Below are 57,671 nucleotides of genomic sequence, written 5' to 3'. Positions count from 1 at the left end.
AACCATCAAAAAAGGTGATTGGAAAATAAGAATCGGAAAGGCGAAAGATTTTCCGATTACGATGGAGGGCAAAGCCAAATTTATGATCGAAAACGTACTGGCAGCAAGTTTAGCATCGTACCTGCACGGCTTCGGGATTGAAGATATTTCCAATTCCCTGCGTACATTTATTCCAAGCGCGCAGCTCACCCCGGGTCGACTGAATGTATTTAAATTCAAAAGCTTTAAGGTTTTAATTGATTTTGCCCATAATCCGGCCGGCTATGAAGCGATCGAAGACTATCTGAAAAATGTGGAAGCGACCAAGAAGATCGGTATTATTTCAGGGGTTGGCGACCGAAGAGACGGCGATATCCGGGAATGCGGAAAGATCGCCGGACGAATGTTCGACCATATCATCATCCGCAATGAAAAGCACCTTCGTGGCAGAACGGAAGATGAGATCAACGGACTGATCATCGAAGGAATGCAGTCCTCCGGAAGGGATGTCAGCTACGAAATCATTCCAAAGGAAATCGAAGCCCTGAAACACGCCATGGGCATGGCCGAAGAAGGAACTTTTATCACCGCTTTAAGCGATGTAATTTCCAACGCTATCGATCTGGTACAGGATTACCAGGCGAGGGAATTGCTTGAGGATGATAAGATTTAATAAGTAATGATACAAAATTAGTTTCGGCGGCATCAAAGATGCCGCCGAAGTTTTGAATATAATTGAGCATTAAAGATGAAGGTAAGATGTAAGAGAGAATTGCCAAATTTTAAAAATCTGGAGGAGTATCTGGTCATAGGATTTGGTCTTCATAAAAATAAATCAAGGTTTTACCTTATCGTTGATGATAATTTTGCTGTCGGTTACGGGATTTTAAAACATTTTGATATTATTGATGATACTACCGATGGTTATACAAGAAGGGATGATCTGAATTTCGGTAGGGAATTTTATCTGGAAAGTGAAATGAATAATTCGAGAAAGGATCTCAGCAACTATTGGGAAATAAACCATCCCTATGAAAACTTCAGGTATTTCGCAGATAAAAAGTATCCGGTTTCCGTAGATTACGAGAAAACTATATTTAATGAAGAGAATAAATTAAGCCGTATCGAAGCCGCTTTGCTATTTATCAATCAGCATCTGTACGAACAGTTTTGGGACAATACCTACAGGGAGGAGCTGGAGTTTTATAGAAGGATTTCGCTGGATGATCTGCTGGAAAAGAAGGTAAAAGAGCCTGGAGCGATCGATATAACTGATTATAAAGATCAACTTTTAACATTTATAAAAAAAGCTTTTACAGTGGGAGGGAGATCAATGGATAAGCCTGATGATTATGCCCAAACGCTTTCAGGTTTAATCAGTGCTCTTTTTGTAAACGAAGTTGCTTCGGTTCAAAGGCTTGAGTCATTTTATGAAGATTGTTTTATTATTGAATATGAGAACTGTTATTATATCTTAAGCAGATACTGGATGTCCTGAATTAACGTGAGTCCGATCTAAGAATAAATAGAAGTATCAATAGAAATGAGTTTTAGCCCATTTACTTTGTGAGATATGATGATCTGGCTTTTGTCAAAATTATAATAGGTTTTGGCTAAAGCCGAATTGCAAACTACCATCATTATATCGGGCTGAAGCCCGACACTACTGATAAGAGAATACTTTTTTTAATTTCAAGGGGTTTATTCCTTTTATTGTATTTAAGTCTTATGAACTTAAAAAAAACCTCCGAATTTTCGGAGGTTCCATATTTAAAGATTTTCCCAGGTCAATTTTATTTCCCGCATTTTCACCAGATAAAAATACAGCGGAATCAATTCCAGTCTTATTGTAAAGTTGATATTCGGAACGGTGAACGGAATAACCACCATCATGATGATGCAGACGGCAATACCGATAATGGCATCAATAATCGCTGCCTGAGGGGCCCATTTCTGTTCAAACCAAAGCCCATAAGCAATAACTCCTTTGAATATTAATAGCAAGGTGGTAATGATTCCCGGTAAAGTGTAGGAATGAGTAGCGGTAATTCCATAGAGCGATAAATTGATATGGTCCATAAATGGCCCGATGATTAAAAAAATAACGGAGAGTGCACCCCCGATGAAAAAGAACCATAAAAATATTTTGATCCACAGGGGCAATAAATTTCTTCTTCTTGTAAAATTTCCTTTCGTTTCAAACTCCTGAAAAGCCGAGCTTTCTTCCATTGTATATCAGTTTTAAATTATTCTTCCGCAAAAAAGGCATTGGAGCTTCCTATCCAGATCGCATCTTTCTTATTGAAATCGACGTTTACCATAGCCGCTTTGGTCATCCGGCCAAGGTTTTCCAGCAGGATGGGGCGCTCGTCATTTTCGCGCCAAATATACAATAATCTGATCTCCGCTTTCGAAAAATCGCCGTGAATATCTTCAAAAATCGGTTCGTACTGTACCTTCCGTTGTAAAATATAATTTTCCTTATCCTCAATAGCTTTTGTGATCTCTTTTGTCGGATTTAAATTTACTCCGCTTCCGGCGAAAGAAAACAAAGGCTTCAATACAAAATTATCAAGGTTTTCATCCTCCGGGAATTCGTGCAGAAAATAGCTTTTCGGAACAAACTGATGCTGTAAAAGCGGAAGGAGGAATTTGGAAATCTTGAAAAACCAGTTCGGATGCGTTACCCAGGTGACATCAACGTCTTCACGGAAATCAAATTCGGTATTCAGATTCGGAATCTTGTCAAGTTCATCGAAAATGACACGGTTGTAAATCCTTTTGATCTCCGTTAACCTGCCATTGTTGTCATAGAATAATTTTTTACCGTCTTTTTTTATTTTGGTGAGGCAAACCGTTTTGATGCCCAGCAACTTTTCCGTCAATACAAAATCGATTGCCGTTTTCTGCTTTTCGGGAAAAATTTCCAGAAGAATGACATTTTCGGGATCTTCGTTACCGACAATCAGTTCTTTTAAATAATTTTTAAAGGTCTCATCCGGCATTTTATTCCTGATTTCTGAAAGGAATGGATAAATTTCACAAAAAGTATCCTCAAAAATTCTCTGGAAAGCATAGAGCGAAGGGAAGGCCTGAAGCTCGATCAACTGGGGTTCGATCTCGCCATTTGCACCTCTGCAGATCCCAAAATCGATGGTGAAAAAATGGGGCTGGTCGGTATCGTTCGGTACACGGCAGTTCTCCGGAATGGCTTTCTGCAAGGTTTCAGGCGGTAAGGCTTTGATCTGGTCGATAATGCTTTCACTCGCATCCAGAAGTTGAGTCTCAAATTTTTTGGTCAGGAACATCGGGCTTTCGGAAATCCGGAATGATGGTTCAACGCCACTTTTCTCTTTCAGGATTTCTTTCAGCTGAGCATATTTTTCCGGTGAAAATTCGCGGTTGAACTGTTTTCTGTAGGTTGGGATCATGTTCTTTTTCTTTTTGTGATGTAAAAAATCGGACAGAAGATACCCGATTTTTGCCTGTTAAATATTTTTGCCGTTACGCCATCGAATCTGCTTGCTTCAGTATATTCTTTCTTGCATGGTCCAGAAATCCCGGCAGAATCTGGGCCTGGGTTAAAATAATTTTATCCTCATCGTCAATGCGGTCAATGGTTTCCAGGTATTTTTCCATGCCGAAATTTTCAATCATGGCTTCTTTGTTTTTTTCAACCTTCAGGTTTTCGATCATTCCCGCAGGATTGGCTTCAGGATGAAACTGGGTCCCGAAAATCTCATCCGAAAAGCGTACGGCCATTACGGCCCTTTCCAGATTGATGTGCGGCCGGAATTTCTCGATGGCTACGATATGCATTCCCAGCTCCTCAAAACGGTGAAAATCCGGCTCGATAAACTGGAATGCCCTTGAATCTACCGCATAGAAAGGATCCGGCAGATTTTTAAGCAAAAATTCACGTTCGCCTTCTTCCGTTTTATGCACCGGCATCACCCCAAAAGAATAGGATTTTCTTTTGTTGATGGTTCCGAGTTTCCAGTGGATGCTGGCCAGCTGGAAAGAATGGCAGATCAGGAACAGGTACTTTTTACGGTCATTCGATCGGTTATATTCAAAAATACCGTCCAGCAAAGCTGCAAATTTATCTTCCCATTCCAGGCCTTCCCGGTGCGGATCGCCCGGCCCGCCTGATGAGATAAAGATGTCGAAATCCTCTATGTCAGGCATTTCATTTTTAAACCTTACATCAAATGTTTCAATATTTACAACTTCTTCTGTGCTTTGCTGAAAGGCTTCGGAGATTTCCCTGATATTTTTAAACCCCTGGTTCACCTGATTGTTATTCATGTCCAGCAGAGCCATTCGAATATTCTTCATACGACCTAATTTTTTGCAAAGTTACCGAAATATTATAAAGCCATTTCGCTGTGGGTGATTCCGTATTCCGTTTCGGAGATCATGTAGTCAACCACTTTGGTAAGGTCGCCGGTTTCATGAAAGACTTTAAGCTGGCGGTCTGCGCCGGTTCCGTTTTCCAGGATCGTCCAGGCGTATTCCACTTCTTTGCGGCATCCCAGATCGTCTACGACATCGTCGATAAATTCAAGCAGTTCCTTCAATAAATCAGGATACGGAACCGATTCTTCTTTTCCGAAATCGATCAGATGGGCATCGATGCCGCTTTTGGAGGCCCTCCATTTATTTTCATTCAGCAGAAGCCTCCGATAGCTTCTGAAGCTTAAATTCTGCTGATGAAGTTTGTAGATTTTAGCCACCAGTGCCTGCATAATGGCAGCCAGGCAAACGGTTTCATCGATGCGTAAAGGCATATCGCAGATCCTGAACTCGATGGTAGGGTAGAACGGGTGCACCCGGAGGTCCCACCATATTTTCTTGGCATTATCGATGGTACCTGTTTTCACCAACAGATCAACATAGCTGTCAAATTCCGCCAGGGAATTGAAAAAGCTCGGAATCCCGGTCCTTGGGAATTTCACAAAAATTTCCTGGCGGTACGATTTAAATCCTGTATTTCTCCCGATCCAGAAAGGGGAATTGGTAGACAAAGCGTAAACATGCGGAAGGAAATACCGCATCACATTCTGGATTCTTACCCCTTCTTCCCGGTTTGGGATGCCGATGTGGACGTGCAGCCCGAATATCAGGTTACCCCGTGCCACGTCGCCCATATCGTCTACGATCTTGTTGTAGCGTTCCCCGTTCGTAATGGTGTTGTGTTCCCAATTGGAGAATGGATGCGTCCCGCCGCCGGAAACCCGAAGCCCCTGTTCGTGGGCTGTCTTGATAAGGTGTCTTCTCAGGTTGGTAAGCTCTGCTTTCGCCTCCTGAATGTTCTGGCAGATGCCCGTTTCCATCTCGATCATGGATTCGTGCATTTCGTGTTTTAAATTCTCACTTAAAACCGCTTTTCCGCCTTCGATAATTTTCGAAACATGAGAGATCAGGTCTCTGCTCTCAACATCAATGATCTGATATTCTTCTTCGATTCCGATAGTAAACTGATGCATTTTTTTTCGTGTTTTTTAGAGGTTCTTATTTTACAGAATCTTTTACAAAAGTTCCCCAGGAGATATTCGGTTTTCCGGGTACATATTCTTTTGCTTTTTCAACGGCTAATTTCGCAGCGTGCTCTACGATCCATGCAAAATTTTCTTCGCCCACCGAGTTTCTGTCAGCATCCGGAGCCGGGTTGCAGAAATCGATCGCATACGGGATGCCGTCGCGTACGGCAAATTCCACGGTATTAAAATCGTAGCCCAGGGCTTTGTTCATTTTGATGGTATAATCGTGAATCGTCTTCAGCAGCTTTTCCAGTTCTTTGCCTTCGGTTTTATGCGTTGTCTCATATCTCAGGTGCGGAGCGTTTCTCGGTTCGTACGGCATGATGTGGACGTATTTCTGGCCCAGGCAGTACACGCGGTAATAGTCATCGAAAATAATTTCTTCCTGCACCATCATTACCAGCTGTTCCGTTTCTCCCAATTTTGCCCAAAGGTCTTCCGGACTGTCAACGCGGTAAACGTTTCTCCATCCTCCGCCGTCGTGAGGTTTCATATAAGCCGGAAAACCGACGTAGTCAAAAATATATTCCCAATCGTGAGGGAATTTCAGGTTTCTGAAAGACGTTTCCGAAGTATTGGTCGGCCTTTCGTGGGAAGGAAGCAGGACTGTTTTCGGAAGAGGGATTCCAAGTTTTGTCATTAATGCATTATTGAAAAACTTTTCATCGGCACTCCACCAGAAAGGGTTGTTGATGACATACGTTCCGTTCAGGGCCGCATTTTTCAGGTAGGCGCGATAAAAAGGAACATCCTGAGAAATTCTGTCGATGATCACTGCATATCCGTAATCGGCACCCTGTTCCAGCTTATCAATGTTTACCGGCTCGGCAATAATTTCCCCTTTTCCCAATTCATTCACTTTATCGATAAATGCCCATGGGAATGTGTCTTCCATCCCGAACAGGATTCCTACTTTTTTAGCCATAATGTATTTTTTTAATGTTTTGTATAATTTATTATTAAATTAATTAAAATATGTTTGATATTGATTTGAATTTAACCGTGAGGTTGTTTATTTCTCATAAAATATTTCTAACTGATCATATCATTTGATATTTGCGATCTTAGCTGAGTAGAACGCCTTTGCGAACTTAAAAAAAGTTAGTAGTAAAAAAATCTTTGTGGACTTTACGTTAAAATCAATCACGCTCTATATCAGAAGTTCTTAAGAGAAAAACGCCCCGATGAAAGTCGGGAAAACCATCCTCCAGAGCGGCCAGTCGTGGTTGATCCATTTTCTTTCGTCATACCAGAAATCGATTCCTTTGGAAGACAGGATTTCTGCCATTTCAACGTTTTTATCCCTGCAAATATCCTGGTCGGAAGTACTCAGGATGATGTGCATGTGCTTGTATTTCCAGGCCTCGTCATTGCGTACAAATTCCCTCGGGCAGTTGAAGTAGACCAAATCATCGGAATAGCCGTCCATAAAATTCCTGATGCTGAAAGCTCCTGATAAGCAGAATAAATGCGACACGACATCCGGAAACCGGAAGGCGAAATTAGCCGCATGATAGCCTCCGAAACTTGCTCCGGCTACGGCCACGCGGTGGGTGTTATGGAGTTTCTGAATATAAGGTACGAATTCCTTAATAAGAAACTGTACATATTTTTCATAATTCCTGATTCTCTGCTGTGGTGGAATGCTTTCGTCGTAAAAGCTCCAGCTGTCGATCGTCTGAATGTTGTATAGTTTGACTTTTCCCTGTTCGATAAACCAATTGATGCTTCCGTTCAGGTTAAAATCGTGGTTTTGGGTATACAGTCCCTGTGAAGTCGGGAACATGATGATCGGATATCCGTAATGTCCTGTAACCTCCACTTTAAGGCTGGTTCCTAAAATATGTGAATAATAATCGGTATGTTCTATTTTCGGCATTTTACGATTTGAATTAAATGGATTGCTGATTTATATAAAATTAATAAATTCAACTCTGAAAGAAAGTTCTTACATTTCAATCCGACTTACTGTTTCTGAAATCCTTACGATTGTTTTTAAAGAGTATTCAGGTTAAATTAATTTTATAAAATCAATGATTTCGTTACTTGTAATTTTCTGATTTCAGAATTTATGAAGTCGGTTTTCCTTTTGGAGGGAGTATATTGAGCATTTCGGCCTGAATTTTTTCAGCAGCCGTGTCCAGTCTTTCCTGTACGGTATCTGCATCTTTTGATTTGTAAACAATGCCTACATGATAATCAATCGGCAAGAATCGTACGGCTTCTTCGCATTCAAAAGCACTGTAATCGGGCGTCTGATCTTTAATCAATGCTACGATCAGCCCGGAATAATACCCTGTTGGCTTTGAAATGTTATACTCTTTTTCCCGCAATAACGCATCTTCTATTTTCGCCCATTCTCTCCAGATATTGATGTTGCTGGAAGCTTCTACAAGATCGGGGATATGTGCGCCGCCTACTCTGGATGATGTCTCGAGAAAGTAATATTTACCGTTTTCCCGGCTTCTGATAAATTCGGTATGGGTAGCGCCGTTCATCAGTCCGAAATTGGAAAGGACTTTGGCATTGGCTTTTTCCAGCGCCAGAAATTCATCCGAATAACGCCCCAGAGTTTTGGTTCTGAAAACGCCGCCTTCATGTGAGACCTGCATCGGCGGAGCGAGGTATTTTGAAGCGGAGGTAAAAACGATTTCTTTATTGAAGGTAAGGCTGTCCACATGATAAACATCGCCGGGCTTAAAGCTTTCCAAAAGAAAGAGGTGGCGCTCCTCTCCGAGATTATTGAGGGCCTCCCAGAGTTCATCTCTGGAAGTTAGTTTTTTGATTCCCGAGGCAGAAGCTTCCGACCGCGGTTTCAGCACCCAGGGCGCAGGAACCGTATCGGCAAAAGCATTTACCTCATCATTGTTGAAAACCGCGGTAAATTCAGGAACATGAATACCGGAGTCTTTGGCCTTCTGGCGCATCGCCAGTTTGTCCCTGAAATAGCGGTGGGTCGTCTGGCCCATCCCGGGAATCCTGAATGTCTCGCGGATCAGGGCGGCTTTTTCCACATCATAATCATCCAGCGCAATCACGGCATGGACTTTCCGGGTCTGCATAAGATGGGAAAATCCCTGGATCAGATGGTCGAGATTCCATACGGAAGGTTTAATTTCAGGCATGTAAAAGACTTCGTCGATGGCATGCCAGGGCCAGTTTTTTTCCTTAAGGTTTTCCGATGTTACCAGGATGACTTTATTACCGAGTTTTTTCATTTCATCCATGAAATCGTAACCTTTGTAATAGCACGAAATGCACACTATCGTTTTCTCTTCCATATAATGTTTTTAGTTTTTTAGTGGATTTTCAAAAATAAAAATGATTTTCTATTAATTATTAAATGTTAAAAATGAAAATATCATATATTTTTGAGAATACTATATCAATTATACAGAGAATTTTTTTAATAAACTAATTTTTAGTGATAATTTTCGATTAAATCTGCCAGCAATTGCACGCCGAATCCGGTTGCTGCTTTTTCTTTAGCATAACCTACATTTCCGAAAGCAACCCCTGCAATATCAAGATGCGCCCACTTCGGATGGTTTTCAATGAACTGCTCCAGGAATTTAGCGGCTACGATACAATCACCGATCGGCTTCATCGAAATGTTTTTCAGGTCGGCTACATCAGACCGGATGTCGTCTTTCCATATGTCCCAAAGCGGTAAATTCCAGAGCCTTTGGTTGGTTTTGTCGCCGGTTTTCAGCAGAAGGTTTTTCAGCTCTTCATTGTTGGAAAACAGGGCTCCACAGGTATCGCCGAACATCCGCACCGAACTTCCCGTTAAAGTAGCAAGATCGATCAGGAAATCGGTCTTAAAGTTTTTAGCCATGTACGAAAGCCCGTCTGCCAGAATCATTCGGCCTTCCGCATCCGTATTCAGAACTTCTATGGTTTTTCCGTTGTAGGCGGTAATCACATCGCTCGGAAGAAAAGCTTTCTCGGAGATCGCATTGTCGGTAATCGGCAAAATGGCGATAATATTTACCGGAAGCTGCATTTCGGCAGCGTAGATCAATGTTCCCAACACCGCCGTCGCGCCGCCCATATCAGACTTCATATAGTGCATATTGTCCGGATTTTTCAGGGAGATTCCGCCGGTATCAAACAGCACACATTTACCGACAAGTCCGAAAGTTTTTGCATTTTTAGCGGAAGTTTTGTACTCAAGTATAGTAAAGGCTGCATCATACGCGCTTCCCTGGTTTACGGAGAGATAAGCCCCTAAGCCAAGTTCTTCGCATTTCTTCCTGTTAAAAACCGTGTACTTTAAATCGTATTTTTTTGCTAAATTTTTTAGATATAAGCTGAAAGTATCCGGTTTTTTGAGATTGGCCGGTTTGTTCAGCCATTCCTGGCAGGCCGTCTGCCCGTCACTTATTGCTTCTGTCTTTCTAGCGATATGATCCAGTTTTTTCTGGCTTAAATTTTCAAAATGCAGCTCAAATCTCGGACTCCAGAAAGCATGCGTTTTTTCAAAAGGGTAGCGGTAGGTTCCGGTCAGCAGTCCCTTTACAAATTCTTCAAACTGTTTTTCGGTCATAAAATCCGCCAGCAGCAGGGTTGGGAGCGGCTGTATTTTCTCTTGGTAGGTCTGGGAAAACTTCACCGCGACCTGCTGAACTTCAAAATCCTGCAGTCCAGATTTTCCGAGTCCGATAAAATATGCAGTACCTTCTTCATGTACATTGATAAATACTTCATACTTTTTTCCGGTGAAAAAAGTGGAAATATTCTTATGGAAATTTTTTCCGGATTTCACCCATTCTTCTTCCGTAAAAAGATGGAATACCTGGGTGTAATTTTTATTTTTTTTGTTGATTAGTTTCATAATTAATTATTGATTTTTAACGCTTTCCTGTGTGGGTTTTACTTCCACAGGATTTTCCGTATTGTTGTAGTACAGCCATTCTATGGCTCTGGGGAATTCCTGCGACCAGTAGAATTCGCTGTGGGTACCTTCCGGATTGATGCTGGTCCTGATCTCAAAATCGAAAAGGCGGTTCTGTTCCCATCGTTTGAGGGATTCTTCGAAAACATGAATTCTTTTTACCATCTTGGATCCTTCCTGCCCGCCGCCGTACAGGTAAATTTTTGTTTTAAAAGGAACCCGGAAATTCATCATCGGAAAATTATTATTCGGTTCCACCCAAAGAGACGGTGAGAAAATCAGAAGCTTCGAATAGACTTCAGGATAAAGAAAACCACTGTAAATACTAATAAGAGCACCTAATGAGCTGCCGCCGATTCCTGTGTTTTCGCGGTCTTTTTTGGTGCGGTAATTCTGGTCTATGTAAGGTTTCAGTGTATCGGTAATAAAGCGGATGTACTTTTTGCCTTCCGAACCGTTGGCCACATGGTCATTATCAAAAATATATTCTTTGATGCGGTCCTCGCTGCCATGTTCAATGGCAATGATGATGACATCACCGCGACCGTATTCCGTAAGCACGGAAAGCTTTTTGTCGATCTCCCAGTTCCCGTAATCGCTGCCTTCATTGAAGAGATTCTGCGCATCCTGAAGATACAGTACCGGATAGCTTTTATCCGAAGTGTAATAATCGTAAGGTAAAAGCGCCCATACTTTACGGTACCGGTCAAGCTGCGGGATATAAAATTCTTCCGAAATAATTTCGGCGATGGGGAAATATTCTTCTTTAAAAGGTCCCCAGTTCAGTCTCCATTTTTCTACCGTATCGGAAGCGGTTCCTGAAGATTTCAGAAGCTTCCGGTTGGGCGTAATATTTCCGTAACGGTCGAGTTCTACGTTTTCCCAGCCGCCTTTTGTGAATTTATATTCAATAAGACCCGGCAGCAGCTCATCGTCAATTTCGATAGAATAATGCCTGGAATCTTCTGAGCTTAGGCGAAAACGCTGGTCGCGGGGATTCCAACGGTTGAAGTTTCCGGTGAGGTAAATAATTCTTTCATCATGTTCTGCGGTATAAAGTTCAAACTTCATCAGTGTCTTTACTAATAATTTAAGGGCTAAATTTATAAAAAATCTTTTTATGGCAAATAATTTCCATAATCGTGGAATTAATGGCTGAAAAGCTTTATATTTGATAGAAACTAGGAACAGGAGCGGGTTAACATAATAATTAATTCACTTATAATTAATAGGTATTTCCGGTATTTTCCGTAGTTTCAGAAAAATATAAAATTAAATTAAAACCGTGATGAATTCGGTTAAAACATATACTCTTTTCACAGATCAGGACATTTATCTTTTTAAAGAAGGTAAACATTATAAGCTCTACGATAAGTTCGGAGCACACTCTGCTGAAAAAGATGGAGTACAGGGCGTATACTTCTCGGTCTGGGCGCCCAATGCCAGAAAAGTCTCTGTAATCGGCAATTTCAACAGCTGGAATCCTGACGGTCATATTTTATTTCCCCGCTGGGATGGCTCCGGGATCTGGGAAGGCTTCATTGCGGGACTTACCTGGGGAACGCTGTATAAATATGCCATTGAAACCTACCGCGGCGAAATTCTGGAAAAAAGTGATCCGTATGCTTTAAGCTGGGAGCAGAACCTCCAGGCTGCATCCCTCGTTTCCACGACCTGGTACGAATGGAAAGATAAAGGCTGGATGGAAAACCGTTGGAAGAAAAATACTTTGAATGCGCCGCTTTCCGTTTATGAAATGCATCTGGGGTCCTGGATGAGGGATGAACACAATCCGGAAAGATATTTAAACTACCGCGATGTTGCGGCGAAACTTATTCCTTACATTAAAGATACAGGTTTTACGCATGTGGAATTTATGCCATTAATGGAATATCCGTATGATCCAAGCTGGGGCTACCAGATTACCGGTTTCTATGCCGCGACTTCACGCTTCGGCTCGCCTCAGGATCTGATGTTCCTGATTGATGAACTGCACCGGAACGAAATCGGGGTGATCTTAGACTGGGTGCCTTCGCATTTTCCGGGTGATGCCAACGGGCTGCACCGGTTCGACGGTTCGCACCTTTACGAGCATGAAGATCCGCGAAAGGGTTTTCATCCCGACTGGAAATCCTATATTTTCAATTACGGAAGGAATGAAGTGAAATCTTTTCTGATTTCCAATGCCATGTTTTGGCTGGAACGATATCACGCTGACGGATTACGAGTAGATGCGGTGACTTCGATGCTTCATCTGGATTATTCCCGGAACGAAGGAGAATGGGAACCGAATATCTACGGAGGGAATGTTAACCTGGAAGCCAAAACCTTTTTACAGGAATTCAATACCGCTGTATATAAAGAATTCGGCGACAACATCATCACCATTGCGGAAGAAAGCTCCGATTTTCCCAAGCTCACCAAACCTGTGCATAACGGCGGTGTAGGATTCGGGATGAAATGGATGATGGGCTGGATGCACGATACGCTGGCTTATTTTAAGGAAGATCCTGTCAACCGGAAATTTTTCCACCATAAGCTGACCTTCGCATCCATGTACATGTACAATGAAAATTACATGATGCCGCTGTCGCATGATGAAGTCGTTCACGGAAAAGCCAGTCTGATCTATAAAATGAAGGGCGACGAATGGCAGAAGTTTGCCAACCTTCGTGCGCTGTATGTCTATATGTTTACGCATCCTGGAGCAAAGCTGCTTTTCATGGGCGACGAATTCGGGCAAACCAGCGAGTGGAATTTCAAGAAGAGCCTGGAATGGCATCTGCTGGATTATCCCGTTCATAAAGGACTGCAGACTTTGGTGAAAGATTTAAACCATCTTTACCGTAAGGAAACGGCATTTTACGAAAATCAGTTCAGTCCGGAAGGTTTTGAATGGGTAGAGGCTGATGATACGGACAATTCGGTATATATTTATCTGAGAAAAGGAAAAAAGAAAGACGATGTCCTGATGATTATTCTGAATTTAACACCAAGGGTTTTGGATTATAAAATCGGAGTCGACGCAGGAAGTCATTGGGAGATTATTTTTAGTTCCGATGATGAAAAATACGCCGGAAGCGGGGTAGAACCGGATATATTCAGAGAAGATCAGGAAGAATACAAAGGACATAAAAAATCCATCAGCATTAAGCTGCCCCCACTGGCCGGAGTGGTTTTAAGAAAGAAACATACGAATGTAGAGAAAGTGAAAACAATCAATATAAAAGATAAAAAAGAGAGCATGTCTATAAAGCGTTCCGGAAATAATAAATTTTGATCGCAGAATAGGTACGGAAGTGCACATCTTGTCAGTTTGCAGGCATAAATAAAACTAAATTAAGTTCAGCCCGTGCAAAATTTTTATAAATAATAAACTTCAGAATAGTAAAACAATAAATGATAGGGAAAAATATGACAGTATTTCATATCAGTACAGAATGTTATCCGGTAGCGAAAGTAGGAGGGTTGGCCGATGTCGTAGGCGCTTTGCCAAAATATCAGAACAAAATTAAAGGAGTTGATGCGAAGGTGGTTATGCCTTGGTATAACAAATCTTTCATATACGACCATGAGTTTGACATAGTTTTTGATGGGTTCATCCACCAGGGACCAAACATGCTCCAGGTGCAGGTTTTAAAGGAAAAATCAGATGTGTTGGGCTTTGAATTATACATGGTGAGGATTCCGGGACTTCTGGACCGCGACAATCCTTACGGGTATGCAGACGAGAACTTTCAGTTTATCGGTTTTCAGCACGGAGTTCTTCACTGGCTCAGCGCGATGCAGATCCGTCCGGATGTTCTGCATTGCCACGATTATCATACGGGGCTGATTCCTTTTATGATTGAACATTGCTGGGAATTTTCCTTTTTAAAAGGGGTGAAAACCATTGCCACCATTCACAACGGCGAATATCAGGGAATGATGAGCTGGGAAATGGCTAGTTATATTCCTTCTTTTGACCGGTACAAATGGGGACTAATGGATTGGGACGGACTTATTAATCCATTAGCAAGCATGATTAAATGTGCACATGCTTTTACGACAGTTTCCCAGGGATATCTTGAGGAACTTTTCGTAAGCTTCCGCGGATTGGAAGGCCTGGTAAGGGATGAGTTCGGAAAAGCATACGGGATTATCAACGGAATTGATACCGAAGTATGGAATCCGGAGACCGATCCGATGCTGGATTTTAATTTCAATAAAAAAAATGCAGTCGCGCTGAAGAAAAAGAATAAGGAAAAGCTCTGTAAAGAATACGGACTACGGCCGGAATTGCCACTATTTGCCTTCATTGGAAGATTTGCTACCGAGAAGGGTGCTGATTTCCTTCCGGATGTTGTCTGGAGGAGCATTACGCAGACTCATGGGGCATTAAACATCATGATTCTGGGATCCGGGAATCCCTATATCGAAAATAAGCTGAAAGAGTACGACTATATTTACAGCAATTTTGCGCTGGACCTCGGATATAAGGAATATCTTTCGCATAAAATATACGCTTCGGCGGACTTTTTGCTGATGCCATCGAGGGTTGAGCCCTGCGGACTGAACCAGATGTATTCCATGCGATACGGTACGGTTCCGATCGTACGATATACGGGAGGCCTGCGGGATACGGTGAATGATATTTCGACAGGCGGAGCAGGATTGAATTTCACCGCTCCGGGCGTTGATGACATCATTCACGCGATGAACAGAGCGTTGCTGTTATACAACCAGAAAGGGACAATGGAAAACCTGATTCATGCCAATATGAATTTTGATTTTGCATGGGAAAAATCTGCTGAAAAGTATATTAATTTATATAAAAACTAATAACTTACACCATTAAAAATTTTAGTTTTCCTATTCAGCTTTGGATTTTTTAATTTAACCAGAATCTTTTTCAAATTGATTTGCTGGAAAATAGAATAATAAGAATAAAAAATAAATGTACGTATATGAATCGCAATGTAATATCCATTGTTTTAGGAGGCGGAAGAGGAACCAGATTATTTCCTCTTACCTATTCAAGGTCTAAGCCGGCTGTTCCGATCGCCGGAAAGTACCGGTTGGTTGATATTCCTATTTCTAATTGCCTGAATTCAGGAATGAACAAGATCCTGGTTTTAACGCAGTTTAATTCAGCTTCACTGAATTCGCATATCAAAAATTCTTACCACTTCGATATTTTCAGCAAAGGATTCGTAGATATCCTGGCAGCAGAACAGAATGTAGAAAACGAAAACTGGTACCAGGGAACGGCAGATGCCGTACGCCAGTCGATGAAACATCTGGACAAATACGATTATGAGTATATCCTGATCCTTTCCGGAGACCAGCTGTACCAGATGGATTTTAAAGAAATGCTGGATTTTCATATTGAAAAGGGCGGCGACGTAACGATTGCCACGATTCCTGTTAATGCAAAAGATGCCACAGGTTTCGGAATCCTGAGTTCCGATGATGAGGGAAATATTACCTCTTTCGTTGAAAAGCCTGGCTATGATATGCTGGATGGCCTGAAATCTGAAGTTTCTGACGAAAATAAGCATTTGGGCAAAGAATATCTGGCGTCCATGGGGATTTACATCTTTACAAAAAGCATCCTGAAAAAAATGTTTGATGAAGGAGCGGGAGACGATTTCGGGAAAGACATTATCCCGAATTCAATTGGGAAGTATACCACTTTGAGCTATCAGTATGAAGGCTACTGGACCGATATCGGTACTATTGAGTCGTTCTACGAAGCCAACCTGGATCTTTGTCATGATTTTCCTCAATTCAATCTGTTTTCTTCTTCACCGATTTACACCAGAGCGAGGATGCTTCCGCCATCGAAAATTAACGGTTCTTACGTAAGCAAAGCTGTTTTTGGAGACGGTTGTATCATCATGGCCGATAAAATTGAAAATTCAGTGATCGGAAACCGTACACGCATTGATAAGGGCAGTACCATCGTCAACTCTTATGTGATGGGTTCTGATTTCTACCAAGGCACGGCTGAGATCGTTGAAAATGACAACAACGGTCATCCGAACATGGGTATCGGGAAATATTGCTACATTGAGAAAGCAATCTTAGATAAAAACTGCTACATTGGCGACAACGTAAGAATCATCGGAGGCAAGCACCTTAAGGACGGTGATTACGGAACGCATTCGGTGCAGGACGGGATTATTGTCGTGAAGAAAGGTGCCGTGCTGAGAGCAGGAACGCATATCGGATAGAAAAATGATAACTCCAATGAAAATAAACTTCTGTTTTTTCATTCCTTATCTTAAATAAATTAAAACAGAGTGGCCCTCATATTGGTCACTCTTGTTATTTTCTATACATTTGTGTCATGCGTTTTTTTAAGATCATAGCGGTACTTGTTGTTTTGCTGATCGGAGCTTATGCGGCTTCGATGTACTATTTTGTGGATGAAAGCAAGGATTTCAAAATAGAAAAGGAGATCGATTACCCTTTGGAAAAGGTCTTTTTGCAGTTCAATAACCTGCAGCATTTTACGCGCTGGAACAACTTCTTCACGAGCTCCAAATCCGTGGATATTGATTACTATACGCCTTACGAAGGACAAGGAAGCTCTATCAGCTATGCCGATCCTAAAAACGACACCGACGGGGAGATGTTCATCCGGTATGAAAATCCGAACAAGTCGCTCCGGTACCAGCTTTTTGAAGATAAAAATGAGAGCCCGACCGTCGTGGATGTTAAATTCAAAGCCCTGGCTGCAGAAAAAACAAAAATTACCTGGGTGGTGCATACGCCAAAGCTATCCGTTCTGAGAAGGGTGGAAAATTTCTGGACGGAAGACCGTTTCGCAGAAAACATCGATAAAAGCATGGTGAACCTTAAAAATGTCCTCGGCAATAAGGTGGAAAAGGATAACCAGATGGCTGCCATCAAATACGACAGCATTATGGTTGAAAATGAGGAAGAAAAGCTGTTGCTGGGGATCAACGTAAGTGCTTCCAATAAGAAAGATGCATTGTACAAAAACATTGTGATGAATTACAATAAAATCTACAATTACACCACAATGGACCTGGGCAAGAAAGAGGATGAATTCGGTTATCCGGTCCTGGTGACCGATGCCGATAATTATAAAGACAAAGAAGTGTCTTATTTCCTGGGAATTCCGTTGTCTAAAAAGTTTGGCGTTACAGATAATAATTTCAGTTTCAGGACGCTTAATCCGGCACAGAATTATGTGATGTATTACAAGGGAAATTATGAAGGCAGGGTGAAGGCTATACAACAATTAATCCAGAAGGCCAAGAAAGATGAGATGCGTTTTAATGATATTCGTCAGACTTTTATAGAACGCCCTCTGGAAGACCAGAATGTCAATATGAAACTCTCATTATCAGTATTTAAGTAGGAAATTATTTTATACTTTTTTTAATAGTTTAAAGGCTGCTCCAAGTCGGTTTTTTTTATTAAATTTGAAGCTTAATTCGACAAACAAATTTTAATAACAGATAAACTGTAATAATGGACAGATTTTCATTCCTAAACGCAGCTCATTCTCAGTTAATTGAGGATTTATACCAACAGTACTTAAAATATCCGGACTCTTTGGAGCCATCATGGAAAGCCTTCTTTCAGGGCTTCGATTTTGCGCTGGAGAACTACGGGGACGATGATAACGTTCAATATGTTCAGGCTCCGGCCGCCTCAGCTCCTATAGTACAGCAGGCAGCGCAGGCCGCTTCAAACGGCGAGGTTCCGGAACACATCAAAAAGGAATTTAAGGTAGTAAACCTGATCGAGGCGTACAGGACAAGAGGGCATCTGTTCACAAAAACCAATCCTGTTAGGGAAAGAAGACATTATACGCCGACGCTGGACATTGAAAACTTCGGTCTGGACAAATCGGATTTGAATACAAAATTCAACTGTGCGGTCGAGACAGGAATGAAAGGACCGGCAACCTTGCAGGAGCTGATCACCCATCTGGAGAATATTTACTGCGATTCCATCGGGGTTGAGTATATGCACATCAATAATGTTGAAGAGAAAGATTACATCAAACAGTGGCTTCAGGTAAACGAAAACCACCCGAACCTTTCTGCCAACGAAAAAACGGAAATTCTGTTAAAATTAAATCAGGCCGTAGCCTTTGAAAATTATCTTCATACAAAATTTGTCGGACAGAAAAGATTTTCCCTTGAAGGAGGGGAGACGCTTATTCCTGCATTGGACCAGCTGATCACAAGATCTTCACAGTTAGGCGTTGACGAGGTGGTCTTAGGAATGGCTCACAGAGGAAGGCTGAATGTGCTTACCAACATTTTCGGAAAATCGTACAAGCAGATCTTCTCAGAATTCGAAGGCAAAGAATTTGAAGAGGACGTATTCTCGGGAGACGTAAAATACCATTTAGGTTCATCCAAAAAAATCAAAACGGCTTCCGGCGAGGAAGTTTCGATCAATTTAACGCCAAACCCGTCTCACCTTGAAACGGTAGCTGCTCTTGTAGAAGGGATCTGCCGTGCAAAAGTTGACGATAAATACAAAGATTATTCTAAAGTTTTACCGATTATTATTCATGGGGACGGTGCATTGGCAGGTCAGGGTATCGCTTATGAAGTAGCCCAGATGATGACGTTGGAAGGATACAGAACGGGAGGAACCGTTCATATTGTGGTGAACAACCAGGTATCATTTACTACCAACTACATGGATGCAAGATCGTCCACGTACTGTACAGATGTTGCAAAAGTTACGGAATCTCCTGTGATGCATGTTAATGCGGATGATGCGGAAGCAGTAGTACATGCGATCCATTTCGCTGCAGATTTCAGAGCGAAATTCGGTAAAGATGTGTACATCGATTTACTGGGTTACAGAAAATACGGGCATAATGAAGGGGACGAACCGAGATTTACACAGCCTAATCTGTATAAAATAATTTCCAAGCATCCGAATCCAAGAGAAATCTACAAAGACAAGTTATTAAAAGATAACGTGACTTCCAATGACGTTATCGCTAAAATGGAAACTGAATTTAAGGCGCTTCTGGATAAAGATTTCGATGCATCTAAAGAAATCGAGAAAAACGTAATGGATCTTTTCATGGCAGATGACTGGACGAATTATCCTATCGCCAAGAGAGGAGCGGTTCAGCAGCCTGTAGATACGAAATTTGATATTGAAAAGCTGAAGGAACTGGCCGTTAAGATGTCTACACTTCCGGCTGATAAAAAGTTCCTTAATAAAATCACAAGACTTTTTGAAAACAGAATTAAAGCCATCGAAGGAAATTCTTTAGACTGGGCACTTGGGGAATGGCTGGCTTATGCAACCCTTCTTGTAGAAGGTCATAATGTAAGAATCTCAGGGGAAGACGTGGAAAGAGGAACATTCTCCCACAGACATGCGGTGGTAAAAACCGAAGACACGGAAGAAGAATACATCCCGTTGAGACACGTTTCTGAAAACAGGTTCGATGTTTACAACTCGCACCTTTCCGAATACGGAGTTTTAGGTTTTGACTATGGCTATGCGATGGCTTCTCCTAATACCTTAACCATTTGGGAAGCTCAGTTCGGGGATTTCGTAAACGGTGCACAGATCATCGTTGACCAGTACCTGGCAGCGGCAGAGGAAAAATGGAAAATCCAGGATGGTCTTGTTATGCTATTGCCTCACGGTTCAGAAGGACAAGGTGCAGAACACTCTTCCGCAAGACTGGAAAGATTCCTGACGCTTTGCGCCAACGAAAATATGGTGGTTGCGAATATCACTTCACCGGCAAATTACTTTCACCTGTTAAGAAGACAGCTAAAATGGGCATTTAGAAAGCCGTTGATCGTCATGAGTCCTAAATCTCTGCTGAGACATCCGAAAGTGGTTTCCCCGCTTGAGGATTTCGCAACGGGAAGTTTCCAGCCAATCCTTGATGATCCTGCAGCAGATCCTGCAAAAATTGAGAAATTAGTGCTTTGTTCAGGTAAGCTTTATTTTGAACTACTGGCTAAAAAAGAAGAGCTAAATGCTGAAAACATTGCCCTGGTAAGATTCGAGCAATTATATCCTCTTCAGACAGATGCCATCGAAGCGATCTTTGAAAAATATTCAAACCGAAAAGAAATCGTATGGGCTCAGGAGGAACCGGAAAACATGGGTGCGTGGTCTTATATCCTGAGAAACTTCAGAGATACGGGGATCCAGGTAATTGCTCCGGTACCGAGCGGTGCTCCGGCTCCGGGAAGCCATAAAATGTTCGAGAAAAACCAGAATGCAGTAATCAACAGGGTGTTCGACAGAAACGATGCTCCGGTAAAAAGACCTGTAACCGCTTAATAAAATAATAATCAATAAAAAAATAAAAAATACGATATGTCAGTTTTAGAAATGAAAGTTCCTTCACCGGGCGAATCCATTACAGAAGTTGAAATTGCAACCTGGCTTGTAAAAGATGGGGATTATGTAGAAAAAGACCAACCCATTGCTGAAGTGGATTCAGACAAAGCTACTCTTGAATTGCCTGCTGAGCAAAGCGGTATTATTACTCTGAAAGCTGAAGAAGGTGATGTAGTACAGGTAGGGCAGGTAGTTTGTCTTATCGATATGGATGCTGCGAAGCCTGAAGGAGGAAATGCTCCTGCTGCAGAAGCACCAAAACAGGAAGAAGCACCGAAAACGGCTCAGCCTGCCCCACAGGAAGCACCTAAGCCTGCTGCTCAACCTGCTCCGGCAGCTGCAACACAGACTTATGCAACCGGTGCTCCTTCTCCTGCTGCGAAAAAGATCCTTGACGAAAAAGGAATGGATGCCGCACAGGTTTCAGGAAGCGGAAGAGACGGAAGAATTACAAAATCTGATGCTGAACTGGCAGCAGTTCCTGCACTGGGAGGAAATCCGGTAACAGCTACAGGTTCCCGTTCTACAACCACAACAAAACTTTCAGTTCTTAGAAGAAAAATCGCACAGAGACTGGTTTCTGTAAAAAATGAAACCGCGATGCTGACGACTTTCAACGAAGTTGATATGTCCGAGATCTTCAGATTAAGAAAACAATATAAAGAAGAATTTGCACAGAGACACGGTGTGGGTCTTGGTTTCATGTCTTTCTTCACGAAAGCGGTAACCAGAGCGTTACAGATGTATCCGGACGTAAACGCATCCATCGACGGTGATTTCAAAGTGAACTATGATTTCTGCGATATTTCCATAGCTGTTTCAGGACCTAAAGGATTAATGGTTCCGGTACTGAGAAATGCGGAAAATATGTCTTTTGCAAGCGTTGAGGCAAATATCAAAGACCTTGCGATCAAAGTAAGAGACGGAAAGATCACGGTTGACGAAATGACGGGCGGTACTTTCACCATTACCAATGGTGGTACTTTCGGTTCCATGTTGTCTACACCGATCATCAATCCTCCTCAATCTGCGATCCTTGGAATGCACAATATTATCCAGAGACCGGTTGCGGTTGACGGGCAGGTGGTAATCCGTCCGATGATGTATGTAGCCATGTCTTACGACCACAGAATTATCGATGGAAAAGAGTCTGTAGGATTCCTTGTAGCGGTAAAAGAGGCGATTGATAACCCGGTAGGAGTTTTAATGAACGGAGACGAAAGAAAAGGTCTCGGATTGTAAGATTAAAAAACAATTACCCAATAAATTTAAGATCTCGCCTCAAAAAGGCGAGATTTTTGTATCTCCTATAGTAAATACTAAGATGATGTTCTCAAAAATAACCTCCAATATCAAAGTTTCAGTAGTTCCTGAATATGATATCAAAAACAGTTACCCCTCTGAAAACCGTTATGTCTTCAAGTACCACATCACCATCGAAAACGACGGCAGTTTCCCGATTAAGGTGCTAAAAAGAAAATGGCTGATCTTCGACGTTGGCTTTGGATATACGGAAATTACCGGTGATGGCGTTATTGGACTTACCCCGGAGATCACAAACGGCGAAAATTTCACGTATTTTTCCAATGTGATGCTTCGGTCCGGTGTAGGGAACATGAGCGGAAAATACCTGGTAAGAAATATGGATACCCAGGAAAATTTTGAAATCGATATTCCAAAGTTTAATCTTCTGTCTGAAGTTTTGAGTAATTAAAGAAATCTATTAAATCGGGCTATAGCCTGTCAGTGTTGTAAGTTAAAAATTGTTCTTAGCCAAACCCCCAGTTATTTTATGTAAACCCACGATCTGACAGTATACAAATTAACTGAAATCGATTTCGATTTTTATTATATTTTCTGATCAAATTAAAAGCCAAAAGTCAGAGTTTTTTAATTTTCAGTTTCATACAATCCGCTATTTCCTCATTAGTGGTTAAAAACAGCTTTTCGAAAGCAAGCAGAGATATCTTCGCACATACCTCTGCATCGGCACCTGCACGGTGATGATTAAAACTGATCTGATGATATTCGGCTAAAGGTTTTAGCCCGTATTTAGGAAGGTAATTCCATGATTTTTTAGCCAGTTGGATGCTGCAAAGATAGTTTAGCTTCGGCGTAAACATTCCGTAGTGATTAAGGCAGCCTCGCAAAACTCCTGCATCAAAGCCGGCATTGTGGGCAATCATTAAAGTTCCGTACATCATTTCTTCGACCTCGTACCAAATCTCATCGAAAGTAGGCGCATCTTTTACATCGTCAGGGATAATTCCGTGAACATCTACATTAAACGGACTGAAATACGGAAAACTCGGTGGCTTGATGAGCCAGGTTTTTGTTTCGACAATCTTAGAGTCTTGTACAATACATACCCCCAGTTCACACGCAGAATTTCTCTCGTGTGTTGCCGTTTCGAAATCAATTGCACAAAAATCCATTGTCGTAATTTTTAATTAAAATTAAATTATTTTCTTCCCAAAAAATGTTTAAAAATTAGCCATTCTGTCTGGTAAAAATGGGTTTTCTGATATTTCTGTCTACGTTTCCAGTTTCCAGCTGCATATCCGTAAAAACTGAAATGCGCTTTTAAGACAGCCACGAAATGAGGAAAGCCGAGCTTTATTCCAAAATAAACTCCGGCAATACCATCCAGACAGAGCCTCAGAAAAAGAATGCCGATCAATTGTGGGAAAGGTACGTTCTTTAAGATCATGGAGAGATTATTCCGGATATTCAGGAACGTTTTCCTTGGGCTCTGCTTGTTCAACGTTCCGCCGCCTACGTGGTATACTTTTGATTTCCAGGTGTAGAAGATCTTTTTTCCCGAGTTAATTAGTCGCCAGCACAGATCGATTTCTTCCTGATGGGCAAAAAACCGCTCATCAAACCCGTTCTGATCCCAGAAATCTTTCGAACGGATAAAAAAGCAACATCCCGACGCCCAAAAAATTTCGGTCTCATCATCATACTGGCCTTTATCCTCTTCAATATCATCAAATATCCTTCCTCTGCAGTACGGATAACCAATATTGTCGATCAGTCCGCCAGCTGCTCCGGCAAATTCAAAATAAGTTCTGCGGTCATAGGCTAAAATTTTAGGCTGAATGGCTGCAATAGACAGATCTCTTTCAAAGAGGTCTAAAACAGGATCTATCCAACCCTCTGTAACTTCTACATCGGAGTTCAGAAGGCAGTATAATTCGTTGCCGATATGTTTCAGTCCTTCATTATAGCCACCTGCAAAACCGTAGTTTTTGTCGTTTTTAATGACCTTGACAGAGGGAAAGTTTTCTATTAGGTATGTCACAGAATCATCAGTCGAGCAATTATCGATCACATACACCTCTGCATCAGTGGAAAACCGTATTACATCCGGCAGGAATTTTTCGAGCCAGTTTTTTCCATTCCAGTTGAGAATGGCAACTGCTAATTTTTTTGACATGAGGAAGGCTATATTTTTTCTGAATCAAATTTTTTAATAGAGTCCTGGTATTTCCATTTGCGGTGTGACCAAAGGTAATTATCAGGACGTTTATGCAAGGTATTTTCCAGAAGCTTATGGAATTTTTTTACCACTTCATTCTCTGTAAATTTTTCGCCGTCGGGATAAATCCGGTGATAATTAACCTGGTAATATCCGCGTTTCACCTTCTTCATCTCGCAATAGATGAAAGCGAGGTCCATTCTGGTTGCCAGCTTGTCGTATCCGATAAAGGCAGGTGTTCTCTGGTTTAAAAATTCCAGTCCGTAGGTTATGTGAGAAAAATGAGGTGTCTGATCTGCAACGAACATATAAGCGGAGTTTCCGTCGTTTTTCGATCTGAAAATATTTAAAATAACTTCGTTGGCTTCCAGAGGTTCATTCCCAAACCGGCTTCGGACTTTCCTCATCTGATTTTCCCAGAAATCATTGTTTACTTTGCGATATACAGGATGGCAGTGGTCCTGTGGGATAAATCTGGCCATTGCATTGATCCATTCCCAATTGAAAACGTGTCCGGCGAGCATGATTACATTTTTGCCTTCTGCTTTGGCATCATGGAATACCTGCTGGTTGATATGCTGCATCCTTACGCGGGATTCTGTTTCGGAAATGCTGAATGACTTTACGGTTTCCACCAGATAATCTGAAAAATTCCGGTAGAATTTTTTTTTGATCTGCCTTATTTCTCCATCCTGTTTTTCAGGAAAAGAATTTTTTAAATTCTGGGTGATAACATTTTCTCTGTACGATACAATATAATAATTCAGAAAGAAAATAACATCTGAAAATAGGTATAAAACTTTCAGCGGAAGCTTAGAGATGAGATTTAATATTTTAATAAGAAAATTCATAAAACAGACAAATTTACGCATAAAAAAATTATGGTTCTATTTTTGCTGCCAATAAGTATTATTTTTTTATTTTTATGCTATGAAAAAATTAATGGTAACCGCTTTTCTGGGATTAAGCCTGGTTGTATTTTCCCAGGAGTTAAAAGATAAAATCAAAGAGAAGCCAAAGGATAATGCACTGTTGGTAAAAACCGAACACGCAGAGCTTGAAGCAAAGAAAAAGGCAGCCGAAGAAAAAGCAAAGCTTCCGAAACCTTACGATCCGAATGCAGATGCCGAGAAGGATATACAGAATCTGATCGCAAAAGCGAAAAAGGACAAAAAGAACATTATGATCCAGGCCGGCGGGAACTGGTGCATCTGGTGCCTGAGATTCAATCAGTATGTGCAGACAACGCCTGAGCTGAAGAAGATCGTGGATGAGAATTATGAATATTATCACCTGAACTATTCTCCGGAAAATAAAAATGAAAAGATTTTCGCGAAATACGGAAATCCCGGAGATCAATTTGGCTATCCGGTATTCATTATTCTAGATCAGAACGGAAAAATGATCCATGTGCAGCAGAGTGATGTCCTGGAAGAAGGAAAAGGTTACAGCCTTGACAAAGTAAAAGAGTTTTTTAATACATGGACTCCAAGATCATAAATAAAGCCGGGAAATTTTCCCGGCTTTTTTATTAAATTATAATCAAAGCTTTATTACTTATGTCTGAGGAATTTCATACCAATTGGTGCCGTCACAGAAAAACTCTGAAGTAAAGTATACCGAAGCATAAGTATTTGCTCCTACTACGGAGTTTCCTGCATACAGGGATCCTGAAGGTGTTCTGGCACTCGACGCCCAGTTGGTACCGCCCTGAAAAGAGGTATAGGAAATTCTGAATTTTGCTCCGTAACCTGCCGTAGCAGGTGCAGGTAAGGTAAGGAAAATGCTGGCAGAAGTATTTCCCTGTATGGCAGCCCAGTCGAAAAGCAGGATGCCTCCTAAATCTGCCATAGTTACCGTGTAATTATTATTGCCTACGGCCAGAGTAATCTTCTTGAATGGCGTGCTTGATCCGCTTACATTTCCCCAGGAAAGGTTTGAGCCGTCTGTGGTAAGGAATTTTCCGGCATTATTGGTCTGGCTGGGCAGTGAGCTTCCTCCTCCCGCTGCAGCCCAGGTCCCGTCTCCCCTGAGGAAAGTGGCAGAACCGGGCGTCCCTGTAGCCGAAATTTTTCCGATGCTTACAGACTGGGCAGCCAGTTTTGTTGTCGTTACGGCATTATCTGCTATCGCAGTAACTCCGTTATCCGTTATGCTTATATCTCCTGTCATGGTTTTTGGAGGTTGCGGTGCATAAGGGGAAGCGGAAGACGTGAGGTAGATCTGGGCGCCTGCGGATCCGTTGGAGAAGCCCTGCCCGTTGGTTCCGTTGCATACATAGCGGGTGTCTGTAATTTCGGAAGCATCCAGAATTCCGTTACTATTGTTATCGGTACCGCTTTCAATTTTCATACCTCCCGTTGTACAATTGCCTCCTGCAGATTCTGCTGTGGTTTTTACCAGGGCATTTTTCCCGTTGCTTCCTCCGATACCGGAAAGGAAAGTACCTGAAGCTGTCCCGTCGTCATTGATGGTAATAAGGTTGGTTCCTGCTGAATTTTCGATCTTCAGGCTTTGTGTGGCATTGGTAGAACCCTTCCCTTTAAGATGTAGGGTGGCGGTAGGAGTCGCCGTATTGATTCCCACATTTTTTTCATACTGAGCCTGCACAAAGGCCATGCTTCCGAAAACGAAAATACCCGATAGATAAATTTTCCTCATAATTCATTATATTTTATTAATTCATTTTAAATCAGTATTATTTTAATTAAACTTTTGCTTTTTTAAACAAAAGCAAAATAATTCTGTAAAAAATGATGAGCCAAAAATATTGAAAAGATCAGTGAATCCACGCACAGATGGGGATGGGATTTTTATTGGGTGTCTTTGGGATTGTATTCTGTACCGTATGCCCATTATTTATCAATCCAAGAAATGGGATTAAATAAAAAATGCTGCCTCAAAGGAGACAGCATGATATGTAAAATACTCTTAAAAGTATTATTAAGCTTCTTCAGAAGAAGTTTCTTCCTTTTTAGCAGGAGCTGCTTTCGGAGCTTCTACCGGAGCGTCAGATACGATGTCGAATTCAAAGTTGTATTCAACATTTCTGTGTAATCTGATGTTAGCGGTAACTTTACCTGTTCTCTTGATCGTGTTCCCAGGAATTTTGATGTATTTTTTCTCTACAGATACACCTGCTTTTTCTAAAGCGGCAGAAAGATCTGCATTGTTGATCGATCCGAATAATTTATCACCTGAACCTACTTTTGCAGGAATTGTAACAGAAGTTTTCTTCAATTGCTCTACTACCGCGTTTGCAGCAGCGATTAATTTAGCTTCTTCTTCTTTTCTTGCTTCCAGCGTAGCTTCAAGAGCTGCTTTGTTTTTAGGAGTTGCTAAAAGCGCATATCCTTGAGGGATTAAGAAGTTTCTGGCATAACCAGGCTTTACGCTTACGGTGTCGAATTCAAGACCTAAGTTTTCTACGTCTTTTTTTAGGATAATGTCCATTGTTGTTGTCCTTTTTTAGATTTTAGAAGTCTAAAATCAAGTTAGAATTAATGATGTATTCAGCAACAAAAAGCCAAAAGCACAAGGCTAATGGCTGATTGTAATATTTTTTACTTTAATAAGTCAGCTACGTATGGTAGTAATGCTAAGTGTCTTGCTCTTTTGATTGCAGCAGAAACTTTTCTCTGATATTTTAAAGAAGTTCCGGTATATCTTCTTGGTAAGATCTTACCTTGCTCGTTTACGAATTGTAATAAGAAATCAGCATCTTTGTAATCTACGTGCTTAATTCCGTATTTTTTGAATCTACAATATTTCTTTTCAGATTTTGTATTGATATCAAGCGGAGTAAGGAATTTTACTTCAGATTCTCCTCCAGCTGAGGCTTGTTTAGCCATTTCGTCTATTGCCATGTCTTGTCTTTTTTAAAAAATAGGGTTGATAATTAAGCTCTAGCAGCTTTTACTTTAGCTCTTCTTGTTACAGCGTAGTCTACAGCATGCTTGTCAAGTTTTGTAGTCAGGTAACGGATTACTCTTTCGTCACGCTTGAATGCCAATTCAAGATCAGCTACTACAGAACCTTCACCTTTAAATTCGACTAAAGTGTAGAATCCGTTCTTTTTCAATTGGATCGGATAAGCTAATTTTTTTAATCCCCAGTTTTCTTTAGCAACGATTTCGCAGTTCTTTTCTTTGATAAGATCTACATACTTGTTCACTGCTTCCTCCACCTGAGCTTCAGATAGAACGGGAGTTAAAATGAAAACAGTTTCGTAATTGTTCATAATGTTAAATGAATTTGTTAATTATTTCGAGGTGCAAAATTAGGGCAAATTTATGAACTATACAAGTTTTTATTTGTTATTTATCGTATTTTCGTTGTTCAGTAAATCACTAATAAATAATAGCCATGAAATACAAAAATTATCTGTTACCGCTTTTATGCATGGGTGCATTCTGCTTCGGTCAGGATAAAATCTCAATGAAAAATGGAGATCAGGTAGATGCGAAAGTTATGGAAGTAAACCCTTCTGTAATTATCTACAAAGAATCCGACAATCCCGAAGGGCCGCTTCATTCCATCAGTAAATCCGATATTTACAGGATTACTTACAGTAGCGGAAAAATCGATGTTTTAGGAAAATATTCCAGTGCGGAAGAAGCAAAAAAAATTATCGTCAGTGCCATCAACAAATTCGGAGTCCACCGGAATATCAGCTGGGAAAAGCTTCAGGCTGAATTTAAAGGAGATTTGCTGAGAATCAATTCCATTAATAAAAAGGGGAGCGTCGTGGAAGAAGGTGATTTCTGGGACCTTGGTAAGGTGGTTGAGTTCCATAAAATTTCATTCCGGAGTAACAATGTCTGTTACCTAAACATCATAACTGACCGGATTCGGAATTCTAAACCTGAAGTTGACAAACTGGTGATTAAAATGACCGATTACCAGGCTGGAGAAAACGTACTGGATGCGATGAAAGACCTTCAGATCATGCTCAGAAAAAATTAATTTATTTTCTGCACTAAAAAAGACCTGCAATACAAATTACAGGTCTTTTAAATATTGCTATTTCAGGTTTATTTTTTAATAACTTTCGTTGATTGTACACCGCTTTCTGTCTGTGCCGTTACAATATATGTTCCTGCAGGTAATGTTGATAAACTGATATTGAATGTATTCTGATTAACACCTGAGGCGATTACATTTCTACCTGACATATCAGCGATAGTTACTGATTTTACCTTTGCTTTAGATTCAAAATTTAAAATATCACTTGTAGGATTAGGATATATCCTGAATACGGAATCTTTTTTATTAATTTCATCTACAGCCAAAGAAGATGATACGACGTTTACCGTGTAATCTTCTGCCTGTCCGTAATCGGAACCTGTACAAGGATCCGTAAGATCGGGATCATCATCAACAGTCCCGTAGATCTTTTTCACACGCATTCTTGTACTTCCCGTAAGTGCGGTTGCGGGAACAGCGATGGACTGCACTGCCTGAGTAGCATCTTCCCCGGTTGATGCGGTAATGGTTTGCGTAACGGGGTAAACTTCGCCGGGATCATTGAGAACGCCGTTCTGATTCCAGTCGATGAATACGGCAAAACTGTTTTCGTAATTTCCACCCGTATTTCCCTTCAGGGTAATATTATACGACTGGCCGGCTGTTACAGTAGCGGTCTGGGATAAGAAGAATTGATGGTAATCTCCTACATACGGATCAGAATCGGTTGCATTATTTATTCCTGAAAAATTAACGAGTGTGATCGGTTCATCCCCTTCGCCTCCAAAGCCGTCCTCAAAAGTTAAAGGTCCGCAGTAATTAAGCTGAGCGGAATTTGAAGCCTCCACTGAAAAATCATCAATGTAAAGAGCGGCACCATCATTCCCCACATACTGGAAGGCAACTTTTACATTCGGATTGTTTTTGTATGCACTGATGTCGATCATTACGGAATTCATAACATAATTGGAAAAAGTTCCCAAATTCGTTTCAGACCAGATCTGATTCCATGTAACCCCGTTATCGGTAGAAATTTTTACAAAAGCATCGTAATTATTATTAGGATCTACGGACCAGTAATAACTTAGACCGGCTTTGAATTTGAGGTAATAGTAAGTAGCATTTCCGAGATTCACAGAGGGAGAGATCAGCCATTCGTTTTGCTGTCCCGGAGTATCATCATAATCCACCGAAGCGACACTGCCGGATGAAACGGATGAGACTTTCCAGGTCTCATTGGGATTTGACTGCTGTACTACCCATGTGGAAGGAATTGTTGTACCATTAAAATTTTCGCTGAGAATAACCTGACTAAAACCTGGTAGCGGCAGAGCCAGAAGTACTGCATAAAGTAATTTTGTTCGCATAATTATTAATATTTTGTTGAAATCAAATATAATAAAAAAAATATAACAGTCAAAATATCAATAATTTACATTTAATGTTTTATGGTTTTATAGATGCTTTAAAGAAACTTTAAATATTAACAGAAATAAAAAGGCGATAAAGCACTAATTTTCTTTATTTCTTATTTCGGTGAGAAAATTTATCTTAATTAAATCATATAAAGAATGCCGGCTTACCAAAATAGAAACAATTGATGACACCATTCCCGCCAGCATTAAATGAAAAATCAAAGAATGCCGGTCGGTCATTTCCAGTACAATAATAGCTGATGTAAAAGGCGCTCTGGTAATTCCCGTTAAAAAAGCAACCATTCCTGCTAATACAACGACGTTTGTTTCGTTCTGGCTTAAATGAATAAATCCTGAAATTACGGAGCCGATGCTGGCCCCCGCCGTTAAAGCAGGAGCAAAAATTCCTCCCGCACCGCCGGAAGTAAAGGAAAGGGCAGGGCCCAACATCCTTAAAACGGGAACATACCAGTCTTCATGTTTTTCCGAAGTAAACAGCACCCGCTCCATAATCTCCTTGCCGGACCCTAAAATTTCCCGGTTGATAAAGAACGCAACCGATGCAATGAGCAAAGCGGAAATAATAAGGAAAACAATGTGAGCCCTGTCGGTCTTTAACTTTTTCTTTTTCCATGCCGTTATTTTCAGCATGATGACGGAAAGCTGACTGGCTAAAATTCCGGCTGTTCCGGCTACCAGCATGATAGGGAACATAACCATCAGTGAGACGTCGTTGGTTTTAGGATATCCCAGGTAAAGGTAAGATCCAGCCAGGGTCTGGGCTGTTAAGCCTGCGATAATGACCGCCGTAAACAATGCCGTTTTAAAGTAATTGATATGCGTCTTCGAAAGCTCCTCAACGGCAAATACAATTCCTCCGAGAGGCGTATTGAATGCAGCCGCAAGTCCGGCAGCTGCACCTGTCATGATCATGTTCTTCTTGGATATTTTGGGCCACCAGGCAGGAAGATATTCATTCACTTTCCGGAAAACCGATCCTGCGATCTGGATCGTAGGGCCTTCGCGCCCAACGGCTCCTCCGCCGATCACCAGCACAAGGGAGGAAAGGATTTTGAAAACAATGATCTTTACGCTTAATAAATTCCTGATGGTCCGGTGCTCTTTTGGATTAGCCAGCTCTACCGCTGCCATCACCTGAGGGATTCCGCTTCCTTTTGCATTGGGCGCGAATTCCTTCACCAGCCACCAGGAGAGTACAAATCCCATAGGGGCAATAATAAAGATCATCCACAAATGCCAGTTCAGAATAAAATGCAGAAGATTTTCACCCCAGGCAAAGATCTTGGCATACATTACCGCCATAAATCCGGTAATGACCGAACCTATCCAAAAGGGAACGGCCTGAAGAAGGTTGTTCTTCAGCTGTTCGTTCCGGATATTGTCGAAGGATTTTTTAATGGATCTTCTGATCAGGGCCAGGATTTTTAGCATTCGGTACATTTGAAGGTCATAAATAAAAATACGTAAAAAAATTGTTTAAAAGCAAAAGTTTGATAAAGTAAATAAGCTGGATCAGCCTATATAAGCAGCGCCATCATCTGTATGGTCTGTGGGAAATCCGGATTATAAATTTTTCAAAAATTCGGCTACATGCAAGGCATTATCTACAGTGAGATTTTTAGGTAATCCGAAATTGAGGATATTGTTTCTGATTTCAAGTTTAAAATCTTCATCGGGATATGCTCTGATGGTTTCTTTACGGCTTTCATTCAAAAAAGCATCTTTCTTAAACCGATCACTGGCCAATACATAAAAATTATTGAATTCCCTATCACTGAAATTTATATTGAATTGGGTAAAAATACCGGCTATTTTGTCCGCCCATTTCTTTTTGTTGACCGGTATAAAGCCATAATCTTCATCCAGTATTTTCATACCCCAGATTTGCAGGCTATCATAAGAAGCCTTCGTACGGGCGCCTCTTGCCGTAGTGCCGATTTTGCTGACAATAAAAAGATAGAACGGATTTTCTTTATTTTTATCCGTTATGAAATAACATATTTTCGGACTGAATAAAGAATTTTCCTCACCGGAATTGAAAATATGAAAAGGAGATTTTTCAACAGCAATGACTGAAATATCATATATTCCGAATAATTTGTCATACATTTTGAAAATGAGTTGTTCCTGTTCTTTGGAGAAATCAAAAAGTTTAGTGGCATTCAGTTTTCTGAAATCAAGTTCCATTTGATGAATCGTTTGGTTTAAAGATAAAGTTATTTTGCCGTACCTCAAATAAAAAAACCTCCGGAAAATCCGAAGGTTTATGTTTTCAAACAAGGTAAAAATAAGTCTTTACGATTGCTTATAATTTATATTTCCGTGTTAAGATCCCAGTTTTCAAGGTAATCGTGAACATGCTTCAGCATCATTCCGCCTAAAGAACCATCTACCACCCTGTGGTCATAAGAATGGGACATAAACATCAGGTTTCGGATGGCAATAACGTCTCCATCCGGAGTTTCCAGGACAGCCGGTTTTTTAACGATGGCACCGATGGCTAAAATGGCCACCTGCGGCTGAGGAATAATCGGAGTACCCATTAAGTTTCCGAAGCTTCCTACGTTAGAAATTGTATATGTTGCACCTTGAGTATCTTCAGGTCTTAATTTTTTGTTTCTTGCTCTGTACGCTAAATCGTTGATTGCTTTTGCCAATCCTGAAAGGGACAGCTGATCGGCATTTTTAATAACAGGAACAATCAGGTTTCCATCTGGAAGAGCAGTAGCCATCCCGATATTGATGTTTTTCTTTTTGATGATGTTTTCACCACTGATAGAAACATTGATCATTGGGAAATCCTGAATCGCTTTAACAACTGCTTTCACGAAAATCGGCATGAACGTCAGCTTTTCGCCTTCACGCTTTTCAAAAACTGCTTTGTTCTTATTTCTCCATCTTACTACATTGGTAACGTCGGTTTCGATGAAAGAAGTAACGTGCGGGGCAATCTGCTTAGCTTTAACCATGTTTTCAGCGATAATCTTCCTCATTCTGTCCATCGGGATGATCTCATCACCGGCACCAGCGGTAATGGTTGCCGCAGGAGCAGAAGTCTGTACAGGCTGTTGCGCAGGTGCTGCCTGTTGTACCGGAGTCGCTTGCGAAGCAGGTTGGCTGCTTCTGTTTTTAACGTAAGCTAAAATATCTTCTTTTGTAATTCTTCCTTCCAGACCGCTTCCTGTAATGGATTTCAGTTCAGATTCGGAAATATTTTCCTGTTGTGCGATTGATTTTACCAGGGGAGAAAGGTACAAATCTCCCGAAAACTCAGCAGAGGCTGCTGTTTTTAAAGGTTCTTCAATGGTTTTCAATATTTCCGCATCCGGAGCTGCAGCAGGAGTTTCTGCCGGAGCCTCTTCCGAAACCGTGTTTCCGCCTTCTCCTTCAATTTCTAAAACAGCAATGGCTTCACCCACTTTTGCAACCTCGTCCTTTTGTTTCAGGATCTTTACGATTTTCCCCGAAACCGGTGTCGGAACGTCTGAATCTACTTTGTCGGTTGCGATTTCTACTACGGAATCATCCTCTTTTACAGTATCGCCTTCGCTGAACAGCCAGGTGATAATTGTCGCTTCCATAACACCTTCTCCCATGGAAGGAAGCAATAATTTGTATTCTGCCATTTTTAATTTTTAGATTTTGACAAATATATAAAAAAAATCGATTTTTTTATGAAATATTAAATTTTAGAAAAATTCGATGTAAATATTCTCGCCTACATTCATGCCGAACAGGGATTTGGCCCCGTTTTTTTTATTGCCTTTGTAGATGGTAAGCTCCAAAAGCTGACTGTCATTGAAGATCGCCGCAGACTGCCCGTGAAACTCGGTTTCCCTATCCCAGTCTGAAACTACTTCCGTATGGTTTGAAAAGACTCTCGAAAGTGCCAGGTTTCTGAATTTTATAGTGAAATTTTCGTATCCTTTACTGATGGTTTCAAAAAAATCTTTATTAATATTTGAGATTATATTTCCGAAATTATCAATGTAGGTAACCTCTCCGATAATCATTTTTTCAGATTCATTATACACCGGTTTGGGAAACAGCAGCAGCTTGGCAGCATCTATTTTGCGGCCGATCACTTCAGGAAGCCCGCTGTTGGCGAGATGCACTGCTGCAGGAACAAAAATATCCGTAGACGTAAAATTTACGATGTCGTCGAAACGGTTGTTCAGCGTTATTTCATAGATCGCCTCAGGCTTTATGTCAAAGAAAATCAGGCTCAGGACGCCGTTGTCCGCTGCCAAAAAGTAATGTCCGTCGGATTTATAAATGATATTTTTTCTGGATCTGTTGTGAAAGCTGTCTACGGAAATAATATGGATGGTTCCTTTCGGAAAATGTTTATAGGCATTTCTTACAATGTAAGAAGTCTGTATCAGGTTAAAAGCCTGGATATCGTGGGTAATGTCAATAATATTAACCTCCTGGTTCAGAGAAAGAATGCTGCCTTTTACAGCGGCGGCTCTGTAATCCAAATTTCCGAAATCTGAAGTAAGGGTAATGATTGGCATGGAGTGGTGATAAGTGATCGTCATGCAAATTTATTCAAAATAAAAGGAAAGCCCGGTAAATAATGGAAAAGAATTTGATATAAGTTTTCAAAAAAAGCATTACATTTAAAATCTAAAATTAATACTACGACTGCATGTTTGAATTAACATATGATCTGGAAGACATCGATGCAAAGATCTTCTATGGGGTGAACAACCAATATTTCAATCTAATCAAATCAACTTTTCCGACCCTTAAAATCACCGGCAGGGACCATTTTATTTTTGCGATGGGGAACCAGGAAGCTCTGGATATATTCAGGAAAAAGCTTGATGATATCGTCAATTTTATTTCAAAAAACAATTCCATCAATCTGAAAGATGTAGAAAATATCCTGAATATTAAAGACGAAAACGAGAAACAGCTTGTTTTTGACCAGGACATCATTGTGAAAGGAGTGAACGGAAAGGTTATCAAGGCGAAAACGACCAACCTTAAGAAGCTGGTGAAGGAAACCGAGAAAAAAGACATGGTTTTTGCCATCGGGCCTGCAGGAACCGGGAAGACCTACACCAGCGTGGCTTTGGCTGCGAAAGCACTCAGAGACAAAACGGTGAAGAGAATTGTCCTGACAAGGCCTGCGGTAGAAGCAGGGGAAAGTCTAGGATTTTTACCGGGCGATCTTAAGGAAAAACTGGATCCGTATTTACAGCCTCTTTACGATGCCCTTCGCGATATGATCCCGCATGAAAAGCTGGAAGGTTTTATTGAGAAAAAGGTAATCGAAGTGGCTCCTCTTGCCTTTATGAGAGGACGTACGCTGGATGATGCTTTCGTTATCCTGGATGAAGCACAGAATACAACCCATTCCCAGATGAAAATGTTCCTGACGAGAATGGGGATGAATGCCAAGTTTATCATCACCGGCGATCCAAGTCAGGTAGATCTGCCGCCGAAGCAGCAGTCCGGGCTAAAAGAGGCAATGAGGATCTTAAAAGATGTGAAGGAGATAGGATTTGTACATCTTACCGAAGAAGATGTGGTGCGCCATCCGGTGGTCAGAAAGATCATTCTTGCCTACAACGATGAAGAAAAACGCCACAGAAACGATTAATATTTAGAAATAACAAAGGGAAGCAGGACTGAAAAAGGTTCTGCTTTTTTTGTACCACAAAAACAGACAATTATTTTGATATTTGAAAAAAAATGCTATTTTTGCCATCGAATAATAAAAAAACTATTCAATCATGAAGAAAATATTACTTTTGGCAGCAGTCGCTGTTATGGGATTGAGCGCACAAGCTCAGGAATTCAGATTCGGACCTAAGGCCGGTTTCGCTATGTCTACCATTAAAATTGATGATAAGCAGGATGACTTAAATGAAAGGAAAATGGATCCTAAATACACATTCTATATTGGTGGTATGGCAGAATATAAATTCGACGATAATTTTGGTGTACAGGCGGAAATTTTGTATTCTCAATTGGGAGGAAAAGAAAAAATTGAAGAAACTGATGGAAGCGGAATGTATTTTGGATTTCAAAATAAGGTCACTTTCGGAACTTTATTGGTTCCCATTTCTGCAAAGTATTTTATTACGGAAGGCCTTTCTGTAGCTGCGGGAACTAATTTCGGAATTATCCTTTCAGCTAAACAAAAAACCGTAATCGGAACAAATCTTCCTATCGGTGTTGAGATTGATGGTGTAGACGGAGAAGGAGAAAGAGACATCAAAAATGAAATTAAGAAACTGAACATTGCCCCATTCGTAGGTGTGGAATATATGTTGGAAAATGGATTGTTCTTTGATGCACGATACAGCTTCGGGGTTTCCAATCTATCTAATGACGGAAGCGGAGGTAAGATTACCAACAGTTTCGCTCAGGTGGGAGTAGGTTTTAAATTCGGAGGAAATTAAGAGTTTACCTAGTTAAAAAGTAAAGCGGTACAGATTTTGTACCGCTTTTTTGTTTTTAATTCTGAAACCAATTCAGATATTCTAATCTTAAACTTATTAAAATGAAAAAACTATTATTGTTAGGTGCTTTTGCATTTTTCGGTGGCCTTGCACAGGCTCAGGAAGGTTTCAGGCTGGGAGGCCATATCGGTGCTCCTCTTGGAGATGCAGCGGATGCGGCAAGTGTAACATTAGGAATTGATGCCGCTTATATGTGGAATATTACGAAGGGTCTCGATATTGGTGCCACTACGGGATATTCTCATTTTTTCGGAAAAGATAACGTGGAAGATTTTGGATTTATTCCTCTTGCCGTTTCCGGGAAATATACCTTTAATAAGGTTCCTCTTTTTGTGGGACTGGATTTAGGAGCGGCCATCTCAACCAAAAACTATATCAACAGCGGTGTTTATGTTGCACCAAGAGTTGGTTACCAAATGAAGAATGTAGAACTGTATTTAGGTTTCCAGAATATCGGAAGTAAATACAAGAATTATGGACCAGGGCCCGACCCACGCTGGAATAGGAATGACCGTTTTAACTTCGGTGCCATCAATTTCGGGGCGAATTTCTTCCTGAAATAAAATTATAAAAAATTACATATAATAAGTTCCGGTTGCAGAATCGGAACTTTTTTTGGTTAAAAATTGTAAAAAATACAAACTGACCTATTTTGATACATTTTATTCTCGAAAATTAGAAATATCTCCCGATGATATTAATCACATTAACAAATTTTAATATTCATCACCATCACTGTAAATTTGCCGTCAGAAAGTATTAAATTTTTAAAAAATGAAGAAAGTATTAATGGCGGGTGCAATTGCACTTTTCGGTTTGTCTAACGCTCAGATTGCAGCAGGGACTACTTATTTATCAGGATCTGTAGGTTATTCTCAGGAAGAAACAAACAACGGTAACAATAAAACAGAAAATTTCAATGTATTGCCTACAGTTGGATATTTTGTAAGTAACAATTTTGCGATCGGTTTAGGAATCGGGTATCAGACTCAAAAAAACACCAATGTAGTAAACAATTTCATTGGAGCGGGAACGACTATTGTAACGACCAACGAAATAAAGCAGCCTGCATTTGTAGTAGCTCCTTTCGCAAGAAAATACTGGACTTTGGGAGATAAATTATACATCTTCGGTCAGTTGGCTGTACCTATGCAGTTTGGAAAAGCTGAAGTTGAAAATAAAACAGTAACTACTTCCGGATCTTCCGTAAGCACTGCATCATCTTCTTCTGAAGCGAAATACACTCAGATCGGGGTAACGGTAAAACCAGGTTTGGATTATTTCCTAAATAAAAACTGGTCTATCGAAGCAACGATCGGAGAATTCGGATACAACAACTTCAAGCCGAAAGATGGTGATGCGACCAACAACTATAGCTTCGGTCTGAACCTATCTACTGTAACATTCGGTGTTAAATATGTTTTTGCCAAGTAATAAACAAATCATATAAGATGAAAAAGTCCTCAGTTTTTAACTCAGGGCTTTTTTCACTTAGTAATTTTTAAACTAATCATCATGAAAAAAATACTGATCGCCGGTGCAGCCATGCTGTACAGCTTTTCAAATGCTCAGATTAAACAAGGAACCGTATATGTTTCGGGAGAAATAAACTACAATAAATACAATAGCAAAAGCGAAAATACAACGCAGCAGAATTTCAAAATCATCCCGACCGCAGGGATATTTGTTGCGCCTAATCTGGTCGTAGGTACCGGTCTGGGATATACCTACAGTAAGTTGAATTACACACAAGCCCTTTACAGCGGACCTTTAATCTCTCTTATCGACTATACAGGAAAAACAAATGCGGTTACAGTAACCCCATTTGTAAGAAAATACTGGACATTATCAGAAAAATTATACTTTTTCGGACAGCTTCAGGTTCCGATGGAATTCGGAAAGCTCCGGCAGGATGCTTTTGTGACTGATGTTTATGAACCGACTGGCTATGTAAGCTATCAGACATTATCTAATGACAGAAGACACACCGCTATCGGTATTAATGTAAAGCCGGGTCTCGATTATTTTCTTAATAAAAACTGGTCTGTCGAAGCTACGATAGGAGAGTTCGGGTATAGAAGTCTTATGTATAAAGATGAAGATCAGTTAAACATCAAAGACTATAATTTTGGTCTGAATCTGTTTGCTGTTTCTTTCAGTGTGAAATATGTTTTCGCAAAATAAATCAACAATAAACTAAACTTTTTTAAATAAATCAATTTTTATGAAAAAATTATTATTAGCAGGTGCGGTGGCACTTTTCGGGTTGTATAATGCACAAATGACTAAAGGAGATTGGGTAATCAGTGGGAATACCGGTTTCGGATTCAATAACGTAACAACCAAGGTAAAAGCTGAAGGCCAGTCTGCAGACGGGCCAAAAGTAAGCACGTTTTCATTAACGCCATCAGTTGGATACTTCGTTATCGATAAATTGGCTGTTGGGATCGATTTGGGTCTTACCAGCTCTACAACCAAGTACGAAGGAACAAAATCTACAACTACAAGTTTCTCAGTAATGCCTACGGCGACTTACTATTTTTCTAATGATAGCAAATTTGTACCATTCTTAGGAGCAGGTATCGGATATGCATCTGTAAAAAACAAAGGCGAGGTAAACTTTATGGGACTTTCCAGCTCAGATGAGACCACTACAGACGGTCTTGCATGGAGAGTAAAAGGAGGAGTAACCTATATGGCTACTCAGTCGTTAGGGATCAACCTAGGTGTTTCTTATGACCAGTTTTCCAACAAAGAAACGTTTATGGGTACCGATGTTAAAACACACGTAAATACTTTCGGGGTAAACGTAGGTTTCTCTTATTTCATCAAAGCTAAAGCTCAGAAATCTGACAAATAATCTTTGTTGAACATGACAAATAAATCCGGCCCATTACTGAGCCGGATTTATTTTTTATTTCAATTGGGCTTAGAACCATTCTTTCTGATTCTGAACATAGGTTCTGTCGAATTCCTCGTCAGATTTGGTAAGGTACATAATGCCTTCAATTAAACCTATTAATCCTCCAATACATAAAAAGCTTAAAAGAATTTGAATAATACCTGCTTTTGTGTATCCAAGATAAAATTTGTGTACACCAAATCCTCCTAGCAAAATTGCTAAAATTCCTGCAGTTACTTTTTTCTCAGATTTGTAAGGCGTTCCCTGATTGTAGCTGTAATTTCCTTGATTTTCATTAATTTCCATAATAAGATTTTTTTAATTTGTTTCCTGGTGTTATTTTCCGAACATTCCGCCCATACCCGGCATATTCGGCATTTTGCTCATCATCTGCATCATCTGTTTACCCTGAGGGCCCTGCATCATCTTCATCATTTTGCCCATCTGGTCGAACTGCTTCATCAATTGGTTGACATCTTCGATTTTTCTTCCGGCACCTTTGGCAATCCTGTTTTTTCTCTGGGTATTGATGATGGAAGGCTTTCTTCTTTCTTCGGGCGTCATCGAGTAGATAATTGCTTCGATATGTTTAAAAGCATCATCGCTGATCTCTACATCTTTGATCGCTTTTCCAACGCCCGGGATCATTCCCATCAGGTCTTTCATATTCCCCATCTTTTTGATCTGGTTGATCTGCTTCAGGAAATCATCAAAACCGAATTCGTTTTTAGCGATTTTCTTGTGAAGTTTTTTAGCTTCTTCTTCATCAAACTGCTCCTGCGCTCTTTCTACCAGGGAAACAACGTCTCCCATTCCCAGGATCCTGTCGGCCATCCTTTCAGGGTAGAAGAGGTCCAAAGCTTCCATTTTTTCACCGGTAGAGATGAACTTGATCGGCTTTTCCACTACGGAACGAATCGTCAGTGCAGCTCCACCACGGGTGTCACCATCCAATTTGGTTAGAACAACCCCGTCAAAATTTAAAGTATCATTAAAGGCTTTGGCTGTATTTACGGCATCCTGACCGGTCATGGAATCCACAACGAATAAAGTTTCGTTTGGTTTAATGGTAGTATGAACGGTTTTGATCTCATTCATCATCTGCTCATCGATTGCTAAACGTCCTGCCGTATCGACGATAACGACATCATGACCATTTGATTTTGCAAAATCGATGGCATTCTGTGAAATGCTTGAAGGATCCATAGAACCTTCTTCTGTGAAAACCGGAACGCCGATCTGGCCGCCCAATACTTTCAGCTGATCGATTGCCGCCGGACGGTATACGTCACAGGCAACCAGAAGGGGCTTTTTATTTCTTTTTGTTTTTAAATAGCTGGCTAATTTTCCGGAGAAAGTCGTCTTCCCGGAACCCTGAAGCCCTGCAATAAGAATTACCGATGGTTTTCCGGAAAGGTTGATGCCCTCCTGGGAACCACCCATCAGATCTACCAGCTCGTCGTGAACGATCTTCGTCATCAGCTGGCCCGGTGTTAGGGAAGTAAGAACGTCCTGTCCAAGTGCTTTATCCTGAACTCTTTTGGTAAGGTCTTTTGCAACTTTATAATTAACGTCGGCATCCACCAACGCTCTTCTGATCTCTTTTACGGTTTCCGCTACGTTGATTTCCGTGATTTTTCCACGTCCTGAAATATTGTGCAGCGCTTTATCTAATTTATCCTGTAAACTGTTGAACATATTTATTGTAAATTATAGGTGCGCAAAAATAAGGAATTTTTTAGTATTTAAAAACGCTTAGGCACGTAATATTATAATATAAGGTATAAATTATAGGGATGATATAAATCAAATGGTAATGAAATCCGGGAGAAAAAGTCTATTTTTGCCATTAAATTAAAATCAGCCTAATGATTGTTAGGCTGGAAATACATTTTAAAATGAAAATCAATCCCAATATTCTGGTAACGGTCCTGTTTTTTTTAACCTTCCTGATCCATTTCTCTCTGTGGAAGTTTGTGTTCCATCTGGATGAAATTGTGATCGTGAAGTTTTATCTTTTCCTCAGCGTTATGTTTATGATGATGATTACATTAGTTGTTTTAATCAATAAAACCGTTCCTCAATTTTTGGGATTATCTGTTATTGGATTGATTCTTTTGAAATTTGGACTTATGTATTTAATCCGAAAGAAATTAAATTTTGAATCAGTTCCGGATTACAAGTTCCATTTTATTATTCCATATTTTGTCCTTACAGCTTTGCTAACATACTATGCAATTATGCTGATCAATCATGACAAAAAACAGGAAAATTAATTGCTGAAACTAGAAAAAATATTATATTTTTGCACAACGAAAAAAACCTATCAATGTTTAAGAAATTCGCAGTTTTATTCTACAGTATTTTTGTATTAAACTTAGTGTCTGCACAGCACGGTGAGGCTACTGCCGAAGCAGGTTCTGCCAAAACGGAACTTTCGGAAAAAGACAGAGTAACTAAAGAAAACAAAGAGTACATCGATCATCACTTGTTGGATGCACACGACTTTACATTGATGGTAGATAAAGAAGGTCACCACATCGGTTTTCCGCTTCCTGTTATTTTTTATGATAACGGATTCCATGCCTTTATGAGTAATAGTAAAGAAGGGTTTATGCACGGAGAAACTACGGAAGTTGACGGATCTTATTACAAATTACATCACGAGAAAGTTTATAAGACCGATGCAGCGGGAACTTTAAATTTAGATGAAAAGGGGCATCCTACAAATAAGAAGCCTTTAGATCTTTCGGTTACTAAAAGTGTGCTGATTATTTTCTTTGTTGCAGTTGTAATGTTTCTACTTTTCACAGGAATGGCAAGATCTTACAAAAAGTCTCAGGTTCCTACAGGAGTTGCTAAATTTTTAGAACCTTTAGTAATATTCGTAAGAGATGAAATTGCTATTCCAAATATTGGGCATAAATATAAAAGATACATTGGTTATTTGTTAACTGTATTCTTCTTTATCTTATTCTTAAACGTATTAGGATTAATGCCTTTCGGTATAAATGTTACCGGTAATATTACAATGACGTTTTTCCTTGCAATTCTTACTTATCTTGTAACTACGTTCTCAGGGAACAAAGATTACTGGAAGCATATTTTTTGGATGCCAGGCGTGCCTGTTCCAATGAAGTTCATCATGTTGCCGATTGAATTATTAGGAACCATTACAAAACCGTTTGCTTTAATGATCCGACTTTTTGCTAACATGACTGCAGGACACATTGTTGTAATGACGTTGATCGGATCTATTTATATCTTCAATAATTGGATCGCGGGTGTTGCATTCCCGTTCTTAACATTAGTAATTTATTTACTGGAAGTATTAGTAGCATTCTTACAGGCCTATATCTTTACAATGTTGTCCGCTTTATTTATTGGAATGGCTGTAGAAGAACATGAGCACGAACATCATGCTGCTCACTAAAATTTGAAATTTAGAATATTAATATAAAACAATTTTTTAAAATTATATATTATGGAAATCCCTAGAATTATTGGTGCAGGTCTTATCGTACTTGGTGTAGGTATCGGTCTTGGTAAAATCGGAGCTGCTGCTCTTGAGGCTATCGCTAGACAACCTGAGCAATCTGGAAAGATCCAAACTGCAATGCTTATTGCAGCTGCACTAGTTGAAGGTGTTGCTTTCGCTGCGTTATTCGCATCATAAGCCAAAAAAAGAAAAACATTGTTGCAGCGGTTGGCTGCAGCAATGTTAATTTTAAAAAAAGTAATAATTATTTATACATTTTTATATAATGGAATTAATTCATCAGTTTTCATCAGGATTATTTATTATCCAGTCTGTTATTTTTCTGGCATTGTTATTCTTGTTAGGTAAATTCGCTTGGAAACCTATTTTAAAATCTATTAATGATAGAGAAACTTCTATTGTTGACGCTCTTAATCAGGCTACACTGGCAAGAAAAGAGATGGAAACTTTAAAAGAGGACAACGAGAGAATTATTCGTGAGGCTAAAATCGAAAGAGATGCTATCCTTAAAGAAGCAAGAGATATCAGAGATAAAATCGTGGGTGAAGCTAAAGATGTTGCTAAAGTAGAAGGGGACAAAATGATTGAAGCGGCTAAGCAAACCATCAATGCTGAGAAAAATGCTGCTATGGCAGATATCAAAACTCAGATCGGTGTTTTGTCTGTAAATATTGCAGAATCTATCCTGAAGCAGAAGTTAGACAATAGCGAAGCTCAAAACGAATTAGTTCAGAATTATTTAAACAAATCAAACCTTAACTAAGAATGCTTACATCTAAAGTAGCTAAAAGATACGCACAAGGTTTACTTGATTTCACTAATGAGTCAGGTCAAACGGCTACTGTATTTTCTGAAATGAAAGATGTAGTGAAGATTATGAAAGAGTCTGCGGACTTAAACAAATTTTTCATGACGCCTTACATCGATTCTAAAAAGAAAGTAGAAGTAGCAAACGAAATTTTTAAAGGCTTATCAGCTTCTTCACAGAACCTGATTACTCTGGTAATCAAGCACGGTCGTGAAAACCAGTTGAAGAATATTGCTCAGGAGTTTATCAACAAAGTAGAAGACATCAATGGAGTACAAAGAGTGACCCTTACGACGGCCACTCAACTTTCCAAAGAGAACATTGAGCAGATTTTAAAAACATCCAATCTTGTTAACCTTAAGAACAATTTCGATCTACAGGTTAATGTAAAACCTGAGATTTTAGGAGGCTACATTTTAAGAGTGGGAGATCAGCAGATCGACGCTTCGGTAAAATCAAAGCTCAACCAGGTTAAAAAAGATTTTAGCTTAAATTAATAATTAAAACACAATTAACCATGAAAAAAGTTTTATTTGGTTTAGCTTTAGCGATTTCTTGTTTATCTTTTGGACAGAAAGTTAAGATTAAAAAAGGACAGGCTTTTATTGATGATAAGTTAGTATATAATGTCGAAGACACGGGTACGGGTGAAGTGATTTCAGATTTAAAAGGAAATGAAATTATATCTATTTTAAGGACCACTTATGAAACTCCAAAAAATCGTCCCCTTTATCCAAATGAAAGAAGTACTTGGACTAATATAATAAATACCGTTCGTTTTTTGAAAAATGGAAAAGAATTACTGACTGATCTAAGCGACAAGGATATCATTAAAAATTTATATAAATCCAATGTTATTGATGAAAGCGGAGATCTTGATGATGAAAAGGTGGATATTTTTATTAATAAATATAATAATGATAACCTTCGAAGCAAACTAGGAGCTGGAAGTCAATCATCAACAGTCATTATCCAACAAAGTAACAGACCAAGAAATGGTTTTAACGTTAGCATAGGAAGATAAAAAAATTATTTTAAATAAGAAAAAACAACCATACAATGGCAGAAATAAATCCGGCAGAAGTATCTGCGATCTTAAAACAGCAATTGGCCAACTTCGATACTCAATCAAACGTTGAGGAAGTAGGTACAGTTTTAACCATCGGTGATGGTATTGCTCGTGTATACGGGTTAGAAAACGTACAATACGGAGAGTTGGTGAAATTTTCTAGTGATGTAGAAGGTATTGTACTGAACCTTGAAGAAGACAACGTTGGTGTTGCTTTACTTGGTGAAAGTAAATTAGTAAAAGAAGGAGACACTGTAAGAAGAACAAACAGAATCTCTTCTATAAAAGTAGGAGAAGGAATGTTGGGAAGAGTAGTAGATACTCTTGGTAACCCTATCGATGGTAAAGGTCCTATTACAGGAGATTTATACGAAATGCCGTTGGAAAGAAAAGCTCCGGGGGTTATCTACAGACAGCCGGTAACTGAACCTTTACAGTCAGGTATTGTTGCGATCGACTCTATGATCCCTGTAGGAAGAGGACAGAGAGAGCTGATCATTGGTGACAGACAGACCGGTAAAACCACTGTTGCGATCGATACGATCATCAACCAAAAAGAATTTTATGATGCAGGCCAGCCTGTATACTGTATATATGTTGCGATCGGGCAGAAAGCGTCTACCGTAGCACAAATCGTTAAAACTTTATCAGATAAAGGGGCTTTGGCTTACACGGTAATCGTTGCAGCGAATGCTTCAGACCCGGTTCCGATGCAGGTATATTCTGCCATGGCAGGAGCTTCGATCGGGGAGTTCTTCAGAGATACCGGAAGACCGGCTTTGATCGTTTATGATGATTTGTCCAAGCAGGCGGTTGCTTACCGTGAGCTTTCCCTTCTATTGAGAAGACCACCGGGTCGTGAAGCTTATCCAGGGGACGTTTTCTATCTTCACTCCAGATTATTGGAAAGAGCGGCAAAAGTAATCGCTGACGATACGATTGCAAGCCAGATGAACGACTTACCGGAATCTTTGAAGCCGATCGTGAAAGGAGGAGGATCGTTAACGGCACTTCCGATTATTGAAACTCAGGCAGGTGACGTTTCTGCGTATATCCCGACCAACGTAATCTCTATTACAGACGGACAGATCTTCTTGGAGTCTGATCTATTTAACTCAGGGGTCCGTCCGGCAATTAACGTGGGGATCTCCGTATCAAGGGTAGGAGGTAATGCTCAGATCAAATCCATGAAGAAAGTTTCCGGTACGCTTAAATTAGACCAGGCACAGTACAAAGAATTGGAAGCGTTCGCTAAATTCGGATCCGATCTTGATGCTTCTACATTAGCCGTTATCTCAAAAGGAGAAAGAAACGTGGAGCTTTTGAAGCAGCCTGTTAACTCTCCGCTTCCGGTAGACAGCCAGGTAGCAATGATCTACGCAGGAACTGAGAACTTATTGAGAAACGTTCCGATCAGAAAAGTAAAAGAATTCCAGACTGAATATATCGAGTTCCTGAGATCTAAGCATCCTGATACGATGGCAGCGATCAAAGCAGGGAAAATTGATGATTCCATCACCAGCGTTCTTAAGCAGGCAGCTAACGACTTAGCGTCTAAATATAACTAAAATTTCAATGTTTAAGGTTTAGAATTCAATGTTTTAGACCTTAAACTTTAGACCTTAAACCTTGAACCAAAATAATGGCAAACTTAAAAGAAATACGAGGCAGAATTACGTCAATTTCATCAACGATGCAGATTACCCGTGCTATGAAAATGGTTTCCGCTGCGAAACTTAAAAAAGCACAGGACGCCATCGTGATGTTGAGACCTTATTCTGAGAAACTTCAGGAGCTGATCCAGAATGTAAATTCAAGTTCGGATCCTGACCAGATTTCTGTTTATGCTCAGAAAAGAGAAGTAAAAAGAGTGCTTTTCATCGCTATTACTTCAAACAGAGGTCTTGCCGGAGCTTTTAACTCATCCATCGTTAAGGAGCTTAATGCACAGTTTCAGCATAAATCCCAATACGAAGTTGAAGTGCTTTCTATCGGTAAAAAAGCTTTTGATGCCGTAAGAAGAAGCCGTACCGTATATGCCAACGAAAGTGGGATCTACGATAAGCTGAGCTTTGATGCTGTTTCCCATGTTGCTGAAGCTGTAATGGACAGTTTCAGAGAAGGGAAGTTCGACGAAGTTTATTTAATTTACAATAAATTCGTAAATGCAGCTACCCAGGAAGTAACTACCGAGCAGCTTCTTCCGATCTCTATGCCTGAAACGACGGAGCCTCAGATAGAAACCGATTATATTTTCGAGCCAAGCAGAGCGGAAATCCTGGATAACCTGATTCCTAAATCAATCAAGACCCAGGTTTTCAAAGCGGTTCTTGATTCAGTAGCTTCTGAACACGGGGCAAGAATGACAGCCATGCATAAAGCAACGGATAATGCCCAGGCATTGAAAAATGATCTGGTTATTTTCTACAACAAAGCAAGACAGGCAGCCATTACCAACGAGATCCTGGAGATCGTTTCCGGAGCTGAAGCTTTGAAAAATTCATAAATAATTATTTTACCATAGTATTTATATTAAAGCATCGTATACCACGATGCTTTTTTTGTTATTTTTATTTTGTATATATTTGTAGCAACAAATTTATATCACTTCTAAATGGACTCGGACATAGTCAGGCTTTTGCTGGCCGTATTACTTGTTTTACTTAATGGCTTCTTCGTAGCCGCAGAATTTTCAATCGTTAAAGTTCGTTACTCACAGATCCAGTTAAAAGCTGCAGAGGGAAACTCTATGGCAAAGCAGGCAGAACACATCATCAAGCATCTTGATGAATATCTTTCCGCCACGCAGCTCGGTATTACATTGGCTTCCCTTGCCCTGGGTTGGGTAGGAGAAAGTGCCCTGCATCATATAGTGGAAAATATATTCCATTCCCTCAATATAGAATTGGTTCAGACTACCATTACCACCATTTCGGTGGTCACCAGCTTTGTGCTGATCACCGTAATGCATATTGTGTTCGGTGAGCTTATCCCTAAATCCATTGCGATCAGGAAATCGGAATCCACAACGATGGCGACGGCTATCCCTTTAAGGGTTTTCTATACCGTATTCAAGCCCTTTATCTGGTTGATGAATTTAATGTCCAATACTTTTTTAAGACTGGTAAAAATCCATCCTGCCTCAGAGCATGAAATCCATTCTACGGAGGAACTTCAGCTGTTGGTAAAGCAGAGTGCGGACAGCGGTGAAATTGAAGAAGAGAACTACGAGATCATTAAGAACGCCTTTGATTTTACAGATCATTCTGCCAAACAGATCATGGTCCCGCGTCAGAACATTACGTCTATCGACTTTGAAGAAGATGTTAACGAAATTATCAATAAAATTATGGACAGCGGGTATTCCAGGATTCCGGTGTATATGGATTCTATTGATAATATAATCGGAATATTGTATACCAAAGAAATCATCAGGGAGTTCGTTAAAAGAAAGGGTGAACTGAATCATGATGACCTGAAGGAGCTGATGAGGGATGCCTTCTTCGTAGTAGGAAGTAAAAAGATTTCGGACTTATTAAAGATTTTCCAGCAGAAGAAGCAGCATCTGGCTATTGTGATCGATGAATTCGGTGGAACTGAAGGAATCATTACCCTGGAAGATATTCTGGAAGAGCTTGTAGGAGAAATCCAGGATGAAGAGGATGATGAAGAGAAAATTGTAGATAAAATAGGAGATAACACCTATTGGGTACAGGCCACGCAGCCATTGGACGAGATTAATGAATTTTTACCGAAAAGGCTTGCACTTTCGGAAGAAAGCGAATACAATACCCTGGCAGGATTTATCCTTCACGCCTTAGAAGATATTCCGGAGGAAAACCAGGAGTTTGAACTTGAAAATTACCAGTTCAAAATTCTGAAAATGAATAACAAAAGTGTGGAGTTGGTGGAGTTGGTTTATGAAGAACCCAATAGCATCAATGATCTGGCAGAAAAAATAGGAGAGGTTTAATCTGTTTTAAAAACAAATAAAAATGTTTTACAACCATATAAAAGATTACGAAGACCCAAAAAGGAAATACGAAGAGGAAGTTCTCGTGATGGATGATACGGATGAAGTCTATAAGCTAGTATTGCACAACGATGATGTACATACCTTCGATTATGTAATCGATTCTTTAATCGAGATTTGCAAGCATACCCTGGAACAGGCGGAGCAATGCACCTTACTGGTCCATTTCAAAGGCAAATGCACCGTGAAAACAGGCTCACTGGATCTTCTGAAGCCCATGCATGAAAAATTACTTTCAAGGGAATTAACAAGCGAAATCGTATAAGAACAGTCCGGCATCACCGCCGGATTTTCTGTTGGCATTAACGGAACCCGAAATAATCCGGATGTACTGGCTGGAAGAGGGAAGATGGATGCCGGAAGTTTTCCGCTAAAAAGAAAGTAAATATTATAGAATTTAAGGTAAAAAATAAGTGTTTAAAATTTATTCAAACTCAATAAAAGTTAATTCTAATGCAAAAATCCGGACTTCTGCTCATTAGCTGAGCGAAGCGCCCTTGCGAACGGAAATAAGCGCAACAATTGTCCTCAAAGGCTTCGCGAACCCTGCGTTTAAATTAAACTATCAATTTAAGCCTGCATCTTTATAATTTTCCAGATACCTGCTCATTTGCTGAATGAAGTGCCCTTGCGAACGGAAATAAGCGAAATAGTTGTTCAAAAAACTTCGCGAACCCCGCGTTTTACAAATAATCAGCCCAATCAACATGAAACTCAATTACAGATAGATTCATGCATTTCATTTTTTCCGTAAAAAACTTCTATCTTCCTCCATCCTGCTTCCGTCTTTTAAATAAAATAGTATATTTGTACAAACTATAAAGAACTTTAAAATAATGCTTGTAATAGGAATTGCGGGAGGTACAGGATCCGGCAAAACTACGGTGGTGGATAAAATTATCCAGCAGCTGGATATTGAGGGAATGAACATTCTTTCACAGGATAATTACTATCACGATAATCATAACCTCACCTTGGTTGAAAGGGAAGCCCTGAACTATGACCATCCGAAATCCATCGATTTCGACTTACTGATCAAACACGTAAAAGCATTAAAAAACAATCAGCCGATCGAGCAACCGATCTACAGCTTTGTAACGCATTCCAGAACCGGGGACCATGTGACGGTAGAACCTAAAAACGTACTGGTTGTCGAAGGTATCCTGGTACTTACCAACAAGGAACTGTTGAAGGAATTTGACCTTAAAGTATTCGTACATGCCGACTCCGACGAAAGACTGATCAGGAGGATCAGGAGGGATACGCAGGAAAGAGGAAGAGATCTTAACGAAGTATTGCACCGTTACCAGACTACCCTGAAACCGATGCACCTGGAATTTATCGAACCATCCAAAAACGAAGCGGATCTTATTATTCCGAATATGAGGCAGAATTCCGTAGCCATAGATTTTCTAACCACCGTTATTAAAAATTCGTTGAGAAAACAGTAGTCATGAAAGAAAATAAACTGATCAGAGACATTCAGCCTAAGTCTGAAACCTTTAAACTTATTCAAAAATATATCTTGAATAAATATACGATTACGATCTGCCTGTTTCTGGTCTGGATGATTTTCTTTGACAAAACTTCTTTCCTCGTTATCAACGAACTCAACGGCGAAATTAACAAATACGAAGAACAGCTTCAGTATTATAAAACCGAATATGAAAAAAATGACGCGTTTTATAAGAAACTGATGAACAATAAATCCGAAAAGGAGAAATACGCCCGTGAAAATTATTTTATGAAGAAACCGAATGAGGAAATCTTTATCCTGGTCGTAGACAGCACGAAGATTGCGAAAAAATAATTAAAAGGTGAATGGTGAATTGTCAATTCGCTGTGCTTGTCAATCTCACCAGGATAAGCAATAAGCCTGTTTGTTAAATTCACAATTCACAATTGCCCCACCACTCAAAATCCACACACCATGTCATACAACGCCTGGGAAAATTTAGTAAAGAAACAGCTTAAGACCGACGACATTTATTCCGTTCTTAAAAAAGAAAACCTTGAGGGGATCGAGGTAAAACCTTTTTATGAGTCGGTAGAACAGCCTTTGGTAAACCTGCCTAAAATCGAGGAAAATACCCATCTGGTCGCAAACTATCACGAAAGTCTGATAGACGATGTATTCGCGTTCCTATTGGATCAGAATGTGGAAAACCTTGAGCAGAAAACCATTTTTGTAAATAATACGGATCTGGCCGGACACATCAGCCCGAAAGAAGAAGACCGGTATTTTTCGTTAATCGATGTTTTTGATGAAAAGGAGGCGGTAATTAATGATCAGCTGGTGAAAGAATTATTGGCCAAACAGTTTAGAAGAAACATTTGTGTAGACATTTCGCTTCATCAGAATGCAGGCGCAGCGATTTACCAGCAACTCGGCATTGCCGTGGCCAAAACAAAAGAATTGGTGGAAATTTATGGTGCGGAAATTTTAAATAAATTGGTATTCAGAATTGCGATCGGACCCAACTATTTTTTTGAAATGGCTAAGCTGAGGGCATTTAAGATCATTTTTAATCAACTTTCCAAAGAATATGGCTTAGATGAAATTCCTTACATTTTTGCCGAAACTTCCCTTCGGAATAAGGCGGTTTCCGATAAGGAAAATAACCTGATCCGTTCTACCCTGGAATTGGCTTCAGCCATGATTGGAGGGGCCGATGCGGTGTTTAGCAACAATTATCTGGTAGACCGGAACACCGAAAATTCGGAAGAGATCTCTTTTAAACAGCAGATCGTTTTAGCCTACGAAAGCATCATCAACGTTTTTGAAGACGCCTCAAACGGGAGCTATTACATTGAGGATATCACCCAACAGATCGCGGAGAAATCATGGGCACTTTTTGTAGAAATAGAAGAAGCCGGAGGTTATTTGGAATTATTACAACAGGGAACCATTCAAAAAAGAATCTACGAACATGCCGTAGAGGAACAAAAATGGGTGGAAGAAGGAAAAATTAAGTTGATCGGTGTAAATCTCTATCCCAAACTGGAAGTGAAAAAATCTTTGGAAGAATTGTACAATGAAAAAGAAATCAAACCTGTGCGTTGGGCTGAAATGTTTGAGTGATTTCCCACGGATTATTGTAAAAAAAATGTGATTAATTTTAACCACAGATTTTCACGGATTCTCACAGATTACGCAAATAGTATAAATAAAAAACACAATATATTAAGATGAAAGAAAATGAGATAAGTTTTTATGTCAGAAAGGCAATATTTTCAGTATATAATGAATTAGGTCCCGGATTATTAGAAAAAGTTTATGAGAATGTCTTATGTCACGAACTGCAAAGTTATGGTTTGTTTGTGAAATCTCAGTTTCCCATGAAAATTAAATATAAAGATACTTTTTTAGATTCCGGTTTTATTGCGGATATTATCGTAGAAAATAAAGTCATCATTGAAGTAAAGGCCATCACAGAAATCCATAATATCCACCATCAGCAGTTACTGACCTATTTAAAGCTAACAGATTTAAAATTAGGTATCTTAGTAAATTTTAATACCGATTATATTGATAAAAGCATATTCAGAAAAATACATGGAACTTTGGATTAATCAAATCTAAGCGCAATCATCTATGAAAAGCTGTGGTAAAATAATGCCCATCTAATCATTAATTTCTGATCAACTGAATACAGAAAAGATATAAAAAAATCAACGCAAATATCTGTGAAAATCCGTGCAAATCTGTGGTTAAAAATAACGCCCACTCACTCTTTAATTTCTGAACAATTGAGTAGAGAAGTATAAGATAAAAAAATAAACACAAAACATCTTTGAAATCCATGTAATCTGTGGTTAATAAAATAATAGATCAAAACATCCAACAATACATCAATGCAAATCTCAATACAGATCTGCATGCCTTGTTATTAAAAAAATCACCTTTCCCTGAGGTTTCCATGCAGGAAATCGTTCAGCAGATCAAAGGAAAGCAGGTGGCACATAGGAAATTTCCTTTTTTATTAAAGGAAGATATTATTTTTCCGCCGCAGCTCAATTTAGAACAATCTTCCTCCGAAAAAACAGCGCTTTACAAATCGGAAGTTTTACAAGGCGGGAAATTTATCGACCTTACCAGCGGTTTCGGAATCGATGCTTATTATTTATCCAAAAATTTTCAAGAGATTACTTTGGTGGAGCAAAACAATGAGCTTTTACAAATTGTTGAACATAATTGGGGCATTTTAGGCAGAAAAGCAAAATTTATCAATCAGAAGCTGGAAAAGTTCTTAAAGGAAAATACGGAAACTGTTGATGTAATTTATCTCGATCCGGCAAGAAGGGACAACAACAAAAATAAAGTTTTTTTATTGGAAGATCTGTCGCCTAATGTAATTGATATTCAGGAAAAAATACTTTCCCTTTCAAAAGAAGTGGTCATCAAGCTCTCGCCGCTCATTGATTTAAAATATCTTATTTCCGTTTTACCCGGTATTTTCAGGATTGAGATTATCGCCGTCAAAAACGATGTCAAAGAAGTGGTGGTCTTTTTATCGAAAGAAAAACAGGGGGAAATTATCTGCAATTGCGTAAACCTGGACAGCGGAGAACCGGTATTTACATTTCATTTCGGAGAAGAAAATCAGGCAGCTGAATACGGCGAACCGGAAAAGTTTATTTATATCCCGAATAACTCTATTTTGAAAGCTGGGATTTTTAATTTAATTCCTAAAAAATTCGGCTTGAAAAAACTTCATCAAAATACCCATCTGTATACTTCAGATCAGAAGATCAACGATTTCCCGGGGCGTGTTTTTGAAATGGAAAGTATTGATGCTAAACAGATTCCAAAAAAAGGCCAGTTTAATATCATTTCTAAAAATTATCCTTTAAAACCGGAAGAAATAAGGAAAAAATACCATCTGAAAGACGGTGGTCAAAATTACCTTATTTTTACACAATCCAAAAAAGGAAAAATAATTCTAAAATCAGTATAAAAATGTTGCTGTAAAATGTAGGATTTCTTAATTTTGGGCAATTAAAATGTAAGTGTAGCCCGCTTCAGATAATGCGGGTTTCATATAAACTTGAAAAAATAAATTTCCATATGAAAAAATTAGTGATATGTTTAGCCCTTGCTACGGTTGCGGTAAGCTGTAAAAAAATCCAGGCTGGCGGAAATAAAGACGTAATCAAGCTGGAAGAAGGCGTGGAGAGATACTCTGACGACGAGCAGGCCAGTGGTGAGCAGGATAATCTTTCCAAATACAGAGGAGATGCGCACGAAGGCCATGAGGCTCCTGCAAAAACGGATACTGCCGCTGCGGTACAGCCTAAAGCAGAAGACGGAAAGCATTCTGATGCTACGCCAATCCCTCAGGGAACTCAGACACCAAAGGCTGAGCACTAATCGCTGAAAAATATAAAAAGTCCCGTAGAAATGCGGGATTTTTTTATGGGCTTATGTGAACGGATCCTTTGCCAACCTGAGGAAAATTATATCTTTTTGTTTGTTCTTGCGGGGCAAATTTTTTACTTTTAACAAAATAATATTTTACAATGCAAGAGACATTAAATTACATCAGCGAAAACAAACAGCGTTTCGTAGATGAATTGTTTGAATTACTGAGAATTCCCTCCATATCTGCAGATCCGGCGTATAAAGAAGACGTCCTGAAATGCGCGGATGTTGTAGCGGAATACCTGAAAAATGCAGGAGCGGATCATGTGGAAGTATGCCAGACCAAAGGATATCCTATCGTTTTCGGGGAAAAAATCTTAGATGAAAATTTACCGACAGTATTAGTATACGGACATTACGATGTACAGCCTGCCGATCCCCTGGAATTATGGGCAAAGCCACCTTTTGAACCGTATATTGAAAAAACCGAGCTGCATCAGGAAGGTGCGATTTTCGCCAGAGGTTCCGCAGACGATAAAGGTCAGTTTTTCATGCACCTGAAAGCTTTTGAGGCGATGATGAAGACCAATACGCTTCCTTGCAACGTTAAATTTATTCTGGAAGGAGAAGAAGAAGTAGGTTCTGTAAGCCTTGGGGATTTCGTCAATGAAAACAAAGAAAAATTATCCTGCGACTGCATCCTGATTTCCGATACCCATATTTACAGCAACGAACAGCCTACGGTAACGACGGGATTAAGAGGGCTGAGCTATGTAGAAGTGGAAATAGAAGGACCGAACAGGGATCTGCATTCCGGACTGTACGGAGGCGCCGTTCCGAACCCGATCCATGTCCTTTCGAGGATGATTGCCAAACTGATCGACGAAGACGGACATATTACCATTGACGGGTTTTATGACAACGTAGAAACCGTTTCAGAATCCGACAGGGCCGATATGAATAAATTAAAAGACAATCCGGAAGAATTCAAAAAATCCATCGGACTGAATGGTGTGGAAGGAGAGAAAGGATATACAACCCTGGAAAGAACATCGATCCGTCCAACACTCGACTGCAACGGGATTTGGGGAGGCTATACTGGAGAAGGTGCAAAAACGGTGATTCCTTCCAAAGCTTCTGCCAAAATATCCATGCGTCTGGTACCTTATCAGACTCCTGAGGAAATTACGGAAAAATTTACAAAATACTTTGAAAAAATCGCTCCTGAAAACGTAAAGGTAAAAGTTACCCCGCACCATGGAGGAATGCCATACGTCCTGCCGACAGAAACCAAAGAGTTCACGGCCGCAAAACATGCCATGGAAACCGCTTTCGGAAAAGAAGTCCTTCCGTACCGAGGCGGCGGAAGCATACCGATTACAGCCATGTTCGAGCAGGTTTTAAGCGCTAAATCCGTTTTAATGGGCTTCGGATTGGATGCCGATGCGATTCATTCGCCGAATGAACATTACGGACTGTTTAATTTCTACAAAGGGATTGAGAGTATACCTTTGTTTTTTGAGAATTATGCTAAATAAAATAAAAGGCCATTTTCCGACTTGTGAAAATGGCCTTTTATACGAAATTTTTTTGCCTGTTCATATGCAAAAAAAATTTCGTATAAAAGATTCTTAACCTTTACCTTTAAGTTATTAGATATTTTCTTTTTAATTTATTGATTGTTTGATGATTTTGTACGAAAAAATTATTACTTTTACTCATATTAATAATAAAATATTTTTACTATGAAAAAAACTCTATTAGCTCTTGTTTTATGTGCTGGTCTATCCAATGCACAGACACTGCTTTCTGATAACTTCAATGCTTATACAGTAGGCAATATCGGAACTTCGGCTACTGGTGCAAGTGCAGGACAAGGTGGGTGGTATACCACAGCTTCATCTACTGACACTGGCGCAACCAATGTTTCATTTCAAATTGCTAACAACGATGCAACCCATGGTAAGGTAGTGAAGATTACTGGATCAGCTGCTGCTGCTGGCTCAAGGAGCGTTTACAAATCCATTTCAACTCTATGGTCTACCAGAACATCTGGTAATAATATTGTACAGGTAGAATTCGATATATATACTGGTGCTGCCACTACTTCAAAAAATGCTACCAGGGTATATATTTATGATTCGGGATTGACTAAGATTCTATCAGGAGTTTCTTTAGCCCAGGATACTAAAGTCATTCAGGGGGTAGGATATTATGATGCTACAGCGGGTGGCGGTTCAGTAGGCAATTATGGATTTTATCTTGGAGGAACATCAACAGCACCTGCTGATTTAACATTATCTGCCAGTTCTTGGATACGAGTGGGAATTGCATTTGACAAAACTACGGGAAATGTATATTGGAAAGGTCCAGGTTTTAATGGATATGTTGCAGGTGCTGCTACCGGAGTAGATCCGTCTTCGATATATCTTTTAGCATCTGCAGGAACAAGTAATGCAGTATCTGCGGATCATTTATTCGATAATTTGACAGTTACCGCAGTAAATGCAATCAATTTATTAGGTACCAACGAGGTAATAGAAAAAAACAGTGACAGTTTTAAAATTTATCCAAACCCTGCAACTGACTTCATTACCGTTGAAGGAAAAGATAAAGTAATTGCGGCCTATGCATATGATGCATCCAGCAAAAGAATAGAACTATCGGTACAAAACGGTAAAATAGATGTAAGTACTTTAACTGCCGGAGTATATGTAATAGGATTAAAAACCAAAAATAGTTACGTGACAAAAAAATTGATCAAAAAATAAATACTGACAAATGTTAGTATGTAAAAAACGCTCCAATTGGAGCGTTTTTCTTATTTTTAACGTGAATTCGACTATAAATAGCTGATTAACA

58 protein-coding genes (1 of these 58 running past the window's edge) are annotated in these 57,671 nt (G+C 39.9%); 35 read left to right on the top strand and 23 right to left on the bottom strand.

The window, feature by feature from the left end:
• Together cphA and ACED20_RS14885 are read left to right on the top strand one after the other, a co-directional pair.
• Positions 1-652, top strand: partial view of a cyanophycin synthetase gene (gene cphA / locus ACED20_RS14890; RefSeq protein WP_294230973.1) — the 3' portion only. Its footprint begins 1,976 nt before the window's first position; only the last 652 of its 2,628 coding nucleotides appear in the window; the start codon falls outside the window, past its left edge; the stop codon is at positions 650-652.
• Positions 653-727: 75 nt separating this feature from the next.
• Positions 728-1,477, top strand: a complete 750-nt coding sequence (locus ACED20_RS14885; RefSeq protein WP_378105445.1) for a hypothetical protein — start codon at positions 728-730, stop codon at positions 1,475-1,477.
• Positions 1,478-1,749: 272 nt separating this feature from the next.
• Here ACED20_RS14885 and ACED20_RS14880 read toward each other — a convergent pair whose 3' ends face one another.
• The 9 genes from ACED20_RS14880 to ACED20_RS14840 all read right to left on the bottom strand — a co-directional run bounded on the left by ACED20_RS14880 (position 1,750) and on the right by ACED20_RS14840 (position 11,490).
• On the bottom strand, positions 1,750-2,208 hold the full coding sequence (locus tag ACED20_RS14880) for a hypothetical protein (protein ID WP_294201796.1): 459 nt from the start codon (positions 2,206-2,208) through the stop codon (positions 1,750-1,752).
• Between the two features lie 17 nt (positions 2,209-2,225).
• Positions 2,226-3,410, bottom strand: coding sequence for a hypothetical protein (locus ACED20_RS14875; RefSeq protein ID WP_294316006.1), 1,185 nt, complete (start codon positions 3,408-3,410; stop codon positions 2,226-2,228).
• A 73-nt stretch (positions 3,411-3,483) separates the two neighbouring features.
• On the bottom strand, positions 3,484-4,317 hold the full coding sequence (locus ACED20_RS14870; protein ID WP_294311307.1) for a type 1 glutamine amidotransferase: 834 nt from the start codon (positions 4,315-4,317) through the stop codon (positions 3,484-3,486).
• A 32-nt stretch (positions 4,318-4,349) separates the two neighbouring features.
• Positions 4,350-5,468 (bottom strand): carboxylate-amine ligase, encoded by a 1,119-nt coding sequence (locus tag ACED20_RS14865; protein ID WP_294201799.1) that lies wholly within the window; start codon positions 5,466-5,468, stop codon positions 4,350-4,352.
• 25 nt (positions 5,469-5,493) lie between these two features.
• On the bottom strand, positions 5,494-6,447 hold the full coding sequence (locus ACED20_RS14860; RefSeq protein ID WP_294201800.1) for a RimK family alpha-L-glutamate ligase: 954 nt from the start codon (positions 6,445-6,447) through the stop codon (positions 5,494-5,496).
• A 240-nt stretch (positions 6,448-6,687) separates the two neighbouring features.
• Positions 6,688-7,401, bottom strand: coding sequence for an alpha/beta hydrolase-fold protein (locus ACED20_RS14855; protein ID WP_294230966.1), 714 nt, complete (start codon positions 7,399-7,401; stop codon positions 6,688-6,690).
• Between the two features lie 190 nt (positions 7,402-7,591).
• On the bottom strand, positions 7,592-8,803 hold the full coding sequence (locus tag ACED20_RS14850; protein WP_294230964.1) for an acetyl-CoA carboxylase biotin carboxylase subunit family protein: 1,212 nt from the start codon (positions 8,801-8,803) through the stop codon (positions 7,592-7,594).
• Positions 8,804-8,943: 140 nt separating this feature from the next.
• A complete protein-coding gene (locus tag ACED20_RS14845; protein ID WP_378105437.1) occupies positions 8,944-10,359 on the bottom strand; it encodes a M17 family metallopeptidase in 1,416 nt (471 codons plus the stop codon).
• A 6-nt stretch (positions 10,360-10,365) separates the two neighbouring features.
• Positions 10,366-11,490, bottom strand: a complete 1,125-nt coding sequence (locus tag ACED20_RS14840; protein WP_294315997.1) for an alpha/beta hydrolase — start codon at positions 11,488-11,490, stop codon at positions 10,366-10,368.
• Between the two features lie 217 nt (positions 11,491-11,707).
• Here ACED20_RS14840 and glgB point away from each other — a divergent pair, with 217 nt between their 5' ends.
• The 7 genes from glgB (at position 11,708) to apaG (ending at position 22,492) form a co-directional block, all read left to right on the top strand.
• Complete coding sequence (gene glgB / locus ACED20_RS14835) at positions 11,708-13,699, top strand: 1,4-alpha-glucan branching protein GlgB (RefSeq protein WP_345765781.1); 1,992 nt, start codon at positions 11,708-11,710, stop codon at positions 13,697-13,699.
• A gap of 134 nt (positions 13,700-13,833) precedes the next feature.
• Positions 13,834-15,240, top strand: a complete 1,407-nt coding sequence (locus ACED20_RS14830) for a glycogen synthase (protein ID WP_378105434.1) — start codon at positions 13,834-13,836, stop codon at positions 15,238-15,240.
• Between the two features lie 125 nt (positions 15,241-15,365).
• The gene (locus tag ACED20_RS14825) at positions 15,366-16,634 is read left to right on the top strand and encodes a glucose-1-phosphate adenylyltransferase (RefSeq protein WP_294199462.1); all 1,269 of its coding nucleotides are present in this window, start codon (positions 15,366-15,368) and stop codon (positions 16,632-16,634) included.
• Positions 16,635-16,750: 116 nt separating this feature from the next.
• Positions 16,751-17,791, top strand: a complete 1,041-nt coding sequence (locus tag ACED20_RS14820; RefSeq protein WP_345765779.1) for an SRPBCC domain-containing protein — start codon at positions 16,751-16,753, stop codon at positions 17,789-17,791.
• A gap of 113 nt (positions 17,792-17,904) precedes the next feature.
• Positions 17,905-20,718, top strand: coding sequence for a 2-oxoglutarate dehydrogenase E1 component (locus ACED20_RS14815; RefSeq protein ID WP_378105431.1), 2,814 nt, complete (start codon positions 17,905-17,907; stop codon positions 20,716-20,718).
• Between the two features lie 36 nt (positions 20,719-20,754).
• Positions 20,755-22,020 carry a 2-oxoglutarate dehydrogenase complex dihydrolipoyllysine-residue succinyltransferase gene (odhB, locus tag ACED20_RS14810; protein ID WP_294197769.1) on the top strand — a complete coding sequence of 422 codons (1,266 nt, stop codon included), beginning with the start codon at positions 20,755-20,757 and terminating at the stop codon, positions 22,018-22,020.
• An 82-nt stretch (positions 22,021-22,102) separates the two neighbouring features.
• On the top strand, positions 22,103-22,492 hold the full coding sequence (gene apaG / locus ACED20_RS14805; protein ID WP_294220056.1) for a Co2+/Mg2+ efflux protein ApaG: 390 nt from the start codon (positions 22,103-22,105) through the stop codon (positions 22,490-22,492).
• 166 nt (positions 22,493-22,658) lie between these two features.
• Here the strand turns inward: apaG and ACED20_RS14800 are convergent, their stop codons facing one another.
• From ACED20_RS14800 to ACED20_RS14790, 3 genes are read right to left on the bottom strand one after another with little or no spacing between them, the layout of a single operon-like run.
• Positions 22,659-23,213 (bottom strand): 3'-5' exonuclease, encoded by a 555-nt coding sequence (locus tag ACED20_RS14800; RefSeq protein ID WP_294234729.1) that lies wholly within the window; start codon positions 23,211-23,213, stop codon positions 22,659-22,661.
• A gap of 26 nt (positions 23,214-23,239) precedes the next feature.
• Positions 23,240-24,217, bottom strand: a complete 978-nt coding sequence (locus ACED20_RS14795) for a glycosyltransferase family 2 protein (protein ID WP_378105426.1) — start codon at positions 24,215-24,217, stop codon at positions 23,240-23,242.
• Positions 24,218-24,225: 8 nt separating this feature from the next.
• Entirely contained in the window at positions 24,226-25,110 is an 885-nt protein-coding gene (locus tag ACED20_RS14790; protein WP_294197776.1) for a lysophospholipid acyltransferase family protein, read from the bottom strand.
• Positions 25,111-25,189: 79 nt separating this feature from the next.
• Between ACED20_RS14790 and ACED20_RS14785 the strand changes: the two genes are divergently transcribed.
• Positions 25,190-25,759 carry a thioredoxin family protein gene (locus ACED20_RS14785; RefSeq protein ID WP_378105423.1) on the top strand — a complete coding sequence of 190 codons (570 nt, stop codon included), beginning with the start codon at positions 25,190-25,192 and terminating at the stop codon, positions 25,757-25,759.
• A gap of 57 nt (positions 25,760-25,816) precedes the next feature.
• Here ACED20_RS14785 and ACED20_RS14780 read toward each other — a convergent pair whose 3' ends face one another.
• The 4 genes from ACED20_RS14780 to rpsF form a co-directional block, all read right to left on the bottom strand.
• Positions 25,817-26,920 carry a hypothetical protein gene (locus ACED20_RS14780; protein ID WP_294238232.1) on the bottom strand — a complete coding sequence of 368 codons (1,104 nt, stop codon included), beginning with the start codon at positions 26,918-26,920 and terminating at the stop codon, positions 25,817-25,819.
• Positions 26,921-27,202: 282 nt separating this feature from the next.
• Positions 27,203-27,712 carry a 50S ribosomal protein L9 gene (gene rplI / locus ACED20_RS14775; protein WP_294294941.1) on the bottom strand — a complete coding sequence of 170 codons (510 nt, stop codon included), beginning with the start codon at positions 27,710-27,712 and terminating at the stop codon, positions 27,203-27,205.
• 110 nt (positions 27,713-27,822) lie between these two features.
• Positions 27,823-28,125 (bottom strand): 30S ribosomal protein S18, encoded by a 303-nt coding sequence (gene rpsR, locus ACED20_RS14770; RefSeq protein ID WP_002979091.1) that lies wholly within the window; start codon positions 28,123-28,125, stop codon positions 27,823-27,825.
• Positions 28,126-28,157: 32 nt separating this feature from the next.
• Positions 28,158-28,499, bottom strand: a complete 342-nt coding sequence (gene rpsF / locus ACED20_RS14765) for a 30S ribosomal protein S6 (RefSeq protein WP_294198903.1) — start codon at positions 28,497-28,499, stop codon at positions 28,158-28,160.
• Positions 28,500-28,624: 125 nt separating this feature from the next.
• Between rpsF and ACED20_RS14760 the strand changes: the two genes are divergently transcribed.
• Complete coding sequence (locus ACED20_RS14760; RefSeq protein ID WP_294238230.1) at positions 28,625-29,224, top strand: hypothetical protein; 600 nt, start codon at positions 28,625-28,627, stop codon at positions 29,222-29,224.
• Positions 29,225-29,292: 68 nt separating this feature from the next.
• On the opposite strand, the gene ACED20_RS14755 is transcribed toward ACED20_RS14760, so the two are convergent.
• The 5 genes from ACED20_RS14755 to ACED20_RS14735 all read right to left on the bottom strand — a co-directional run bounded on the left by ACED20_RS14755 (position 29,293) and on the right by ACED20_RS14735 (position 35,177).
• Positions 29,293-30,591, bottom strand: coding sequence for a GEVED domain-containing protein (locus ACED20_RS14755; RefSeq protein WP_378105415.1), 1,299 nt, complete (start codon positions 30,589-30,591; stop codon positions 29,293-29,295).
• Positions 30,592-30,735: 144 nt separating this feature from the next.
• Positions 30,736-32,091: a chloride channel protein gene (locus ACED20_RS14750; protein ID WP_294238224.1), complete on the bottom strand. Its 1,356-nt coding sequence runs from the start codon at positions 32,089-32,091 to the stop codon at positions 30,736-30,738.
• Between the two features lie 132 nt (positions 32,092-32,223).
• Positions 32,224-32,847, bottom strand: coding sequence for a hypothetical protein (locus ACED20_RS14745; protein ID WP_294233654.1), 624 nt, complete (start codon positions 32,845-32,847; stop codon positions 32,224-32,226).
• A 125-nt stretch (positions 32,848-32,972) separates the two neighbouring features.
• The gene (locus tag ACED20_RS14740) at positions 32,973-34,286 is read right to left on the bottom strand and encodes a dihydrolipoamide acetyltransferase family protein (RefSeq protein ID WP_294198894.1); all 1,314 of its coding nucleotides are present in this window, start codon (positions 34,284-34,286) and stop codon (positions 32,973-32,975) included.
• 63 nt (positions 34,287-34,349) lie between these two features.
• Positions 34,350-35,177 carry an S-adenosyl-l-methionine hydroxide adenosyltransferase family protein gene (locus ACED20_RS14735; protein ID WP_294198912.1) on the bottom strand — a complete coding sequence of 276 codons (828 nt, stop codon included), beginning with the start codon at positions 35,175-35,177 and terminating at the stop codon, positions 34,350-34,352.
• Between the two features lie 134 nt (positions 35,178-35,311).
• On the opposite strand from ACED20_RS14735, the gene ACED20_RS14730 reads away from it, so the two are divergent.
• The 6 genes from ACED20_RS14730 to ACED20_RS14705 all read left to right on the top strand — a co-directional run bounded on the left by ACED20_RS14730 (position 35,312) and on the right by ACED20_RS14705 (position 39,996).
• Positions 35,312-36,271 carry a PhoH family protein gene (locus ACED20_RS14730; RefSeq protein WP_294198892.1) on the top strand — a complete coding sequence of 320 codons (960 nt, stop codon included), beginning with the start codon at positions 35,312-35,314 and terminating at the stop codon, positions 36,269-36,271.
• 133 nt (positions 36,272-36,404) lie between these two features.
• Entirely contained in the window at positions 36,405-37,076 is a 672-nt protein-coding gene (locus ACED20_RS14725; protein ID WP_378105411.1) for a porin family protein, read from the top strand.
• Between the two features lie 101 nt (positions 37,077-37,177).
• On the top strand, positions 37,178-37,699 hold the full coding sequence (locus ACED20_RS14720) for a hypothetical protein (RefSeq protein ID WP_294198889.1): 522 nt from the start codon (positions 37,178-37,180) through the stop codon (positions 37,697-37,699).
• Positions 37,700-37,910: 211 nt separating this feature from the next.
• A complete protein-coding gene (locus ACED20_RS14715) occupies positions 37,911-38,570 on the top strand; it encodes an outer membrane protein (RefSeq protein ID WP_294198887.1) in 660 nt (219 codons plus the stop codon).
• 81 nt (positions 38,571-38,651) lie between these two features.
• Positions 38,652-39,320 carry an outer membrane protein gene (locus tag ACED20_RS14710; protein ID WP_378105407.1) on the top strand — a complete coding sequence of 223 codons (669 nt, stop codon included), beginning with the start codon at positions 38,652-38,654 and terminating at the stop codon, positions 39,318-39,320.
• A 40-nt stretch (positions 39,321-39,360) separates the two neighbouring features.
• The gene (locus tag ACED20_RS14705; protein WP_378105404.1) at positions 39,361-39,996 is read left to right on the top strand and encodes an OmpW family outer membrane protein; all 636 of its coding nucleotides are present in this window, start codon (positions 39,361-39,363) and stop codon (positions 39,994-39,996) included.
• A gap of 69 nt (positions 39,997-40,065) precedes the next feature.
• Here the strand turns inward: ACED20_RS14705 and ACED20_RS14700 are convergent, their stop codons facing one another.
• Both ACED20_RS14700 and ffh read right to left on the bottom strand, forming a co-directional pair.
• The gene (locus ACED20_RS14700) at positions 40,066-40,344 is read right to left on the bottom strand and encodes a TM2 domain-containing protein (RefSeq protein ID WP_378105401.1); all 279 of its coding nucleotides are present in this window, start codon (positions 40,342-40,344) and stop codon (positions 40,066-40,068) included.
• 30 nt (positions 40,345-40,374) lie between these two features.
• Positions 40,375-41,736, bottom strand: coding sequence for a signal recognition particle protein (ffh, locus tag ACED20_RS14695; RefSeq protein WP_294303560.1), 1,362 nt, complete (start codon positions 41,734-41,736; stop codon positions 40,375-40,377).
• A 200-nt stretch (positions 41,737-41,936) separates the two neighbouring features.
• On the opposite strand from ffh, the gene ACED20_RS14690 reads away from it, so the two are divergent.
• The 18 genes from ACED20_RS14690 to ACED20_RS14605 all read left to right on the top strand — a co-directional run bounded on the left by ACED20_RS14690 (position 41,937) and on the right by ACED20_RS14605 (position 57,580).
• Positions 41,937-42,314, top strand: a complete 378-nt coding sequence (locus ACED20_RS14690) for a hypothetical protein (RefSeq protein ID WP_294233667.1) — start codon at positions 41,937-41,939, stop codon at positions 42,312-42,314.
• A 53-nt stretch (positions 42,315-42,367) separates the two neighbouring features.
• Positions 42,368-43,471 carry a F0F1 ATP synthase subunit A gene (gene atpB / locus ACED20_RS14685; protein ID WP_378105398.1) on the top strand — a complete coding sequence of 368 codons (1,104 nt, stop codon included), beginning with the start codon at positions 42,368-42,370 and terminating at the stop codon, positions 43,469-43,471.
• Positions 43,472-43,522: 51 nt separating this feature from the next.
• Positions 43,523-43,714: an ATP synthase F0 subunit C gene (atpE, locus tag ACED20_RS14680; RefSeq protein WP_027384648.1), complete on the top strand. Its 192-nt coding sequence runs from the start codon at positions 43,523-43,525 to the stop codon at positions 43,712-43,714.
• A gap of 88 nt (positions 43,715-43,802) precedes the next feature.
• Positions 43,803-44,300, top strand: coding sequence for a F0F1 ATP synthase subunit B (locus tag ACED20_RS14675; protein ID WP_294231738.1), 498 nt, complete (start codon positions 43,803-43,805; stop codon positions 44,298-44,300).
• 2 nt (positions 44,301-44,302) lie between these two features.
• Positions 44,303-44,842 carry an ATP synthase F1 subunit delta gene (gene atpH / locus ACED20_RS14670; RefSeq protein ID WP_294198740.1) on the top strand — a complete coding sequence of 180 codons (540 nt, stop codon included), beginning with the start codon at positions 44,303-44,305 and terminating at the stop codon, positions 44,840-44,842.
• Between the two features lie 20 nt (positions 44,843-44,862).
• Positions 44,863-45,369, top strand: coding sequence for a hypothetical protein (locus tag ACED20_RS14665; RefSeq protein WP_294198738.1), 507 nt, complete (start codon positions 44,863-44,865; stop codon positions 45,367-45,369).
• A gap of 35 nt (positions 45,370-45,404) precedes the next feature.
• On the top strand, positions 45,405-46,982 hold the full coding sequence (atpA, locus tag ACED20_RS14660) for a F0F1 ATP synthase subunit alpha (RefSeq protein ID WP_294198736.1): 1,578 nt from the start codon (positions 45,405-45,407) through the stop codon (positions 46,980-46,982).
• Between the two features lie 74 nt (positions 46,983-47,056).
• Positions 47,057-47,920 carry an ATP synthase F1 subunit gamma gene (gene atpG, locus ACED20_RS14655; protein WP_294198734.1) on the top strand — a complete coding sequence of 288 codons (864 nt, stop codon included), beginning with the start codon at positions 47,057-47,059 and terminating at the stop codon, positions 47,918-47,920.
• Positions 47,921-48,028: 108 nt separating this feature from the next.
• Positions 48,029-49,387, top strand: a complete 1,359-nt coding sequence (locus tag ACED20_RS14650) for a hemolysin family protein (RefSeq protein WP_294198732.1) — start codon at positions 48,029-48,031, stop codon at positions 49,385-49,387.
• A 22-nt stretch (positions 49,388-49,409) separates the two neighbouring features.
• The gene (locus ACED20_RS14645; RefSeq protein ID WP_294231736.1) at positions 49,410-49,712 is read left to right on the top strand and encodes an ATP-dependent Clp protease adaptor ClpS; all 303 of its coding nucleotides are present in this window, start codon (positions 49,410-49,412) and stop codon (positions 49,710-49,712) included.
• Between the two features lie 571 nt (positions 49,713-50,283).
• Positions 50,284-50,898: a uridine kinase gene (gene udk, locus ACED20_RS14640; protein ID WP_345765767.1), complete on the top strand. Its 615-nt coding sequence runs from the start codon at positions 50,284-50,286 to the stop codon at positions 50,896-50,898.
• Between the two features lie 2 nt (positions 50,899-50,900).
• The gene (locus ACED20_RS14635; protein ID WP_294198722.1) at positions 50,901-51,257 is read left to right on the top strand and encodes a septum formation initiator family protein; all 357 of its coding nucleotides are present in this window, start codon (positions 50,901-50,903) and stop codon (positions 51,255-51,257) included.
• A 120-nt stretch (positions 51,258-51,377) separates the two neighbouring features.
• Entirely contained in the window at positions 51,378-52,529 is a 1,152-nt protein-coding gene (locus ACED20_RS14630; protein ID WP_378105389.1) for a methylmalonyl-CoA mutase family protein, read from the top strand.
• A 107-nt stretch (positions 52,530-52,636) separates the two neighbouring features.
• The gene (locus ACED20_RS14625) at positions 52,637-53,020 is read left to right on the top strand and encodes a GxxExxY protein (protein ID WP_294198718.1); all 384 of its coding nucleotides are present in this window, start codon (positions 52,637-52,639) and stop codon (positions 53,018-53,020) included.
• Positions 53,021-53,259: 239 nt separating this feature from the next.
• Positions 53,260-54,405, top strand: a complete 1,146-nt coding sequence (locus ACED20_RS14620) for a class I SAM-dependent methyltransferase (protein WP_378105386.1) — start codon at positions 53,260-53,262, stop codon at positions 54,403-54,405.
• Positions 54,406-54,515: 110 nt separating this feature from the next.
• Positions 54,516-54,818: a hypothetical protein gene (locus tag ACED20_RS14615; protein WP_345765762.1), complete on the top strand. Its 303-nt coding sequence runs from the start codon at positions 54,516-54,518 to the stop codon at positions 54,816-54,818.
• Between the two features lie 149 nt (positions 54,819-54,967).
• Positions 54,968-56,347, top strand: coding sequence for a dipeptidase (locus ACED20_RS14610; RefSeq protein ID WP_378105384.1), 1,380 nt, complete (start codon positions 54,968-54,970; stop codon positions 56,345-56,347).
• A gap of 207 nt (positions 56,348-56,554) precedes the next feature.
• Complete coding sequence (locus ACED20_RS14605; RefSeq protein WP_294222841.1) at positions 56,555-57,580, top strand: T9SS type A sorting domain-containing protein; 1,026 nt, start codon at positions 56,555-56,557, stop codon at positions 57,578-57,580.
• The last annotated feature ends 91 nt before the right edge of the window (positions 57,581-57,671 follow it).

Origin of the sequence: Chryseobacterium sp. sg2396 (assembly GCF_042610505.1) — a bacterium.
Lineage (GTDB): Bacteria > Bacteroidota > Bacteroidia > Flavobacteriales > Weeksellaceae > Chryseobacterium.
Note: the sequence above shows the minus strand (reverse complement) of the source record. Positions and strands in the feature narration are given on the sequence as shown.

Excerpts from the sequence above, each read along its gene's own strand:
- ACED20_RS14790 (WP_294197776.1), bottom strand. The coding sequence starts at position 25,110 with ATGAATTTTCTTATTAAAATATTAAATCTCATCTCTAAGCTTCCGCTG.
- ACED20_RS14730 (WP_294198892.1), top strand. The coding sequence starts at position 35,312 with ATGTTTGAATTAACATATGATCTGGAAGACATCGATGCAAAGATCTTC.
- atpH (WP_294198740.1), top strand. The coding sequence starts at position 44,303 with ATGCTTACATCTAAAGTAGCTAAAAGATACGCACAAGGTTTACTTGAT.
- ACED20_RS14855 (WP_294230966.1), bottom strand. The coding sequence starts at position 7,401 with ATGCCGAAAATAGAACATACCGATTATTATTCACATATTTTAGGAACC.
- odhB (WP_294197769.1), top strand. The coding sequence starts at position 20,755 with ATGTCAGTTTTAGAAATGAAAGTTCCTTCACCGGGCGAATCCATTACA.
- ACED20_RS14675 (WP_294231738.1), top strand. The coding sequence starts at position 43,803 with ATGGAATTAATTCATCAGTTTTCATCAGGATTATTTATTATCCAGTCT.
- ACED20_RS14865 (WP_294201799.1), bottom strand. The coding sequence starts at position 5,468 with ATGCATCAGTTTACTATCGGAATCGAAGAAGAATATCAGATCATTGAT.
- glgB (WP_345765781.1), top strand. The coding sequence starts at position 11,708 with ATGAATTCGGTTAAAACATATACTCTTTTCACAGATCAGGACATTTAT.
- ACED20_RS14870 (WP_294311307.1), bottom strand. The coding sequence starts at position 4,317 with ATGAAGAATATTCGAATGGCTCTGCTGGACATGAATAACAATCAGGTG.
- ACED20_RS14840 (WP_294315997.1), bottom strand. The coding sequence starts at position 11,490 with ATGAAGTTTGAACTTTATACCGCAGAACATGATGAAAGAATTATTTAC.
- udk (WP_345765767.1), top strand. The coding sequence starts at position 50,284 with ATGCTTGTAATAGGAATTGCGGGAGGTACAGGATCCGGCAAAACTACG.
- ACED20_RS14785 (WP_378105423.1), top strand. The coding sequence starts at position 25,190 with ATGAAAAAATTAATGGTAACCGCTTTTCTGGGATTAAGCCTGGTTGTA.
- atpA (WP_294198736.1), top strand. The coding sequence starts at position 45,405 with ATGGCAGAAATAAATCCGGCAGAAGTATCTGCGATCTTAAAACAGCAA.
- ACED20_RS14650 (WP_294198732.1), top strand. The coding sequence starts at position 48,029 with ATGGACTCGGACATAGTCAGGCTTTTGCTGGCCGTATTACTTGTTTTA.
- ACED20_RS14615 (WP_345765762.1), top strand. The coding sequence starts at position 54,516 with ATGAAAAAATTAGTGATATGTTTAGCCCTTGCTACGGTTGCGGTAAGC.
- ACED20_RS14610 (WP_378105384.1), top strand. The coding sequence starts at position 54,968 with ATGCAAGAGACATTAAATTACATCAGCGAAAACAAACAGCGTTTCGTA.
- ACED20_RS14880 (WP_294201796.1), bottom strand. The coding sequence starts at position 2,208 with ATGGAAGAAAGCTCGGCTTTTCAGGAGTTTGAAACGAAAGGAAATTTT.
- ACED20_RS14845 (WP_378105437.1), bottom strand. The coding sequence starts at position 10,359 with ATGAAACTAATCAACAAAAAAAATAAAAATTACACCCAGGTATTCCAT.
- ACED20_RS14690 (WP_294233667.1), top strand. The coding sequence starts at position 41,937 with ATGAAAATCAATCCCAATATTCTGGTAACGGTCCTGTTTTTTTTAACC.
- ACED20_RS14760 (WP_294238230.1), top strand. The coding sequence starts at position 28,625 with ATGAAATACAAAAATTATCTGTTACCGCTTTTATGCATGGGTGCATTC.
- rplI (WP_294294941.1), bottom strand. The coding sequence starts at position 27,712 with ATGGACATTATCCTAAAAAAAGACGTAGAAAACTTAGGTCTTGAATTC.
- atpG (WP_294198734.1), top strand. The coding sequence starts at position 47,057 with ATGGCAAACTTAAAAGAAATACGAGGCAGAATTACGTCAATTTCATCA.
- ACED20_RS14825 (WP_294199462.1), top strand. The coding sequence starts at position 15,366 with ATGAATCGCAATGTAATATCCATTGTTTTAGGAGGCGGAAGAGGAACC.
- ACED20_RS14885 (WP_378105445.1), top strand. The coding sequence starts at position 728 with ATGAAGGTAAGATGTAAGAGAGAATTGCCAAATTTTAAAAATCTGGAG.
- ACED20_RS14815 (WP_378105431.1), top strand. The coding sequence starts at position 17,905 with ATGGACAGATTTTCATTCCTAAACGCAGCTCATTCTCAGTTAATTGAG.
- atpB (WP_378105398.1), top strand. The coding sequence starts at position 42,368 with ATGTTTAAGAAATTCGCAGTTTTATTCTACAGTATTTTTGTATTAAAC.
- ACED20_RS14605 (WP_294222841.1), top strand. The coding sequence starts at position 56,555 with ATGAAAAAAACTCTATTAGCTCTTGTTTTATGTGCTGGTCTATCCAAT.
- ACED20_RS14715 (WP_294198887.1), top strand. The coding sequence starts at position 37,911 with ATGAAGAAAGTATTAATGGCGGGTGCAATTGCACTTTTCGGTTTGTCT.
- ACED20_RS14665 (WP_294198738.1), top strand. The coding sequence starts at position 44,863 with ATGAAAAAAGTTTTATTTGGTTTAGCTTTAGCGATTTCTTGTTTATCT.
- ACED20_RS14795 (WP_378105426.1), bottom strand. The coding sequence starts at position 24,217 with ATGTCAAAAAAATTAGCAGTTGCCATTCTCAACTGGAATGGAAAAAAC.
- ACED20_RS14635 (WP_294198722.1), top strand. The coding sequence starts at position 50,901 with ATGAAAGAAAATAAACTGATCAGAGACATTCAGCCTAAGTCTGAAACC.
- rpsF (WP_294198903.1), bottom strand. The coding sequence starts at position 28,499 with ATGAACAATTACGAAACTGTTTTCATTTTAACTCCCGTTCTATCTGAA.
- ACED20_RS14645 (WP_294231736.1), top strand. The coding sequence starts at position 49,410 with ATGTTTTACAACCATATAAAAGATTACGAAGACCCAAAAAGGAAATAC.
- ACED20_RS14750 (WP_294238224.1), bottom strand. The coding sequence starts at position 32,091 with ATGCTAAAAATCCTGGCCCTGATCAGAAGATCCATTAAAAAATCCTTC.
- ACED20_RS14860 (WP_294201800.1), bottom strand. The coding sequence starts at position 6,447 with ATGGCTAAAAAAGTAGGAATCCTGTTCGGGATGGAAGACACATTCCCA.
- atpE (WP_027384648.1), top strand. The coding sequence starts at position 43,523 with ATGGAAATCCCTAGAATTATTGGTGCAGGTCTTATCGTACTTGGTGTA.
- ACED20_RS14725 (WP_378105411.1), top strand. The coding sequence starts at position 36,405 with ATGAAGAAAATATTACTTTTGGCAGCAGTCGCTGTTATGGGATTGAGC.
- ACED20_RS14755 (WP_378105415.1), bottom strand. The coding sequence starts at position 30,591 with ATGCGAACAAAATTACTTTATGCAGTACTTCTGGCTCTGCCGCTACCA.
- ACED20_RS14850 (WP_294230964.1), bottom strand. The coding sequence starts at position 8,803 with ATGGAAGAGAAAACGATAGTGTGCATTTCGTGCTATTACAAAGGTTAC.
- ACED20_RS14700 (WP_378105401.1), bottom strand. The coding sequence starts at position 40,344 with ATGGAAATTAATGAAAATCAAGGAAATTACAGCTACAATCAGGGAACG.
- ACED20_RS14710 (WP_378105407.1), top strand. The coding sequence starts at position 38,652 with ATGAAAAAAATACTGATCGCCGGTGCAGCCATGCTGTACAGCTTTTCA.
- ffh (WP_294303560.1), bottom strand. The coding sequence starts at position 41,736 with ATGTTCAACAGTTTACAGGATAAATTAGATAAAGCGCTGCACAATATT.
- ACED20_RS14800 (WP_294234729.1), bottom strand. The coding sequence starts at position 23,213 with ATGGATTTTTGTGCAATTGATTTCGAAACGGCAACACACGAGAGAAAT.
- ACED20_RS14780 (WP_294238232.1), bottom strand. The coding sequence starts at position 26,920 with ATGAGGAAAATTTATCTATCGGGTATTTTCGTTTTCGGAAGCATGGCC.
- ACED20_RS14875 (WP_294316006.1), bottom strand. The coding sequence starts at position 3,410 with ATGATCCCAACCTACAGAAAACAGTTCAACCGCGAATTTTCACCGGAA.
- ACED20_RS14625 (WP_294198718.1), top strand. The coding sequence starts at position 52,637 with ATGAAAGAAAATGAGATAAGTTTTTATGTCAGAAAGGCAATATTTTCA.
- ACED20_RS14830 (WP_378105434.1), top strand. The coding sequence starts at position 13,834 with ATGACAGTATTTCATATCAGTACAGAATGTTATCCGGTAGCGAAAGTA.
- ACED20_RS14820 (WP_345765779.1), top strand. The coding sequence starts at position 16,751 with ATGCGTTTTTTTAAGATCATAGCGGTACTTGTTGTTTTGCTGATCGGA.
- ACED20_RS14740 (WP_294198894.1), bottom strand. The coding sequence starts at position 34,286 with ATGGCAGAATACAAATTATTGCTTCCTTCCATGGGAGAAGGTGTTATG.
- rpsR (WP_002979091.1), bottom strand. The coding sequence starts at position 28,125 with ATGGCAATAGACGAAATGGCTAAACAAGCCTCAGCTGGAGGAGAATCT.
- ACED20_RS14720 (WP_294198889.1), top strand. The coding sequence starts at position 37,178 with ATGAAAAAACTATTATTGTTAGGTGCTTTTGCATTTTTCGGTGGCCTT.
- ACED20_RS14735 (WP_294198912.1), bottom strand. The coding sequence starts at position 35,177 with ATGCCAATCATTACCCTTACTTCAGATTTCGGAAATTTGGATTACAGA.
- ACED20_RS14630 (WP_378105389.1), top strand. The coding sequence starts at position 51,378 with ATGTCATACAACGCCTGGGAAAATTTAGTAAAGAAACAGCTTAAGACC.
- ACED20_RS14705 (WP_378105404.1), top strand. The coding sequence starts at position 39,361 with ATGAAAAAATTATTATTAGCAGGTGCGGTGGCACTTTTCGGGTTGTAT.
- ACED20_RS14745 (WP_294233654.1), bottom strand. The coding sequence starts at position 32,847 with ATGGAACTTGATTTCAGAAAACTGAATGCCACTAAACTTTTTGATTTC.
- apaG (WP_294220056.1), top strand. The coding sequence starts at position 22,103 with ATGATGTTCTCAAAAATAACCTCCAATATCAAAGTTTCAGTAGTTCCT.